The 56,310-nt window shown below is 72.4% G+C and carries 50 protein-coding genes, 1 pseudogene and 1 riboswitch (1 of these 52 only partly in view); of the genes and pseudogenes, 23 read left to right on the top strand and 28 right to left on the bottom strand.

Translation table 11 applies throughout. The annotated features are described in order from the left end of the window. A protein-coding gene (locus tag AB0C96_RS31500; RefSeq protein ID WP_362922103.1) for a glucosyl-3-phosphoglycerate synthase crosses the window boundary here: on the bottom strand, positions 1-107 show its 5' portion. Its footprint begins 853 nt before the window's first position; 107 of the gene's 960 nt are visible here — the first part of the coding sequence; it begins with the start codon at positions 105-107; its stop codon lies beyond the left edge, outside the window. Between the two features lie 150 nt (positions 108-257). Continuing rightward, positions 258-402: riboswitch (SAM riboswitch) on the top strand. Between the two features lie 17 nt (positions 403-419). Between AB0C96_RS31500 and thrC the strand changes: the two genes are divergently transcribed. The 4 genes from thrC to groL all read left to right on the top strand — a co-directional run bounded on the left by thrC (position 420) and on the right by groL (position 4,805). Continuing rightward, positions 420-1,712, top strand: coding sequence for a threonine synthase (gene thrC / locus AB0C96_RS31495; RefSeq protein ID WP_362922102.1), 1,293 nt, complete (start codon positions 420-422; stop codon positions 1,710-1,712). Between the two features lie 52 nt (positions 1,713-1,764). Further along, positions 1,765-2,040, top strand: a complete 276-nt coding sequence (locus tag AB0C96_RS31490; protein WP_362922101.1) for a MoaD/ThiS family protein — start codon at positions 1,765-1,767, stop codon at positions 2,038-2,040. Positions 2,041-2,512: 472 nt separating this feature from the next. Then, positions 2,513-2,716, top strand: coding sequence for a cold-shock protein (locus tag AB0C96_RS31485; protein WP_003986833.1), 204 nt, complete (start codon positions 2,513-2,515; stop codon positions 2,714-2,716). Between the two features lie 466 nt (positions 2,717-3,182). Further along, the gene (groL, locus tag AB0C96_RS31480; RefSeq protein ID WP_362922099.1) at positions 3,183-4,805 is read left to right on the top strand and encodes a chaperonin GroEL; all 1,623 of its coding nucleotides are present in this window, start codon (positions 3,183-3,185) and stop codon (positions 4,803-4,805) included. A gap of 251 nt (positions 4,806-5,056) precedes the next feature. On the opposite strand, the gene AB0C96_RS31475 is transcribed toward groL, so the two are convergent. From AB0C96_RS31475 to AB0C96_RS31465, 3 genes are read right to left on the bottom strand one after another with little or no spacing between them, the layout of a single operon-like run. After that, positions 5,057-6,739 carry a protein kinase gene (locus AB0C96_RS31475; RefSeq protein ID WP_362922097.1) on the bottom strand — a complete coding sequence of 561 codons (1,683 nt, stop codon included), beginning with the start codon at positions 6,737-6,739 and terminating at the stop codon, positions 5,057-5,059. Between the two features lie 10 nt (positions 6,740-6,749). Then, a complete protein-coding gene (locus AB0C96_RS31470; protein WP_362922096.1) occupies positions 6,750-7,082 on the bottom strand; it encodes a hypothetical protein in 333 nt (110 codons plus the stop codon). After that, complete coding sequence (locus AB0C96_RS31465; RefSeq protein ID WP_362922094.1) at positions 7,079-7,594, bottom strand: hypothetical protein; 516 nt, start codon at positions 7,592-7,594, stop codon at positions 7,079-7,081. Before AB0C96_RS31465 ends, AB0C96_RS31470 begins: the two co-directional genes overlap by 4 nt. A gap of 230 nt (positions 7,595-7,824) precedes the next feature. Here AB0C96_RS31465 and AB0C96_RS31460 point away from each other — a divergent pair, with 230 nt between their 5' ends. Beyond that, complete coding sequence (locus AB0C96_RS31460) at positions 7,825-8,268, top strand: hypothetical protein (protein ID WP_362922092.1); 444 nt, start codon at positions 7,825-7,827, stop codon at positions 8,266-8,268. Positions 8,269-8,348: 80 nt separating this feature from the next. Here the strand turns inward: AB0C96_RS31460 and AB0C96_RS31455 are convergent, their stop codons facing one another. Further along, complete coding sequence (locus AB0C96_RS31455; RefSeq protein ID WP_362922090.1) at positions 8,349-10,100, bottom strand: HAMP domain-containing sensor histidine kinase; 1,752 nt, start codon at positions 10,098-10,100, stop codon at positions 8,349-8,351. Beyond that, positions 10,097-10,813 (bottom strand): response regulator transcription factor, encoded by a 717-nt coding sequence (locus AB0C96_RS31450; RefSeq protein ID WP_362922088.1) that lies wholly within the window; start codon positions 10,811-10,813, stop codon positions 10,097-10,099. Before AB0C96_RS31450 ends, AB0C96_RS31455 begins: the two co-directional genes overlap by 4 nt. A gap of 434 nt (positions 10,814-11,247) precedes the next feature. Here AB0C96_RS31450 and AB0C96_RS31445 point away from each other — a divergent pair, with 434 nt between their 5' ends. Together AB0C96_RS31445 and AB0C96_RS31440 are read left to right on the top strand one after the other, a co-directional pair. Then, positions 11,248-11,919, top strand: a complete 672-nt coding sequence (locus AB0C96_RS31445) for a DUF998 domain-containing protein (RefSeq protein ID WP_362922086.1) — start codon at positions 11,248-11,250, stop codon at positions 11,917-11,919. A gap of 60 nt (positions 11,920-11,979) precedes the next feature. Then, positions 11,980-12,435: a hypothetical protein gene (locus AB0C96_RS31440; RefSeq protein ID WP_362922085.1), complete on the top strand. Its 456-nt coding sequence runs from the start codon at positions 11,980-11,982 to the stop codon at positions 12,433-12,435. Between the two features lie 183 nt (positions 12,436-12,618). Here AB0C96_RS31440 and AB0C96_RS31435 read toward each other — a convergent pair whose 3' ends face one another. The 6 genes and pseudogenes from AB0C96_RS31435 to AB0C96_RS31410 form a co-directional block, all read right to left on the bottom strand. Beyond that, positions 12,619-14,829 carry a tetratricopeptide repeat protein gene (locus AB0C96_RS31435; RefSeq protein ID WP_362922083.1) on the bottom strand — a complete coding sequence of 737 codons (2,211 nt, stop codon included), beginning with the start codon at positions 14,827-14,829 and terminating at the stop codon, positions 12,619-12,621. A gap of 389 nt (positions 14,830-15,218) precedes the next feature. Beyond that, positions 15,219-16,016 carry a DUF6879 family protein gene (locus tag AB0C96_RS31430; protein WP_362922081.1) on the bottom strand — a complete coding sequence of 266 codons (798 nt, stop codon included), beginning with the start codon at positions 16,014-16,016 and terminating at the stop codon, positions 15,219-15,221. After that, complete coding sequence (locus AB0C96_RS31425; protein WP_362922079.1) at positions 16,009-16,278, bottom strand: hypothetical protein; 270 nt, start codon at positions 16,276-16,278, stop codon at positions 16,009-16,011. Before AB0C96_RS31425 ends, AB0C96_RS31430 begins: the two co-directional genes overlap by 8 nt. A gap of 164 nt (positions 16,279-16,442) precedes the next feature. Further along, positions 16,443-18,107: pseudogene (locus AB0C96_RS31420) on the bottom strand (PTS transporter subunit EIIC); the annotation flags it as partial. A gap of 75 nt (positions 18,108-18,182) precedes the next feature. Continuing rightward, on the bottom strand, positions 18,183-19,238 hold the full coding sequence (murQ, locus tag AB0C96_RS31415; RefSeq protein WP_362922077.1) for an N-acetylmuramic acid 6-phosphate etherase: 1,056 nt from the start codon (positions 19,236-19,238) through the stop codon (positions 18,183-18,185). Between the two features lie 56 nt (positions 19,239-19,294). Then, positions 19,295-20,194, bottom strand: a complete 900-nt coding sequence (locus AB0C96_RS31410; RefSeq protein WP_362922164.1) for a MurR/RpiR family transcriptional regulator — start codon at positions 20,192-20,194, stop codon at positions 19,295-19,297. 165 nt (positions 20,195-20,359) lie between these two features. Here AB0C96_RS31410 and AB0C96_RS31405 point away from each other — a divergent pair, with 165 nt between their 5' ends. The 3 genes from AB0C96_RS31405 (at position 20,360) to AB0C96_RS31395 (ending at position 22,041) form a co-directional block, all read left to right on the top strand. Further along, positions 20,360-20,722, top strand: coding sequence for a hypothetical protein (locus tag AB0C96_RS31405; protein ID WP_362922075.1), 363 nt, complete (start codon positions 20,360-20,362; stop codon positions 20,720-20,722). A 174-nt stretch (positions 20,723-20,896) separates the two neighbouring features. Further along, positions 20,897-21,178: a DUF4031 domain-containing protein gene (locus AB0C96_RS31400; RefSeq protein ID WP_362922074.1), complete on the top strand. Its 282-nt coding sequence runs from the start codon at positions 20,897-20,899 to the stop codon at positions 21,176-21,178. 317 nt (positions 21,179-21,495) lie between these two features. Further along, positions 21,496-22,041 carry a pyridoxamine 5'-phosphate oxidase family protein gene (locus tag AB0C96_RS31395; RefSeq protein WP_362922073.1) on the top strand — a complete coding sequence of 182 codons (546 nt, stop codon included), beginning with the start codon at positions 21,496-21,498 and terminating at the stop codon, positions 22,039-22,041. A 145-nt stretch (positions 22,042-22,186) separates the two neighbouring features. On the opposite strand, the gene AB0C96_RS31390 is transcribed toward AB0C96_RS31395, so the two are convergent. Next, positions 22,187-23,440, bottom strand: a complete 1,254-nt coding sequence (locus tag AB0C96_RS31390; RefSeq protein WP_362922071.1) for a Cmx/CmrA family chloramphenicol efflux MFS transporter — start codon at positions 23,438-23,440, stop codon at positions 22,187-22,189. A gap of 323 nt (positions 23,441-23,763) precedes the next feature. Here AB0C96_RS31390 and AB0C96_RS31385 point away from each other — a divergent pair, with 323 nt between their 5' ends. Then, positions 23,764-24,216, top strand: a complete 453-nt coding sequence (locus AB0C96_RS31385) for a hypothetical protein (RefSeq protein ID WP_362922070.1) — start codon at positions 23,764-23,766, stop codon at positions 24,214-24,216. Positions 24,217-24,252: 36 nt separating this feature from the next. Here the strand turns inward: AB0C96_RS31385 and AB0C96_RS31380 are convergent, their stop codons facing one another. Continuing rightward, positions 24,253-24,951 (bottom strand): hypothetical protein, encoded by a 699-nt coding sequence (locus AB0C96_RS31380; RefSeq protein WP_362922068.1) that lies wholly within the window; start codon positions 24,949-24,951, stop codon positions 24,253-24,255. Between the two features lie 118 nt (positions 24,952-25,069). On the opposite strand from AB0C96_RS31380, the gene AB0C96_RS31375 reads away from it, so the two are divergent. Both AB0C96_RS31375 and AB0C96_RS31370 read left to right on the top strand, forming a co-directional pair. After that, the gene (locus AB0C96_RS31375) at positions 25,070-25,783 is read left to right on the top strand and encodes a copper homeostasis protein CutC (RefSeq protein WP_362922066.1); all 714 of its coding nucleotides are present in this window, start codon (positions 25,070-25,072) and stop codon (positions 25,781-25,783) included. A gap of 224 nt (positions 25,784-26,007) precedes the next feature. Then, positions 26,008-26,772 (top strand): alpha/beta hydrolase, encoded by a 765-nt coding sequence (locus AB0C96_RS31370; RefSeq protein ID WP_362922065.1) that lies wholly within the window; start codon positions 26,008-26,010, stop codon positions 26,770-26,772. Between the two features lie 304 nt (positions 26,773-27,076). Here AB0C96_RS31370 and AB0C96_RS31365 read toward each other — a convergent pair whose 3' ends face one another. Beyond that, a complete protein-coding gene (locus AB0C96_RS31365) occupies positions 27,077-28,321 on the bottom strand; it encodes an MFS transporter (protein WP_362922063.1) in 1,245 nt (414 codons plus the stop codon). Between the two features lie 150 nt (positions 28,322-28,471). Between AB0C96_RS31365 and AB0C96_RS31360 the strand changes: the two genes are divergently transcribed. Next, positions 28,472-29,419 (top strand): LysR family transcriptional regulator, encoded by a 948-nt coding sequence (locus tag AB0C96_RS31360; protein ID WP_362922062.1) that lies wholly within the window; start codon positions 28,472-28,474, stop codon positions 29,417-29,419. 197 nt (positions 29,420-29,616) lie between these two features. Here the strand turns inward: AB0C96_RS31360 and AB0C96_RS31355 are convergent, their stop codons facing one another. Then, positions 29,617-31,686, bottom strand: a complete 2,070-nt coding sequence (locus AB0C96_RS31355; protein WP_362922162.1) for an AAA family ATPase — start codon at positions 31,684-31,686, stop codon at positions 29,617-29,619. 471 nt (positions 31,687-32,157) lie between these two features. On the opposite strand from AB0C96_RS31355, the gene AB0C96_RS31350 reads away from it, so the two are divergent. Both AB0C96_RS31350 and AB0C96_RS31345 read left to right on the top strand, forming a co-directional pair. Further along, positions 32,158-32,424, top strand: a complete 267-nt coding sequence (locus AB0C96_RS31350; RefSeq protein WP_362922060.1) for a hypothetical protein — start codon at positions 32,158-32,160, stop codon at positions 32,422-32,424. A gap of 291 nt (positions 32,425-32,715) precedes the next feature. After that, positions 32,716-33,999, top strand: a complete 1,284-nt coding sequence (locus tag AB0C96_RS31345) for a glycosyltransferase 87 family protein (RefSeq protein ID WP_362922058.1) — start codon at positions 32,716-32,718, stop codon at positions 33,997-33,999. Positions 34,000-34,102: 103 nt separating this feature from the next. On the opposite strand, the gene AB0C96_RS31340 is transcribed toward AB0C96_RS31345, so the two are convergent. Beyond that, positions 34,103-35,752, bottom strand: coding sequence for a DNA repair helicase XPB (locus tag AB0C96_RS31340; protein WP_362922057.1), 1,650 nt, complete (start codon positions 35,750-35,752; stop codon positions 34,103-34,105). Positions 35,753-35,869: 117 nt separating this feature from the next. Between AB0C96_RS31340 and AB0C96_RS31335 the strand changes: the two genes are divergently transcribed. The 3 genes from AB0C96_RS31335 to AB0C96_RS31325 all read left to right on the top strand — a co-directional run bounded on the left by AB0C96_RS31335 (position 35,870) and on the right by AB0C96_RS31325 (position 38,829). Continuing rightward, positions 35,870-37,453, top strand: coding sequence for a recombinase family protein (locus AB0C96_RS31335; RefSeq protein ID WP_362922056.1), 1,584 nt, complete (start codon positions 35,870-35,872; stop codon positions 37,451-37,453). 476 nt (positions 37,454-37,929) lie between these two features. Next, entirely contained in the window at positions 37,930-38,121 is a 192-nt protein-coding gene (locus AB0C96_RS31330; RefSeq protein WP_362922054.1) for a hypothetical protein, read from the top strand. A 66-nt stretch (positions 38,122-38,187) separates the two neighbouring features. Next, positions 38,188-38,829, top strand: a complete 642-nt coding sequence (locus tag AB0C96_RS31325; RefSeq protein WP_362922052.1) for a hypothetical protein — start codon at positions 38,188-38,190, stop codon at positions 38,827-38,829. Between the two features lie 127 nt (positions 38,830-38,956). Here the strand turns inward: AB0C96_RS31325 and AB0C96_RS31320 are convergent, their stop codons facing one another. Then, positions 38,957-41,473 (bottom strand): helicase C-terminal domain-containing protein, encoded by a 2,517-nt coding sequence (locus AB0C96_RS31320; RefSeq protein ID WP_362922051.1) that lies wholly within the window; start codon positions 41,471-41,473, stop codon positions 38,957-38,959. 154 nt (positions 41,474-41,627) lie between these two features. Here AB0C96_RS31320 and AB0C96_RS31315 point away from each other — a divergent pair, with 154 nt between their 5' ends. After that, a complete protein-coding gene (locus AB0C96_RS31315; protein ID WP_362922049.1) occupies positions 41,628-42,995 on the top strand; it encodes a hypothetical protein in 1,368 nt (455 codons plus the stop codon). Between the two features lie 43 nt (positions 42,996-43,038). On the opposite strand, the gene AB0C96_RS31310 is transcribed toward AB0C96_RS31315, so the two are convergent. From AB0C96_RS31310 to AB0C96_RS31290, 5 genes are all read right to left on the bottom strand, one after another. Then, positions 43,039-44,958 carry a trypsin-like peptidase domain-containing protein gene (locus AB0C96_RS31310; protein ID WP_362922047.1) on the bottom strand — a complete coding sequence of 640 codons (1,920 nt, stop codon included), beginning with the start codon at positions 44,956-44,958 and terminating at the stop codon, positions 43,039-43,041. 220 nt (positions 44,959-45,178) lie between these two features. Continuing rightward, positions 45,179-46,222 (bottom strand): iron-siderophore ABC transporter substrate-binding protein, encoded by a 1,044-nt coding sequence (locus AB0C96_RS31305; protein ID WP_362922045.1) that lies wholly within the window; start codon positions 46,220-46,222, stop codon positions 45,179-45,181. A gap of 56 nt (positions 46,223-46,278) precedes the next feature. After that, entirely contained in the window at positions 46,279-47,064 is a 786-nt protein-coding gene (locus tag AB0C96_RS31300) for an ABC transporter ATP-binding protein (protein ID WP_362922161.1), read from the bottom strand. Between the two features lie 155 nt (positions 47,065-47,219). Next, positions 47,220-48,317, bottom strand: coding sequence for an iron ABC transporter permease (locus AB0C96_RS31295; protein WP_362922044.1), 1,098 nt, complete (start codon positions 48,315-48,317; stop codon positions 47,220-47,222). Then, a complete protein-coding gene (locus AB0C96_RS31290) occupies positions 48,314-49,321 on the bottom strand; it encodes an iron ABC transporter permease (RefSeq protein ID WP_362922043.1) in 1,008 nt (335 codons plus the stop codon). Before AB0C96_RS31290 ends, AB0C96_RS31295 begins: the two co-directional genes overlap by 4 nt. A 106-nt stretch (positions 49,322-49,427) precedes the next feature. On the opposite strand from AB0C96_RS31290, the gene AB0C96_RS31285 reads away from it, so the two are divergent. After that, positions 49,428-50,120 carry an HAD hydrolase-like protein gene (locus AB0C96_RS31285; protein WP_362922042.1) on the top strand — a complete coding sequence of 231 codons (693 nt, stop codon included), beginning with the start codon at positions 49,428-49,430 and terminating at the stop codon, positions 50,118-50,120. Here AB0C96_RS31285 and AB0C96_RS31280 read toward each other — a convergent pair. Further along, positions 50,030-50,281 carry a hypothetical protein gene (locus tag AB0C96_RS31280; protein WP_362922160.1) on the bottom strand — a complete coding sequence of 84 codons (252 nt, stop codon included), beginning with the start codon at positions 50,279-50,281 and terminating at the stop codon, positions 50,030-50,032. The genes AB0C96_RS31285 and AB0C96_RS31280 overlap by 91 nt on opposite strands. Positions 50,282-50,525: 244 nt before the next feature. On the opposite strand from AB0C96_RS31280, the gene AB0C96_RS31275 reads away from it, so the two are divergent. Continuing rightward, entirely contained in the window at positions 50,526-50,909 is a 384-nt protein-coding gene (locus AB0C96_RS31275; RefSeq protein ID WP_362922040.1) for a cold-shock protein, read from the top strand. A 64-nt stretch (positions 50,910-50,973) separates the two neighbouring features. On the opposite strand, the gene AB0C96_RS31270 is transcribed toward AB0C96_RS31275, so the two are convergent. The 4 genes from AB0C96_RS31270 to AB0C96_RS31255 all read right to left on the bottom strand — a co-directional run bounded on the left by AB0C96_RS31270 (position 50,974) and on the right by AB0C96_RS31255 (position 54,617). Further along, positions 50,974-51,825, bottom strand: coding sequence for a 1,4-dihydroxy-6-naphthoate synthase (locus AB0C96_RS31270; RefSeq protein ID WP_362922038.1), 852 nt, complete (start codon positions 51,823-51,825; stop codon positions 50,974-50,976). Between the two features lie 10 nt (positions 51,826-51,835). Then, positions 51,836-52,576, bottom strand: coding sequence for a futalosine hydrolase (locus AB0C96_RS31265; RefSeq protein ID WP_362922037.1), 741 nt, complete (start codon positions 52,574-52,576; stop codon positions 51,836-51,838). Positions 52,577-52,631: 55 nt separating this feature from the next. Next, complete coding sequence (locus AB0C96_RS31260; RefSeq protein ID WP_362922035.1) at positions 52,632-53,135, bottom strand: hypothetical protein; 504 nt, start codon at positions 53,133-53,135, stop codon at positions 52,632-52,634. A 93-nt stretch (positions 53,136-53,228) separates the two neighbouring features. Then, complete coding sequence (locus tag AB0C96_RS31255; protein WP_362922158.1) at positions 53,229-54,617, bottom strand: MFS transporter; 1,389 nt, start codon at positions 54,615-54,617, stop codon at positions 53,229-53,231. 464 nt (positions 54,618-55,081) lie between these two features. Here AB0C96_RS31255 and AB0C96_RS31250 point away from each other — a divergent pair, with 464 nt between their 5' ends. Further along, positions 55,082-55,987: a DUF3027 domain-containing protein gene (locus tag AB0C96_RS31250; protein WP_362922033.1), complete on the top strand. Its 906-nt coding sequence runs from the start codon at positions 55,082-55,084 to the stop codon at positions 55,985-55,987. The last annotated feature ends 323 nt before the right edge of the window (positions 55,988-56,310 follow it).

The following is a 56,310-nucleotide window of genomic DNA, read 5'->3' as shown; positions in this document are numbered from 1 at the left end:
CTGACCGTACGGCCCGTCTGGCGCTTCGCCTCCAGCAGCCGCCCCAGGGGGCGGTCCGCGGCCGACCAGGAGCGGCTGTTCAGCCAGCGCTCCACCTCTTCCAGCACGTGAACACCTCTCGCATGTGACCCATCTCGCGGATCGGACGACTATCTCAACTGTCAGTGCCTTCGGTTACAGTCTTGAACAACGCGGATGGCCATCGCATGTCGGGGTCACCGCGCCACAAACGCCTGGGTTTCGGCCCAGCGCCATACCGCTCATCCAGAGGGGCAGAGGGAAACGGCCCGTTGAAGCCCCGGCAACCCTCCAGCCGGTTCTTGCTGATCAGCAGCGGGGCTCCCGGCTAGGGAAGGTGCCAAATCCGTCTCGTGGCGAGATGCGCCGCGAGGAAGATGAGGAGAAAGGGCCTCGCCTCCATGGCTGTGCAGAGCACCGAAACCGCTGCCGACACTCCCACCGTCTCTCTTGGTCCCGCCGTCGCGCTGTCCTGCCGCGAGTGCGGCGAGCGCTTCGACCTCGGTCCCATCTTCGCCTGTGCGAGCTGTTTCGGGCCGCTCGAAGTCGCCTACGACCTGCCGAGCGGTGACCCCGAGGCCTTGAAGAAGCGGATCGAGGCCGGTCCGAACAACATCTGGCGCTACGCCCCGCTGCTGCCGGTCCCCACCGACGTGGCCGAGAAGCCGAACCTGAACCCCGGCTTCACCCACCTCGTCAAGGCCGACCGGCTCGCCGCCGAGCTCGGTGTCACCGGCGGGCTGTACGTCAAGGACGACTCCGGCAACCCGACGCACTCCTTCAAGGACCGCGTCGTCGCGATCGCCGTCGAGGCCGCCCGCGCCTTCGGCTTCACCACCCTCTCCTGCTCCTCCACCGGCAACCTCGCCGGTGCGGTCGGCGCCGCGGCACGCCGCGCCGGCTTCAAGTCCTGCGTCTTCATCCCGCACGACCTGGAGGCCGGCAAGGTCGTCATGGCCGCGGTCTACGGCGGCGACCTGGTCGGCATCGAGGGCAACTACGACGACGTCAACCGCTTCTGCTCGGAGCTCATCGGCGACCCGCTGGGCGAGGGCTGGGGCTTTGTCAACGTCAATCTGCGCCCGTACTACGGCGAGGGTTCCAAGACCCTGGCGTACGAGATCTGCGAGCAGCTCGGCTGGCGGCTCCCGGACCAGATCGTCATCCCGATCGCGTCCGGCTCCCAGCTGACGAAGATCGACAAGGGGCTGAAGGAGCTGATCGCCCTCGGCCTGGTCGAGGACAAGCCGTACAAGATCTTCGGCGCCCAGGCGGAGGGCTGCTCTCCGGTCTCGGCGGCCTTCAAGGCCGGCCACGACGTGGTCCGCCCCCAGAAGCCCAACACCATCGCCAAGTCCCTCGCGATCGGCAACCCGGCCGACGGCCCCTACGTGCTCGACATCGCGCGCCGGACCGGCGGTGCGGTCGAGGACGTCAACGACGAGCAGGTCGTGGACGCGATCAAGCTGCTGGCGCGGACCGAGGGGATCTTCGCGGAGACCGCGGGCGGGGTGACCGTCGGCGTGACCAAGAAGCTGATCGAGAACGGCCTCATCGACCCGTCCCTGACCACCGTCGTCCTCAATACGGGTGACGGTCTCAAGACGCTGGACGCCGTCGCGCCGACCTCCGGGCCCACGGCCACGATCCGCCCCAGCCTGGACGCGTTCCGCGCGGCCGGCCTGGCCGGCTGAGACCGCGCACCCCGAACTCGTACTCCGTAACCCCTGTCCGGAAGGCAGAACCATGAGCGTCACGGTCCGCATCCCCACCATCCTCCGCACCTACACCGGTGGCGAGGCCGAGGTCACCGCCGAGGGCGCGACCCTCGCCGAGGTGATCGCCGACCTGGAGAAGAACCACCAGGGCATCGCGGCCCGCGTCCTGGACGACGCCGGCAAGCTCCGCCGCTTCGTGAACGTCTACGTCAACGACGACGACGTCCGCTTCGAGCAGGGCCTTGAGACGGCGACCCCGGACGGCGCGGGCGTCTCGATCATCCCGGCCGTCGCCGGAGGCTGACCTTCGGACATGTCGCCGGAGGCTGCTGAGCGGCCAGGCGAGGTGCTATTTTGCGCCATCTCTGCTCCTTCTTGACCGGAATTGCCCCGTCCTTTGAAATCGGACGGGGCAATTCCGCTTCGTGAAAGGGGATACCATTGTGGCGATCCACGTTCCGGATATCCCCACGGGCATGCCGAACGCATATGAAATCGCGATGACTTGTGCCCGGAGCGTGCACGGGATTTGTCGCTTACGTGCGCCTATGACCGGCCCGACTTGCCCTGCAGAAACGGGATTTCGCCGCATATTGCCGATTCTCCGGCGCCAGAATTCTCGTCCGATTGACCTGTTGCGCTGGGCATCGGTGCAGATACATTCAGCGGCGGTCGACGCGTTCCGGCGCACACCCCACGGGCCTTCGCGGGGTGAGGTCTGACCCGGGTCCGCGGAGTGCGGTCCTGCGCAAGGGCCAGTAATAGGGGAGTTAGGCATGGCTCAGGGCACCGTCAAGTGGTTCAACGCGGAGAAGGGGTACGGCTTCATCGCGGTCGACGGTGGTGCGGATGTATTCGTCCACTACAGCGCGATCCAGATGGACGGTTACCGCACCCTTGAGGAGGGCCAGCGGGTCGAGTTCGAGATCTCGCAGGGCCAGAAGGGGCCGCAGGCGGACATGGTCCGCGTGGCCGGCTGAGGCGCCGACCGACTGCTGCGTACGGAAGGCCCGTACCCCTGAGGGGGTACGGGCCTTCTGCCTGCCCGTCAGCTCCCCGGCCCGACCGCCACGCTCCCCAAGACCCCTCCGGGCGGCTTGCTCCCACCCGTCGCCCGACCGCCACCCCTCAATGACGCCCTCCGGGCGGCTTGCTCCCACCCGTCACCCGACCACCACCCCTCAACGACGCCCTCCGGGCGGCTTGCTCCCACCCGTCACCCGACCACCACCCCTCAACGACGCCCTCCGGGCGGCTTGCACTCGCATGGCCCGAGTGCTAATCATTGGCGTTAGCACTCTCCGAGTGAGAGTGACAACGAAGGACCGGGTCGGTGAGGCCCGCGGGCCGGGTGGGGCAAGGAACCACCACAGGTCTGCAGGTCGTCCGTCGCGGGCGCCAGCGCGGTCCGGAGCAATCCACCCCAGTCCGGGAGGACCACTTCACATGGCCAAGATCATCGCGTTCGACGAGGAGGCACGGCGCGGTCTCGAGCGCGGGATGAACCAGCTCGCCGACGCCGTCAAGGTCACCCTCGGCCCCAAGGGCCGCAACGTCGTCCTCGAGAAGAAGTGGGGCGCCCCCACGATCACCAACGATGGTGTGTCCATCGCCAAGGAGATCGAGCTTGAGGACCCGTACGAGAAGATCGGCGCCGAGCTGGTCAAGGAGGTCGCGAAGAAGACGGACGACGTAGCCGGTGACGGCACGACGACCGCGACCGTCCTGGCCCAGGCGCTGGTCCGCGAGGGCCTGCGCAACGTTGCCGCCGGCGCCAACCCGATGGCCCTGAAGCGCGGTATCGAGAAGGCCGTCGAGGCCGTCTCCGCCGCCCTGCTCGACCAGGCCAAGGAGGTCGAGACCAAGGAGCAGATCGCCTCCACCGCCTCCATCTCCGCCGCCGACACCCAGATCGGCGAGCTGATCGCCGAGGCCATGGACAAGGTCGGCAAGGAAGGCGTCATCACCGTCGAGGAGTCCCAGACCTTCGGTCTGGAGCTGGAGCTCACCGAGGGTATGCGCTTCGACAAGGGCTACATCTCGGCGTACTTCGCGACCGACATGGAGCGTATGGAGGCCTCCCTGGAGGACCCGTACATCCTCATCGTCAACTCCAAGATCGGCAACGTGAAGGACCTGCTGCCGCTCCTGGAGAAGGTCATGCAGTCCGGCAAGCCGCTGCTGATCATCGCCGAGGACGTCGAGGGCGAGGCCCTGTCGACCCTGGTCGTCAACAAGATCCGTGGCACCTTCAAGTCCGTCGCCGTCAAGGCCCCGGGCTTCGGCGACCGCCGCAAGGCCATGCTCGGTGACATCGCCATCCTCACCGGTGGCACCGTCATCTCCGAGGAGGTCGGCCTCAAGCTGGAGAACGCCACGCTCGACCTGCTCGGCCGCGCCCGCAAGGTCGTCATCACCAAGGACGAGACCACCATCGTCGACGGTGCCGGTGACAGCGAGCAGGTCCAGGGCCGGGTGAACCAGATCCGCGCCGAGATCGAGAACAGCGACTCGGACTACGACCGCGAGAAGCTCCAGGAGCGCCTGGCGAAGCTGGCCGGCGGCGTGGCCGTCATCAAGGCCGGTGCCGCGACCGAGGTCGAGCTCAAGGAGCGCAAGCACCGCATCGAGGACGCCGTCCGCAACGCGAAGGCGGCCGTCGAGGAGGGCATCGTCGCCGGCGGTGGCGTCGCCCTGCTCCAGGCCTCCTCGGTCTTCGAGAAGCTGGAGCTGGACGGCGACGAGGCCACCGGTGCCGCCGCTGTGAAGCTGGCCCTGGAGGCCCCGCTGAAGCAGATCTCCGTGAACGCCGGCCTTGAGGGTGGCGTCATCGTGGAGAAGGTCCGCAACCTCACCCCGGGTCACGGCCTGAACGCCGCGAACGGCGAGTACGTGGACATGATCGCCGAGGGCATCATCGACCCGGCGAAGGTGACCCGCTCTGCCCTGCAGAACGCCGCCTCCATCGCCGCGCTGTTCCTCACCACCGAGGCCGTCATCGCCGACAAGCCGGAGAAGGCCGCCGCGGCCGCTCCGGGCGGCATGCCGGGCGGTGACATGGACTTCTGATCCCTCAGGGATCGGAACGCTGATCCTCTCGGATCACACGTCCAGACATACGTCGGGGCGGCACCCTCCTCCCAGGGGGTGCCGCCCCGACGGCGTTGGTGAGCGGGCGCATCACCGGTCCTCCGCGGAAGTCATCCGTCGTTCGCGGACGTCATCCGCCCTCCGCGCAAGTCATCGGTCCTCGGCAGGCGTCATCCGCCCTCCGCGGAAGTCATCGGTCCTCCGCAGGCCTCAGCAGCCCTCCGCGGACGTCACCGGTGCGCCAGGCGGTGGTGCGTACGGCGGTGGCCCGCCGGCATCTTGACCCGGATCGTGGCCCCCCGGGCGACGTCGGTGCCCGGCTCCGGAGCCTGGGCGCACACCGCGCCGGCCTCGGCGCGCACCTCGGCGCTCGCTTCGGTATGCGCTTCGACGCCCGCTTCGGGGCCCGCCTGCCGGCAGCGTCCGTCCGTCCCGTGCCCGGCCAGGACCATCCGGAGGCCCGCCCGCTCGGCGGCGGCCCGCGCCTGCGCAGGCCTTCTGCCCAGCAGGTCGGGAACCTGGACCGTCCGCGGGCCGGACGCTCCCTCGCCCGGCGGCCGCTCGCCGGACGAGGGCTCCTTGGGCGGTTCCGGAGCCGGGGACGAGGAGCTCCCGGCGTCGGACACCGCGGCGCCCGCCTCCCGGTCGCCCGCCCCCGCGGCGTCCGCGACGGTGAGGGCGTACCCGCCGGCCAGCACGGCCGCCAGGACCGCCAGCCCGCTGCCCAGCAGCGCGGCCGTCCGGACACCCCGACGGCGGCGCGGATCGCGGCGGCGCCCCGGTGCCGGAGCCGCTACGGGCGGATCCGCGGCCGGGAACACCAGCGTCGGGTCCGCGGCCGGGGCCACCCGGGTCGGGCCTGCCTGGGTCAGGTCCGCCTGGGTCGGGTCCGCCGTCGGGATCACCTGCGTCGGGGCCGTGTGCAGACCGGGCGACGCGGTGTCGGGTGACCGGGAGGCCGGCGCCGCGCCCGACGCTCCGCCGTGCGCCGGTCCGCCGTGCCCCGCCCCGGGGACCGTGAGACCCGGGGAGAGACCGGCCAGGACCCGCTCGACGTCGCGGAGCATCGCCTCGGCGTCCCGATGGCGGTCCCCGGGTGCTTTGTTCAGCGCCCGGAGGACGAGCGCGTCGCACGCCGGCGGCAACGCGGGAACATGGGCCGACGGGGGCTCCGGCGTGGCCTCCACATGCTGGAGGACCAGGTCGATCACGCCGTCACCGAGGAACGGCGGCCGGCCCGTCAGCAGCTCGTACAGCAGACAGCCGGTGGAGTAGAGGTCGGCGGGGGCACCCACGGCCTCCCCCCGGGCCTGCTCGGGGGAGAGGTACGGGGGAGTGCCCACGACCGTGGTGTGCGGGGCCGACGCCGCACCCTGCACCTCCACGAGCCGTGCGATACCGAAGTCCGTCACTTTGACGGCACCGTCGCGGGTGAGCATCACATTGGCCGGTTTGATGTCGCTGTGGACGATCCCGCCGCGATGCGCGTACGCCAGCGCCGCCAGCACCCCGGCGGTCAACTCCAGTGCCCTGCCCGGCGGGAGTCGCTCCCCGCGGGGCCGAAGGTCCGCGAACGTCGCACCGTCGACGCGCTCCATCACGATGTACGGAACGTGCGCCCCGCCCACCAGGTCCTCGCCGGTGTCGTAGACCGCCACGATCGAGGGGTGGTTGAGCGAGGCCGCCGACCGCGCCTCGCGACGGAAGCGTGCCAGCGACTCCGGGTCCCCGACCAGGTCGGACCGCAGGGTCTTGACCGCGACGCCGCGGTCGAGCCGCAGGTCGTGCGCGGCGTGCACCTCGGCGGTGCCGCCCCGGCCGAGCAGCTCGCGCAGCTCGTACCGGTTTCCCAGCCGCGGTACCCCACTGGTCTGCGGGCCCGGGAGCGCGCCCACGGATGCCCCCGCCTCCATCACCGGCTCCTCACTGGTCCTTCGCCGTGTCGGCGTCGGCCTCGTCCGCCGCCTTCTCGGCTTCCTCGACCTTCTTCGCCATCTCCTTCTCCTCGGCGGACGATCCCGATGACCCGGATGACCCGGATGACCCGGATGACCCGGATGACGCCGAGGAGTCGGACGACGAGCCGGCGGTCGACGCGGTGTCCGGTGCCTGCGACCCCGACGACGCCCCGCTCCCCGCGGACGTCCCCGAAGACGCCGACCGGCCGGAGCCTCCCGAACAGCCGGTGGCCGCCAGGACCGGCACCGCCACCGTCGCCGTCAGCAGCAGCGCGAGACGCCGGGACCGCCGCCTCATGAACCGGAGCCGCCCTTGGCGTCGTCCCGCTTCGCGCACCAGGTCGCGACGGCCTTGAGGTCGGTGAGCTCCCGGGTGAGGAACGGCCTCATCTCCTTGCGGTGGGTGAGCCGGTCCTGGAGGAACGTGGCGACCTCCTCGTGGTGCTTGGCGCGGGCGTTCTTCACCCGCTGCTCCATCCGCGCGATCGAACCGCGGGTGTGCGCATCGCCGTTGAGCCGGTCGAGCGCCCTGTTGATGCGCTTCTCCAGCTCGGGCACCCGCGCGCACAGGCCCTTGCCGTTGCCCTTGCCGCTGCCCTTGTCCTTGTCCTTACCGTCGGCCGGCCCGTGCGCGGCCGTTGCCGAGGACGCCGTGGACGAGCCGTCGGAGTCCGCCGCGTTCGCCGGCGCAGCCGCGCTCAGCAGGGAACCGGCGAGTGCGACTCCGGCCAGGACTCCGGCCACGCGGGCGGTCTTGGGACGCTGCATGGTGGTGCTCCCTTCCAGGAACGAGTGGGATGTCTGGGACATCGCGGGAATGGTGGGACACGGCCGCATCGGCCCTCACACGAGGACGACCGGCCGCGTCGCAGAACCTAGGAGCGTTCTTTGTGGGGACCTTGTGAGCCGGCACCCCGCGTCCGCGACACAAGGAATCCACAAGGAACGTCCTTACGCTCCCGGCAAGTTGGGCGTCCGCGACCGCGCACGCACCGAGCCGTCGAACCCCGGGAGACACAGTGGACCGCGGTGGATTCCTCATGCCGGACGAGCCCTCCTGTACGGGCTCCACCACCCTCACCGACCTGGGGCCCCGTGACCTGCGGCTGCCCCTGAGCGGCTGGTTGCTGCGCCTCGCGCGGGGCGCCGAGGGCCGCCCGGCGCTGGAAGTGCACAACGGGGCAGGGCTGATCGACGTGTCCGTCATGAGCACGCTGTGCGTCTCCCCGCTCCGGGGCGGCCGGCACAGCGGCCGGGCGGCGACGTGCTGGTCACTTGGCTGGGGGCAGTTGCCAGCCGGTGCCGACGTCGTCGAGGTGACCTTCCGGGGGTGGCGCCGCAGCCGTTGCGTCCAGGCGCTCACGCTCGCCGACGCGTTCTGGGTCGCCGAGGTCGACGACCGGTTCCGCTCGGTTTCCTGCTCCGCGGGGACCACCCGGGCAACGACCCGGGTGGTCGAGGAGCCCCGACCCCGAGGGGGGTGACGACAGGGCCGCCCGAGGGGTGCCCCGCCAGGGATCACGGGACGCCCCTCAGGCCCTCAGGCCCTCAGGCCCTCAGGCCCTCAGGCCCCGGGCGGCAGCTCGTGCGGGCCCTCGGTCGGCGACGCCGGAGCCTCGCTCAACCAGGCGCGGCGCAACGGCAGTTCCAGGGTGCGGGTGTCGGCCGCCGCGTCCTCGGGCCGGGGCAGATGCACCTCGAACCGGGCACCGGTCCCCGCCGGCCGGTCCGTGATCCGTACGGTGCCGCGGTGCAGCGCGATCTGCTGGGCCACCAGGGTCAGCCCCAGCCCCGAGCCGGGGCTCCCGGCGCGCCGGTGGAACCGCTGGAAGACCTGCCGGCGCTCCTCCGGCGCGATGCCCGGACCGTCGTCGTCCACGGTGAGCACGGCGACCGGATCCGACGACCCGCCGCCGGGCCGCAGCACCACCTCGACCCGTGCCGCCGCGCCCGCCCGCCCCCCGTGCACCACCGCGTTGCGGAGCAGGTTGTCGACCGCCATCCGCAGCCCCGGTTCCCAGGCGCTCAACATCAGCCCCGGGGTGAGCCGGAGGGTCAGCCGGACGTCGGGGTGGTGCCGCTCCACGTCGGCCACCGCCGCGGCGACCAGCTCGGAGAGGTCCACCGGACCGAAGGCGTCGGCCTCCACCAGGTCGCCCTGGGCCAGCGCCCGGAGCGCGATCAGCGTGCCCATCAGCCGCTGTTGTCCGGCGTGCAGGTCGTCCAGGACCTCTGCGCGGTCGGCGGGGTCGAGGTCCGGGTGGTCGGCGAGGACGTCCAGATTGGTCTGCATGCCCATCAGCGGGGTGCGCAGTTCGTGCGAGGCGGTCGCGGAGAAGGCCCGCGCGGTGGCCAGCGCCTCCTGGGTCCGCGCCGCCTGCTCGTCGTACCGGGCCAGGACGGTCTGGAGGGTACGGGCCAGGTCGTCCACCTCGCTGATCCGCGACGGGGTGTGGTCCAGGCGGGCCGTGCTGGTGCGGGGGTCCAGGCCGCCCGCCCGGCGCTGGAGCCGGCGCAGCGGCCGGGTGGCGCGCTCGGCGATGGCCCAGGAGAGCAGCCCGGTCAGCGGTGCGGTGATCAGCGCCACCACGAGGATGCGCTGCTGCACGGTGTCGATCTCGGTGGTCCCGGCCGACCCGCGGGAGAACACCCACAGCGTGCCGCGCGGGCCGCTGCGTGCGCTCGCGCCGCTCACCTCCACCGACAGCGCGCGCCAGGCGTGCCCGCGGGACCGTACGGTCACCGGGCCGGGCGCGGCGACCGGCAGCGGCGTGGTGGCGGCCGGCTGGGGACCGGCCTGCGCCACCACCCGGTACCCCGACGACCCGTCACCGGTCCGCTGCCCGTCACCGGCTCGCTGTCCGTCGCCCGCTCGCTGTTCGTCGATGCCCCGTTGCCCGACGCCGGCCCGCTGTCCGCTCGCGGCCGTGTTCTGTCCGCCCGCGGCCGAGTCCTGTCCGCTCGTGACGCCACCGTCCCCGCCACTGTCCCCGCCACCGGCCTCGCCACTGTCCCCGCCGCCGCTCCCGGACGTCGCCGACCCGCTGCCGGCCGCCAGGAGCCGCACCCCGACGTCGAGGCCCGCGTCGAGCAGCCGCCGCTCCCGGTTCGCCGCCTGGCGCGGCCGCCCGCTCTCCTCGGTCCGCAGCAGCCCCCTGGCCATCGGCAGCAGCACCGCGGCCCGCTCCCGCAGATGGGCGTCCTGCTCGGCGTGCACGTCATGGGTGACCAGGCGCAGCAGCAGCGCCCCCGAGCCCAGGACCAGCAGGGGCATGGCGACGCCCATGGCCAGGGCGATCCGGGCCGAGAGCCTCACCGCGCCGCCTCCGGCCCGGACCCGGACGCCCGCAGGACGAAGCCGACCCCGCGCACCGTGTGCACCAGACGCGGCCGGCCCCCGGCCTCCGTCTTGCGGCGCAGATAGCTCACGAAGGTGTCGACGGCGTCGGTGCGCACCTCGAAGTCGTAACCCCACACCCGGTCCAGGAGCTGATCGCGGGTGAGCACCACACCCGCGTTGCGGGCGAGGACCTCCAGCAGCTCGAACTCCCGCCGCGTCAGCCGGACCGCCGCGCCCCCGTACGTCACCTCGCGCGCGGCCGTGTCGAGGACCAGGTCGCCGACCTGCACCGCATCCCTGCCGACGGGCGGGCGGCGGCGCAACAGAGCCTGCAACCGGAGCACGAGCTCCTTGAGTGCGAAGGGTTTGACGAGATAGTCGTCGGCCCCGGCCTGTAGGCCCGCCACCCGGTCCTCCAGCTCGTCCAACGCGGACAGCATCAGCACCGGCACCTCGTCCCCGTTGGCCCGCAGTGTGCGGCAGACGTCGGTGCCGCTGATCCCCGGCAGCGACACGTCCAGGACCACCACGTCCGGGGGCCGCTCCGCGAGTTCCGTGAGGGCGGCCGGACCGTCGTCGGCGAGCGCGACGGCGAAACCGTTCAGCCGGAGGCCGCGCCCGAGGGACCGCAGGATCATCGCGTCGTCATCGACGACCAGGACTCGGTCGAGGCGCTTGGCCGCGCACATTCCAGGCTCCGCTCTCGTCTCATTCGGGTCATTCGGATCATTCGGGCGGCTCAGCCGCTCGCCCCGCAGTTGTTGCAGCACCACCGGCCGTCCGGCCCCTGGATCACCGGGCTACCGCATCGTGTGCAGTTCACTGTCGACGCCGTTCTGATCCACTGCCCCGTCCACCGACGGCACGCCGTGCAAGGTAGCCGCACCACGAAGGTAGGCGGCAATCTTGTGGGTTCTCTGTGGCACCCCCCACGGCAAACCCCGGCCGGCACCTCGGTCGGCACCTTGGCCGGAACTCGGTCGGAACCCCGGCCGGGTGCGGCCCGCGCACCACTCGGGCCGGGCTCCCGGCCGCCCACGAGCCACCATGATTACCTAGTGATATGACTCCACTACGAACAGTGACCACGCCGGATGTTCATCCGGCCCGGGCAACGGCGCGCGTGAGCGCCCTGCTGTTCGCCGTGTCCGCCGTGCTCTACAACGGCTGGCTCCTGGAGTTCTGGCTGCCGACCGGACTGGACCCGCGCCACTCCTACGTCAGCGAGCTGTACGCCGCCGACCAGCCCTTCCGCCCGCTCTTCGGCGGTATCGAGACCGTCTGCGCGGCCCTCGTGCTCGTCGGGGCGCTGCTCGCGTACCGCGGCGCGCCGGGCCCCTGGAGCCGGGCCGGCTGGCTGGCGATGCTCGGGCTGGGGCTGTCCTCGTTCGCCGACGTCCTCCTCCCCATGGCCTGTGCGCCCTCCCTGGAACCGGGCTGCGAACCGGTCCACCCCTGGCACACGGCGACCAGCGCCCTGGCCCACTTCTTCCTCTTCACCTCGATGGCCCTGCTGAGCCTGGCCGCCCGAACCGAAGGGCCCGGCCTGCCACTGGTCCGCCACTGGGGCCCACGCGTCCTGGCCCTTGCCCTCCCCGCCGCGATCTGCACCGTGGGCCCCCTGCTCGGCCACCCCGGCTGGCACGGCGTTCCGCAGCGGCTGCACCTGACGCTGGTGGGCGTGTGGTTCGCCCTACTGGCGGCCGAGTTGGCGCGGCCGGCCCCCCGGTACCCCACTCGGGAGTCAATGGAAAAGCTCCCCTCACTCGTTGGTGGGCGGGCGCTGGACCGCTGACGCCGTGCTTTCGCCAAACCGGCCGAAAGCCATCGGCGGGGCGCGTACGCTGCTCCGACGATGACCGAGTTTGTCGAAGAAGTCCGTTCCCGTGTTGTACGGCTGCTGAGGATGGCCAACACCACGGACGACCGGCTGCGCAAGCAGATCGTCGCGTACGCCGACGCGACGCCGGAGCCACCGCTCATGGGGTCACTCGGAATCGGTACGACCGGCTGTCCGCGCTGCCGTCGCACGATGTGGCAGCAGCGGGACAACGAAGGGCCCGTCTGGGTGTGCGCGTTCTGTGGCCACGTCGAGGGAGTGACCGTGATCTGCCCGCACTGCCGCGTGGCGATGAAGCCGCCGCCCGCCGGCTGGGTGGACCGGTGGTCCTGCCCCGAGTGCCCCAGGGTCGCCGCCGGGGGCGAGGGCGCGGAAGAGATCGAGGCGCGCGAACGGGGACGCCTGCGGGCACTCGGCCTGCTGGACGAGGCACTCGCGGCACGGGAGGCCCAGGGACCGGCGACCGGGTGACCTCCGACTGATCCCCCTCCCGACCCCGATTTACCTCAAACGCCTTACACCGAACCGGACTTGCGCCTCACGCGGAACCGGACTCGACGCCCTCGGCGAACACCGACCAGGCCGCCTTCCGCGATACCGCGATACCGCGATACCGAGAGGGCGAGAGGGCAAGAGTGGGGCTCGCGGCTCCGGCTACTCCAGGGCCTGGGTGATGCGTGCGCGGATCCCGGCCGCCCGGGCGTCGCCGAAGCCGTCCAGGAGGGCGAGGGCGTCGGCCCAGTGCCGTCGGGCCGCCTCGTCGGTCCCCGTCTCCTGGAGGGCGGTGGCGAGTCCGTCGAGGGCGAGGGCCGTCAGCCAGCGGTCGTTCAGCTCACGGTGGGTTGCGGCCGCACGGCGGTGGAACGCGGCGGCGTCCTCGTGGCGGCGCAGTTGGCGGTACGCCTCACCGGTGTGGTGCCAGGCCCGGGCCTCGCGCGAGCGGTCGCCGAGCCGGCGGTGCAGCACCGCCGAGCGCTGGTACGAGACGAGGGCGTCGCCCGGCTCACCGCAGGCCTGCTGAGCCCTGCCGAGCTCCAGGAGCCAGAAGCCCTCCCAGGAGCGGTTGCGGTGGTGGCGGGCGATGTCCAGGGCGTGCTGCGCGGAGCGCATGGCGTCCGGCGCCTCGCCGCGTTCCCGCCGCACCGCGCTCAGGAGGTGCAGGGCGTTGCCCTCGCCGCCCCGGTCGCCGCGTTCGCGGTGCCCGGTCAGGGCGCGCTGCACGCGGTCGAGGGCCTCGTCGAGCCGGCCGGCCTCGTAGCTCACGGTGGCGAGGTTGGACAGCAGCGTCGGTTCCCACTGCTGATGCAGGGGGGACCCCAGGTCCTGGAAGACGGCCAGCGCCTCGGTGAACTGCCCCTCAGCAGCGTCCAGTTGGTGCGCCCGCAGCCTGATCAGGCCGATGGCGTTCAGGGTCAGGCCCTCGCTGAGCCGGTCGCCCAGCTCGCGGCGGAGCGCCAGGGCGCCTTCGTGGTGTTCAGCGGCCTCGGCGAGGCGCTGCGACTGGGTGCACGCCTTGCCGAGGCTGGTGAGCAGCTCGGCCTGGCCTGCCCGGTCACCCTCCCGGCGGGCGGCCCGCAGGCCGATCTCGCCCATGGTGAACCACTCGTCGAAGGCGTTGAGTCGGGCGTGCAACGGGCGGAGCAGGGCGGGCAGTTGCCAGGCGACGCGATCCACGCCGGCCTTCTCCGCGGCCTGCGCGGCCGCCAGCAGATTGCCGTGCTCCAGCTCGTACCAGCGCAGGGCGGCGTCGTAGTCGGCGAAGGTCGGTGGCGTGACGCCGTCCGGTGGCGGATCGAGGGGGAGGGGCGGTTCGGACGCCTTGAAGCGGGTCCGTGCGGCGTCGGCCGCATGGACGTACCACGACAGGGCGCGGCGCAGGGCGGCGTCGCGGCTCTCGGGGGGTTCCTCGTGCTGGGCCTGGTCCACCGCGTAGGCCCGGAGCAGGTCGTGGAACTCGAAGCGGTCGGGTGCGGTCTGCATCAGCAGATGGGCGCCGACCAGGACGTCCAGCAAGTGCTGGGTCCGGCTGGTGGAGAGGCCCGCGAGCGCGCCGGCGGCCGCGGTGCCGAACTCGGCGCCCGGATGGAGGCCGAGCAGCCGGAAGAAACGTGCGGCTTCTGCGGGCAGTGCCCGATAGGACCAGGCAAACACTGTTCGTACCGCGTCGGCTTCCTCGTCGTCCCCAACGGTCAGAGCATCCCAGAGACAGGACTCGTCGCGCAGGTCCCTTATCAAGTCGTCCAGGCTCATATGGGGGCGGCTGGCGGCGCGTTCGGCGGCGATGCGCAGCGCCAGCGGGAGGCGGGCGCACAACCGGGCCAGGTCGATGAGCTTGTCCGTGTCGTCCTCGGGGCGGTACTCGGCGGTGACGGTGCGCAGCAGGGCGACGGCTTCCGGCTCGGGCAGGGTGCCGAGCGTCAGGCGGTGGGCGCCGTCCCGAACAGCCAGGCCCGACAGGCGACTTCGGCTGGTCACGATGACCAGACAGCCGGCCGTGCCGGGTAGCAACGGTCGGACCTGCCCGACGGTGGCGGCGTTGTCGAGGACGATCAGCATCCGCCGGCCGGCCAGCAGTGAGCGGTACAGCGCGCCGGCCGACTCGGTGTCGGCCGGAATCGCGGCGGCGGGCACGTGCAGCGCCGCGAGGAAGCGGTGCAGCGCCTCCTGCGCGGTGACCGGCGTACCGGGGTCGTAGCCGCGGAGGTTCACATACAACTGGCCGTCGGGGAAGTACGCGTGGACCTGATGGGACCAGCGCAGCGCCAGGGAGGTCTTCCCTGCTCCGGCAGTTCCGGCGATGACGCAGATGGAGACGACGAGCGGTTCGCCGGCGTTGCCGGTGAGAATGGCGTTGAGCCGCTCCAACTCCTCCGTGCGATTGACGAAGACCCTTACATCTCCGGGGAGTTGGCGTGGTTTCGTCGCATCGGCCTGCCCTGCGGGTGGGTTCCGGCCGGCGGACGGATCGCTTCCGTGGCCATGGAAATGCACCCCGCCACTCACGCTCCCGGCCTGGACGACGTTGTCGGCCGACCCGGACAGCTGCGAATGCGTTCCGGGCCCGGGATGCTGCGGCGAACCATCCTTCTCGATCGCCCTGCTCTCCTTACTTCCTCAGGCTGCCTCGAACTGCCTCGAACTTCCTTGAACTGCCCCGGACTTCCTCTGACTCCCTCGGACTTTCTTGCCTCATGCCGAACGCGCTGAAGCGCCCTATGCCGACTATCGAATGCACCGAAGTGTCCTGAAGAGTCCTATATCGAACGTGCTGAAGTGGCGGGCGTCACTTCCCGGTCGACGAAGGACCTCAGGTCTTCGGCCTCGTGGTAGAGCACCTGGATGAATTTCTCCCACTGCGCAATGGCTTCGGGATCCGTGAAGCGCAGTGCGCCGTCGCCGATGCCGTTGTCGTCGTACAGCACCTGGTAGAGCGTATGGCCGCCCATGACCACAATTTCCGGAAGCGGTCCGGATTCCTCCAGCCGATCCAGCTCCGACAGCCGCGACGACCCCGACACTTCCAATGGCCCCAATGGCCCCAATGGCCCCGACGGCTCGGGCAGCCCGGACAGGCTCGATGGCTCGGGCGGCTCTTCTGGTGCCCAGACTCGGATTCTGCCCATGAGTTCGGCGCGCAGGCGCAGCGTCGTGAGTTCCCATTGGAGGTAGGACGTCAGTGGTTGCTCCACCACGCGCACGCGAAAGAAGTGGGAGCGGTGGGCGTCCGAGTCCTGCGCGAGTTTCATCAGGTCTTCGCGACCCTGCTCGATGAGGCGTAATGCCTCATCCCAGTCGCCCCGGGAAAAGGCTTGCCAGCTCTCGTTCCTGGGCTCCTGGAAATGCTGCTGCCTCTCCAGTTTCCAGCAGTCCCGCCCGGCTACCGTCCACCGCCGCTCCCGAAATTCCTGCCGATAGGAGGGGGAGGAGAGCCGCACGCCCTGCGCGGCATCGAGCCGGGGCCTTTCGAGGCGCGGCGTTTCGAGACAGGGCCTTTCGGGACGTGTCCTTTCGGGACGTGTCCTTTCGGGACGGGGCCTTTCGAGGTCAGGCATCGGGGATGTCCTGCTTCGCGGAGATCAGCGTAACGCCGGGGATGATGACCAGCCGCTCGTCCTTGGCGATGCGGACGCCCTCGGGGAGGCGTGCGCGGTACTCGTCCGTGCGGTCGCGGCCTATTACCGCGATATCGCCATTGTCGAGCTGCCACATATCGGGGCAATCGTCGTCGCCGGTCGTGACTCCGAGTTCGCTGGGCGACTTCCCTAAGCGGCGTACAAAGGAAGCGGTCGGGTCTGCATCCCAAGGGCGAGGCATTGATCTCCTTCGGCCGTCGACGCACTTGTCGGTAACTCCGGATTTTCGTCACTGAGTGTACAAGTGGTAACAGCGGAGAGCAATGGAATGCGGGTGTAGGTATCCGGCCGTTCGGCGCCGTTCGCGGCGCCGTTCGCGGTCATTCAGCGAACGGTGAGTTCCGTTTCGGCGTTCAGTTCGGCCCGCATCTGCTTGCTGAGGCCGAAGAAGTAGGTGGCGAGGAAGCCGGACAGGTATCCGACGGCCAGGCCCAGGGCGTAGACGATGAGCGTGGTGCCGAGGCCCTGGCTGCCCTTGACCAGCGGGAACAGCGCCCAGCCGGAGGGGCCGATGGCGGTGGAGCCGACCGTGTCGCCGAGTTGGTTGAGCAGCCCGACGAAACCACCGCCGAACGCGCCGCCGATGCAGGCGGTGATGAACGGGCGGCCGAGGGGGAGCGAGATGCCGTAGACGAGCGGCTCGCCGACGCCCAGGAAGCCGGCGGGGAGGGCCGACTTGATGGTCGAGCGGATCGAGCGGTTGCCGGGGAGGCGGAGGTAGACGGCGAGCGCGGCGCCGACCTGGCCCGCACCTGCCATGGCGAGGATCGGGAGCAGGACCGTGTAGCCCTGCTGCTGGATGAGGGTGGCGTGAATGGGGATGAGCGCTTGGTGGAGGCCGAGCATGACGAGGGGGAGGAAGAGGCCGCCCAGGACGAAACCGGCGAGCGCACCCCCGTGCGCGAGCAGCCAGTTGGCGAAGGCGCCGATGGCGGTGGATACCTCGCCGGCCGCGTACATCAGGCCGAAGACCGTGACCAGGCCGGTGAGGAGGACGGTGAGGGTGGGGGTGAGGAGGACGTCGAGCGCCTGGGGGACCAGCCTGCGGCAGACCTTCTCCACGTGGACGGCGAGCAGCGCGGCGGCCAGTGCGCCCAGGACGCCGCCCTGGCCGGGGGAGAGCCGTTGGCCGAAGGCGGTGATGTGGGTGACGCCGGGGATGACGATGACCGCGGCGACCGCGCCGCCGAGGATCGGCGTGCCGCCGAACTCTTTGGCGGTGTGGTAGCCGACGAAGACCGCGATCAGCGACATGAAGCCGGAGGCGATGGCGGTGAGCGCGGGGACGACGGCCGGCAGCCAGTCGAGGTTGGTCAGCAGGCCGTTGAGGCCGGCGACGATGCCGCAGCCGATCAGGGCCGGGATCAGCGGGACGAAGACGTTGGCGATCCGGCGGAGGAAGAGTTTGACCGGGGTGGCGTTCCTGGCCGCCTGCCGGGCCTTGAGGGCGGAGCCTTGGGCGGCGAGTTGGTCGGGTGTGAGGGTGGGTTGGTCGGGAGTGGGAGTGGGGGTGGGCTGCTGGGCTGTGGGGGTGAGTTGGTTGGGCGTGGGCGTGGGGGTGGGGGTGGGCGTCGGCTGGGGGGTGGTGGTCGTGTTGGTTGGTGTGGGGGTTGGGCTGGGTGGTGTGTGGGCCTTGGGCGCCTCCTCCTTATTCCGGCAACGATTACGGAGAGTGATTAGTTCCTTGCGGTGTGGGGTTGGGGGTGGACTTTCTTGTGGTGCTGGTTGGGGGGTTGGGGCGGCCGCTGCGCGGGTCTGCTCCACCAGGCGTTCGAGCTCGGGGGTGACCCGGGCGACGGTTCCGGGGCCCAGCACGATCTGGTACGTGTCGTCCTCGACCACGCCCATGACGGCAGGTAGTGCCTTGAGCGCCGCGTCCTGGACCAGCGAGCGGTCCTGGATGTCGAGGCGGAGCCGGGTCATGCAGTGCGCGATGGAGGTCAGGTTCTCGGCGCCGCCGACCAGGGGGAGGATCGCGGCGGCGGTGGCGCGGTTCGTGTCTTCGGGCATGGGCGGCGCCTTGCTGTGGGGGGACCGGGTGGAGCGGTTGGGGTGTCTGTGATCGTTGTCGGAATGGGGGGGCGGTCAGCGGTGCTTGGCGGCTGCAAGGGCGGCGCGGAGATGGCCGTCGGCGGTGTCGAGGAGGCGGGCGGCAGTGGGGCCGTCGACGCCACCGAGCAGGGTGAGGATGGCGTTCTTCACCTCGCCGTCGGTGGCGCGGAGCGCCGTCTCGATCTCCAGGTCCGTGGCGCCCGTGGCGAGCGCGACGATGCGGTGTGAGCGGGCCCGTAGTTTGTTGTTGGAGGCGCGGACGTCGACCATCAGATTCCCGTAGGTCTTGCCGAGCCGGATCATGGTGATGGTCGAGAGCATGTTGAGCACGAGCTTTTGCGCCGTGCCCGCCTTGAGGCGGGTGGAGCCGGTCAGCAGCTCGGGGCCGACCACGATCTCGATGCCGTGCTCGGCGGCCGCGGCCAGGGCCGAACCGGCGTTGCAGGACAGGCCGATGGTCAGCGCGCCGTTGGCGCGGGCGTGTTCGACGGCGCCGATCGCGTACGGGGTGCGGCCGGAGGCCGAGATGCCGACGACGGTGTCGCGGTCGGTCAGGCCGATCGCGGTGAGGTCCTCGACCGCCAACTCCCGGCTGTCCTCGGCCCCTTCGACGGCCGTGACCAGGGCGGCCGGGCCGCCCGCGATCAGCCCGAGGACCTCGGACGGGTCGGTGTTGAAGGTCGGTGGGCACTCGCTGGCGTCCAGGACGCCGAGTCGGCCCGCCGTGCCGGCGCCGGCGTAGATCAGGCGTCCGCCGTCGGCCATTCGGGTGGCGGTGGCGTCGATGGCCGCGGCGATCTGCGGGAGGCGTGCGGCGACGGCGGCGGGGACGGTGGCGTCCTCGCCGTTCATGGTGCGGGCGATGTCGAGGGTGGAGCGGCGGTCGATCTCGGCGAGGTCGGGGCGGAAGGCCTCGGTGGTGAGGGTCTCCAGTTGGGCCCGCAGGCGGGCGGGATCGAGGGGGTTGGCAGTGTCCGCGGGGGATGGGGGGTCTGTGGGGGATGAGGGGGCGCCGGGGGCTGCGGTGTCCGTGGGAAGTGGGGTGTCCACGAGGGGTGCGGTGTCTGTGGGGTCGACGGTGGAGGCCATGGCTCGGTGCTCTTTCCGGGTGCGGGAGTGTGGCGCGACCGCCCACAGCGCGTGGCTCAGGGCTGGTGGCGGTGGGCGAGCGCTTCGTACGACGCGGAGAGGGCCGGGGCCGCCGTCTCGTACGTGCGCTGGGCGACGCCTATGAAGAGGCAGTCGACGACCAGGAGCTGGCTCGTGCGGGAGGACATCGCGGCGGGGCGCAGTTCGCTCTCCCGGGCCGTGGACGTGGTCAGGATGTAGTCGGCGTAGGAGGCGATCTCGCCGTCGGGGCGACCGGTGATGGCGATGGTGGTCGCGCCGTGGTCGAAGGCCACTCGCAGGGGCTCGATGACATCGGTGGTGCGGCCGGAGTGGGTGATGGCGATGGCGACGTCACCCGTCCGCATCTGCACCGCGTTGGTGACGGCGAGGTGCGGGTCCGCGTGCGCGTGGGCGATCAGGCCGATGCGGAGGAGCTTCTGGGCGAGGTCCTGGCCGACGAGGTTGGACGCACCGATGCCGTACACATCGATGCGGCGGGCCCCGGCGAGCGCGGCGACGGCGGCTTCGAGCTGGGTGACGTCCAGCGCGGCCGCGGTGTCCGCCAGGCACTGCTGCTCCTCCTGCGCCAGCTTCGCCACGACGTCGACGAGGGAGTCGTCGACCGCTATGTCCGCGGTCACGGCGGGTGCGCCGCCGGCCGCCTGCTGCGCGGCGAGCGCGGCGAGCGCGAGCCGGAGGTCGCGGTAGCCCGGATAGCCCAGCAGCCGGGACGTGCGCACGACGGTGGCTTCGCTGGTGCCGGTGCGCTCCGCGAGGCCGGTGACGGTGAGCGCGGCGCAGCCGGCCGGGTCGCTGGCGACGGTCTCGGCGACCCGCTGCATGGAGCGGGTCATCGTCGGCGCGAGCGTCCGGACCTTGGCGGCGAGCGCCGCGGGGGCGGGTGGGGCGGGGGTCGGTCGGGTCTCGACGGGCACCGCCTTGAAAGTTTCCTTCACGCTGCTACTCACGCTTGAAAAGTAATTTCATCCATCGTTCCGCGTCAATCCCCTCCGTGAGGGTTGTGGACAGCGCGCGGGAGCCGCGGCGGGGGCTGTGGACAACGCCGGGCGCCTGCGGGCGGTCGGGAGACAATGGGGGACATGGAGCTGGAACAGGCATTGCATGCCGCGCGGGCGCTGGTGCTCGCCGACCTGATGGCGGACGACGTGGCCGATGCCGACATCGTCTCGCTCGTGGAGGACGCGGTCGTTCACCGCCGGTGGTGGGTGGAACAATGGCCTGAAGGCGCGGAGTTCGTCGCAGGACTGATAGCGCAGGACGTCCAGGACGCCCTCCTGGAGCGGTACGGCCGCTGGCCGCTGTGCCCCGTGTGCACGGAGTCGGGCGATCCCCATTCCCTCGACGTCGAACCGGAGTTGGGGCCCGACCCGCACTGGGTCTGTCCCAAGACGGCGGTCGCGGTGGCCCGGGTCGGCCGGTTGCGTGCCCCGGTGGAAGGCTGAGGTACGGGGTGCGGAGTCGCATGGTGCCGAGGCGCCCGGCGTCGGAGGCCGTGGCGTTGCGCGGCACGGCGCTCGGGCGGTGCCGGGCGTCTGGATGGGTGGTGCTCGGGTGGGTGGCGTCGGGGTGTATCCCGACGCGGAGGGCCGGTGTGGCGATGCGGCCGGAGTGGTGACATGGCGGTCCTCATCGATCCGCCCATTTGGCCGGGGCACGGCCGCATGTGGTCACATCTGGTCAGCGATCAGTCCTTCGACGAGTTGCACGTTTTCGCGGCCGGGCTCGGCATCCCGCGCCGGGCGTTCGAGCGGGACCACTACGACCTGCCGGCCGACCGCTACGACGACGCGGTGCGCGCCGGAGCGGTGGAGGTCGGCAGCAAGGAGTTGCTGCGGCGGCTGACGGCGGCCGGTCTGCGCAGACCGAAGCACCGACCGGCGCCGGAGCCGGAGCCGTAGCCGAGAAGGCCCCTGCCGCTCGTTCGTCCCCCGGCGTAGTTCCTTCGTAGCCCCTTTGTGCCCCTTTCCCTGGTCCCCGTACGGCCCGTTGCGGCGCGTCGTGACGGCGGCCGGATGGCGCGCCCCCGCACGATGGGCCTGACCGCGCGCCGTACCGATGTCGCCGCGCCGATGCCCCCATCCGCAGCGGCGCACCGACAGTGGCGCACCGACATTGGCGCGCCGAACAGAGGCGGAACAGCGGCGGAACAGTGGCGCGTCGAAAGGCGTACCGAGGCGTACCGAGGCGTGCCTAAGGCGTACCGAAAGGGGACCCCATGACAGCCAGCGCACCGCGCAGAGAACCGGTCACCGAGCTCGACCCCAACTACAGCAGCGAGGACGCCAAGCGGATCGCCTGGTCCGCGGCCGTCGGAGGCATGACCGAGGCGGAGATCTTCTGGCTCAGCACCGTCCGGCCGGACGGCCGCCCGCACGTCACCCCGCTGCTCGCCGTCTGGGCGGACGACGCCCTCCACTTCTGCACCGGCCCCGGCGAACGCAAGGCCAAGAACCTCGCCGCCAACGCGCACTGCGCACTGACCACCTCCACGGCCGGCGGCAACGATCTGCACGCAGGGCTCGATGTGGTCGTCGAGGGCGAAGCGGTACAGGTCGGCGATGAGGCGACGCTGCGCCGACTGGCCGAGTTGTATGTGGAGAAGTACGGCAGCGACTGGCAGTTCGAGGTCCGCGACGGCGCGTTCCACGGGCAGGGCGGCCGCGCCGTCGTCTTCCGCGTCGAGCCCAGCACGGCCTTCGGCTTCGGGCGGGGTGAGTCGGAGTACAGCCAGACGCGCTGGAGGTTCGACGGCGGGGCGTGACCGGGGCGGCCGGCTCGTTCCGCCGCCCCGATGGCTCGGTGACTCATCCCGCTGCCTCGATGGCTCGGTTACTCGCCCGGCCGCCCCGATGGCCCGGCGATCCGCCTGGCCGGCCCGCTGGTCGATGGCCCGGAGGCGTGGTGGCTCAGCTCTGGTCGGCGGTCTCCTTCGCCGGCACTGCCGGCGCCGAGGACGCGACGAGCCGGGAGGCGGACGTCGTGCGGTGCAGCCGGAAGGCGACGGCGGTGGTGAGGACGGCCGCCGCCGCCAGGCCCGCGCCCGTCCAGGCCACGGCCGGGTAGCCCCAGTGCGCGCCGATGACCAGACCGCCGAGCCAGGGGCCGAGGGTGTTGCCGATGTTGAAGGCGGCGGTGGTGGTCGCACCGGCCAGCGTCGGCGCGGCGTTCGCGACGTTGAACATCCGGGCGTTGAGGGCCGGGGCGGTGGTGAACGCGGTCACCCCGAGCATCAGCGAGAGCGCGACGGCGGCGAAGGGGTTGTGCGCGGTCAGCGCCAGCAGGGTCAGCACGACGGTGGAGGCGGCGATACCGCCGAAGAGCGTCCCGAAGAGGTGCGCATCGGCGATCCGGCCGCCGATGAACGTGCCGATCAGCGCGCCGACGCCGAAGAGCGCGAGCACCGTCGGCACCCAGCTCTCGGCGAGGCCGGCGGTGTCGGTCAGCAGCGGCGAGAGGTACGAGAAGAGCGCGAAGACCGCGGCACCGTTCAGGGCCGTCGCGGTCAGCGCCAGCCAGACCTGGGCGTCCTTGTAGATGGCGAGCTCGCGGCGCAGCTGCGGACGGTCGTCACCGGTGGGCACGGACGTCCGCGGCACCAGTGCGACGACTCCGACCAGGCCGACCGCGGCGAGCCCGGCCACCGCCCAGAAGGCGGCGCGCCAACCGGCGTGCTGGCCGAGCAGCGCACCGGCCGGGACACCGGCGATATTGGCGATGCTCAGGCCGCCGACCATGACGGCCATCGCCCGGGCCCGCGCGGTCACCGGCACCAGCGACACGGCGACCGCCGCGCCGACTGCCCAGAAGCCGGCGCAGGCCAGCGCGCTGATCACCCGCGAGGCGAACAGCACGCCGTAGGACGGCGCCAGCGCGCCCGCCACCTGGCCGAGGCCGAAGACGGCGAGCAGGGCGATCAGCGTCGTACGGCGCGGGAGCCGGAGCGTGGCTCCGGCGAGCACCGGGGCACCGACCACCATGCCGATCGCGAAGGCGGAGACCAGCAGACCGGCCTGCGGGATGGAGACCTCCAGGTCACGGGCGAGTGGCTGGAGGATGCCGGAGAGCATGAACTCGCTGGTGCCCAAGGCGAAGACCGACAGGCCGAGGACGAAGACGGCGATGGGGAGGCGGGCGCGATCGGAGGGTGCGGGTGCTGGCATGTCAGCTACCAACCACGGTAGGACGCCTTACATTCCCGGTGAGCGGAACGGCCGGACGTGACCTTGGCCATGCCGGAGTGTCGTGGCCGCGCCGCAGCGCCGCGGCCATGCCGGAGCGCCGTGGCCGTGCCCGCAGTGCCGTAGCCATGCCGTGCCTGGAGCGGATTGGAGCGGACCGGACTGGACCGGATCGAACCAACCGGACCGGAATGAGTCAGACCGGACCGGAGTCGATCGGGCCGGACCGGCGCCGAGTGGACCTGCTCAGGTCGGATCTGAGCAGGTCGGACCGGCTGTCAGTGGCCGCCCGTAAGGTGCCGGGCATGGGACTGACGGGGGAGTGCGGGCGGTGCGGGGGCGCATGGCGGCCGCTGGTGGAGATCCACGAGCGGGGGGTGCCGCATGGGGCGGGGGCCGGCCACGGCCAGGTCCACGACTACGCGCGAATACTTGAGTGCCCTGGCTGCGGGCACGGGGTGCTGTACGTGTTCAGCCATGACTGCTGGCTCCAGCCGTGGGAGACCGACGAGCCGTGGGACATGGACTGGACCTGGCGGCTGGAGCCGGACGACCTGGCGCGGCTGCGGGAGGGGTTGGCGGACTGTCCGGACCCGCTGTCCAGCCGGTGCGGGTGCGCCGCGCACGCCGCCCTGCGCGACGAGCGCCGGGCGAGCGTGAGCGAGAACGGGGCGAGGGTGGTGCTCGGTGAGGGCCGACTGCCGCTGGTGCGCCGGCGGTCCGGGGGCTCGCCGGATGGCCCCGGCGCGGAGCAGTGACGTCCCACCGGTGCCGTAGGCGCCGCGGCCGGGGGCTCAACCGCCCAGCAGGTCCAGCTCCGTGGTGAGGTTGCGGCGCGCCAGGTGCTCCCAGCGGTCGTAGCCCATCGGGGTCCTGAACAGCCGTGACAGGGTGAGGAGTTGCCGGAGGACGGCGGAGCGGCCGGCGGTGAAGTCGGCGTCGGGCACGAAGGCGTACTCGGCCCGGATCGCGGCGGCGTAGGCGGCGTAGTCGTCGGGTGACCCGGCGAGCACCGCGAGATCGGCGTCGCAGAGCACCTCGCCGTCGGGGTCGTCGGGCTCCGGGTCGTGCGTCACGGTGAGCCGCACCAGGCGGGCGACCTCGGCGGTGCGGGCGGCGCCGATGCCCAGCTCGGGCAGTGCCCGCTCTGCGAGGGCCGCGCTGCGTTCCTCGTTCTCGGAGCGGTCCGGGCGGTAGACCGCGTCGTGGAACCACGCGGCCAGTTGGACGACGGCCAAGTCATCGGCGTGACCGGCCAGTTCGTCGATGCGGGTGAGGACCGCGGACAGGTGCGCGACGGTGTGGTAGTGGCGCTGCGGCTCGCTCCACCGGGAGAGCAGGTTGTCCGCGTACGGGGCGGGGTCGGGGGCCGGTGCTCCTCCGGGGGGCGTGGCCTTCGTGCGGCCGCGGGCGTCGGCGATGGTGGCGGCCCAGCGCCGACGCAGTTCCGGTGCCGGGTCGGTGGCGTCTGCCGTACGGGACACGGGGGTCATGCGAATCATTGTGCCCTGGGCGCGGCCAGCCCGTACGCTGGAGATTGGACTAGACCTGTTGTCGGTGTGTGGGGCATCGGACTCCCGCGCCGCATCGTCATCGAAGGATTGGGGTCATATGAGCAAGCGCGCGCTCCTGGAGGTGATCGCGCTCGGGTCGGAGGACGCGGTCGCCGCCCAGGCCGGCGGTGCCGACCGCCTGGAACTCGTCACCGATATCGCGGCCGACGGGCTCACGCCCTCCAGAGCCACCTTCGCGGCGATCCGGGCTGCCGTCGACATCCCGCTGCGGGTGATGCTGCGGGCCACCGACGGGTTCGCGGCCGGCGACCTGGAGGCGCTGTGCGAGGAGGCGGCGGCGCTGCGTGCGGAGGGCGCCGAGGAGTTCGTGCTCGGATTCCTGCGGCCGGACGGCAGCCCGGACCTCGACGCGGTGGCGGCGCTCGCCGAGGTGATCGGCGGCTGCCGGTGGACCTTCCACCGGGCCATCGACCGGGCCGCCGACCGCGATGCGCTGCGCAAGGAGCTGGCGGGGGCGGCCGGTGCCGCGGGCCTCGACACCTATCTGACGGCCGGCGACGCCCGGGGCGTCGAGGCGGGGCTACCCGTGCTGCTCGCCGAACAGGCGCGCACGGCCATGGCCGAGCCCGGCTACGCGCCGCGGATCCTGGTGGGCGGTGGACTCGCGCTCGGCCATCTGCCGGCGCTGTGCGCGGCCGGCCTCGACGCCTTCCACATCGGCGGCGCCGCCCGGCCGGCCGGCTGGCAGGCGCCGGTGGACGCGGCGGCGGTCCGGGAGTGGCGGGAGGCGTTGGACCGGGTGGTGGTCTAAGGCTCTAAGGGTTGCTCAGGAAGGCCCGTCCGGGCGGGAAAAGGGTTGGGCGGGGTGATGCGCGAGCCGGTAGCCTGCGGGCGGCCGTGAAACCGTCCGAGGAGGTGAGACCCATGAACGAGGTATCCGTGTGGGTGCTCCCTCTCTTCGTCACGGTCGGGCGATTGACGTAGGTGTCGCCGGGAGCGCCGCAGCAACAAGGCACTCCCGAAAGGCAACTACCTGTGAACTCCCTGCATTTCACGGCCGAGTCGTCGTCGAACGGCATGGTCGAGCGCGACTTCACCGTGGGCGAGGTCCCCGGCGTGCTCTGGTCGCCCGCATCCGGCGCCGATCGCGCGCCCCTGGTACTGATGGGGCACGGTGGCGGCACGCACAAGAAGGCACCGGCGATGGCGGGCCGTGCGCACCGCCTCGTGACCGAGTGCGGCTTCCACATCGCCGTCATCGACGCGCCCGGTCACGGCGACCGGCCGCGCACCGCGCACGACGAGCAGGAGATCGCCGCGCTGTACCGGGCGAGGGCGGCGGGCGAGCCGGAAGGCCCGATCGTCGTCCGCTACAACGCCCACCTGGCCGAGCGCGCCGTACCCGAGTGGCAGGCGACCCTGGACGCCCTCCAGGAACTTCCGGAGATCGGCGCCGAAGGGCCGGTCGGCTACTTCGGCCTGAACATGGGCACCGCGATCGGAGTGCCGCTGGTGGCGATCGAACCCAGGATCACCGCCGCGCTCCTCGGCCTCCACTGGCCCGATCGCCTGGCCGAAGCGGCGAAGCGGATCACCATCCCGATCGAGTTCGTGCTCCAGTGGGACGACGAGCACATACCGCGCCGGTCCGGTCTCGCGCTGTTCGACGCCTTCGCCTCGAAGGAGAAGACGTTGCACGCCAACGCGGGCAAGCACAAGGAACTGCCCAGGTTCGAGGTCGACAGCGCGGTCCGGTTCTTCGCCCGGCACCTCGGCCGAACGGTCACTCCGCCGGCCTGACGTGAGCGGTATCGGTGCCCGGCGCCCGGCTTGCCCGGTCGGGCGCCGGTACCGCGGGCCACCGTGGAATCCAGAGGACCCGCCCGGCCCAAGCGGCCCAACCGGACCACCGATCCGGACCACCGATCCAGACCACCGAACCAGGCCGGATTGATCACGGCTTGTGGTTCGAGTCAGTCGGCACGGAGCAGGGTGTGCAGCTCGGCGGTGTCGATGGTCTACGCGGCACGTATCGGCGGACCAGCTGCGATCTGCGGGCTTCAGCGGCGAGTTGCGGTGTGTCATGAGTGGCGGTTGCGGTGTGTCATGAGTGGCTACGGCCCAGCTCCGGCTCGCGCTGCGGCGTGTGGTCGTGTCGGGGAAGCAGGAGCGGGGTGGCCAGGATGAGCAGTCCCGCGACCGTGAGAGCGGAGCGCGGGCCGGTGACGTCGGCGAGCAGCCCGCCGAGCGCGGTGAGGACGGCGATGGACGCCTGCTGGCCGATCGACCAGGCCGACAGGGTGCGGGCGACGAGATGCTTGGGGGTGTGTTCGAGCCGGTAGGTGGCGAGCACCGGGGTGTACAGGCTCATGTTGACGATGATCGCCAGCTCGACGGCCATCACGGTGACGAGGCCGACGACGCCGGGACGGACGAAGGCCAGGCCGATCAGCCAGATGGCGCGCAGGGTGCCGACGATCCGGAAAACCCTGTGCCGGCCGTAGCGGGCCACGACACGGCGGGCCAGCCGGGAGCCGATGAGTCCGCCGACACAGGGGGCGGCGAAGGCGAGGGCGTACTGCCAGGGTGGGAACCCGAGCTGGCGAAGCAGGAGCACGGCCAGCAGCGGCTCGGTGGCCATGATCAGACCGCCGACGAGCACTTGGTTGAGGTAGAGCGCCCGCAAACCGGGATGGCCCATGATGTGTCGCCAGCCGTCGAGCAGTGCGCCCGCCCGGACCGGGCTCTTGCCGGTTGGTTGCGGTGCTTCTTCTCGGCCGCGAATCGCGGTGATGCTCAGCGCGGAGAGCAGGTAGCTGAGCGCGTCGGCCAGCACGGTGACGACCGGCCCGAACAGGCCGATCGCCGCCCCGCCCAGCGGTGGCCCGACCGCGATGGAGCTCCAGTTCGTGGACTCGAACCGCGCGTTGGCCACGAGCAGGTCATCCGGCCGGACGAGGGCCTTGAGGTAGGCGCCGCTGGCCGCGTTGAAGGCGATCTTGGCTGCGGCGGCCACGGCCGAGATCACGAGCAGCTGGACGAAACCGAGCCAACCCAAGGCGTAGGCGACCGGGATCGTCGCCATGGCCGCGAACCGGGTCAGGTCCATCGCGATCATGACCGGGCGCTTGCGCCGAAACTCCACCCACGGCGCGAGCGGCAGCGCGATCAGCGCGCCCACCGCAGGCCCCACCGCGGACAGCGCGGACACCTCGGCGGGTCCGGCATGCAACGCCAGCACGGCGATCAGCGGGAACGCCCCGAACCCCAGCCCGGACCCATAGGCGCTCACCGCATACGCCGCCCACAGCCAGCCGAACTGCCGGCCCAACGGTCTCCTGCCCACCATGCTCAGCGCGCCCCCTTGATGTCCCACCGATGTCCCACCCGAACAAACCGACGTTGACCGGTGAGAGCTAAGCGAGCGGCACAACAGCGGGTCAAACAACTGCCCTGCCCGCAATTCACAACCATCCGTTGTTCACTAAGGTGGATCGGCGTGGATCTCGAATCCGTACGTACCTTCGTCGCCGTCGCGGACGCGGGCCAGTTCCAGGTAGCCGCCGCCGACCTGTCGATCACCCAGCAGGCCGTCTCCAAGCGCATCGCCGCGCTGGAGAGAGACCTGGGTGTGCGCCTTTTCATCCGCACCGCCCGCGGCGCCCGGCTCACCATCGACGGCCAGGCATTCCTGCCCCACGCCCGTGAACTTCTCCGGGTGGCGGAGCGGGCTGACGCGTCCGTCCGTCCTGGCCGCCGCGCGCTACGCGTCGATGTCGTCAACCGGCGGATCGTGACGGCGGGGCTCCTCCAGGACTTCTACCGCATGCACCCGGAGATCGAACTGGATGTCGTGACCCTGGACGCCGACGTCGAGGGCGCGATCGCCGCTGTCGAAGCCGGGACGATCGACGTCACCTTCCACGCGGTTCCCCCGCGGCAGCACCTACCAGACGTGATCAACACCGCTGGAGTGATCGACGAGCCGCACCAACTGCTCATCGGACCGCGCCACCCGCTCGCCAACGCCCGTGCCGTGACGCCGGGGCAACTCGCCGGACACCGCATCTGGATGCCCGGCCTGGACGCCCGCGGCGAGGTGGCCGCCTACTACGACGAACTCGCCACCGCCTTCGGCGTCACGATCGACGTGGTAGGGCCCGTCTTCGGGAACGAGGCACTGCTGGATGAGATCGCCGACTCTTCGGACCTGGGGACCCTGGTCGGCGAAGGCTCGCGGTATCTGTGGCCGGACAGCTACGACCTGCGGCGCATACCGATACGCAACCCGACTCCGGTCTACCCGCTGTCACTGATCTGGCGCGACGACAACCCCCATCCCGCGCTCGTCGAACTTCGCCGCTACCTCGACTCCAGACGAACGGACTCACCCGATGCCAACGTCTGGAGGCCGAAATGGGAACAACGAGCCGCCCCGAGGCCATGAGCCAAGAGGCCGTAAGCAGGAGGCCGTAGGTAGGAGGTCATCAGCAGGAGGTCATAGGCAAGAGGCGCACGTCATCGGCTTCCTGCACCGGTGAGTCGGCCCGTAGGGGGCGGGGGAACACATCCCGTAGGGGATGCGCGCGCCCCCTGCGGGGCCACAACGGGATGGGGGAGGAGGGTATTCCCGTCAGGGCAGGGTCACGGCTCCACCACCCGGCGCCCCGTCAGCTCTTCCGGGAGCGGTGCCGCATGGACCACCGTCAGGCCCGATACCGGTCGGGTCAGGCATACGTACAGGCGGCGCAGCCCGGTCCGCTCGTCCGGTTCGCCGTCGACGACGGCCGAGGGCTCGTCCAGGACCACGTAGTCGTACTCCAGGCCCTTGGCGAGCGTGGCCGGCACCAGCGTCAGCCGGGACTCGGCCGAGGTCTCCTCGCCGGGCGCCAGGCAGGTCACACCGGCCGCCTCCAGGGCCGCGCGCAGTGCCGGAATGCGGGCCTCCGCCGCGATCAGGCCGATCGAGCCCTCCTTCGCCAACGCGTCGTCGCAGGCCGCGAGCGTCGCCGCGGTCAGGTCGGCGGATGCGACCGTACGGATCTCGAAGTCGCCCGCCGATTCGCGGATCGAGGTCGCCTCCGTCAGATCGGGAGCGATGGCGGGCAGCAGCCGGGACGCGTACGCGATCACCTCGCGCGGTACCCGGAAGCCCTGGGTGAGCTCCTCGACGGCCGAACCGGGCTTGCCCAGGTGGGCCAGCGCCTCCTCCCAGGTGTCGGTCGCCCAGGGGGTGGTGCCCTGGGCGATGTCGCCGAGGACGGTCGCCGAGCCCGTCGTGCAGCGGCGGCCGACCGCGCGGTACTGCATGGGGGAGAGGTCCTGCGCCTCGTCCAGGACCACATGGCCGAGCGAGTGGGTACGTTCGACCAGGTCCATCGCCTCGTCGATCAACACCGCATCGGCGGACGACCACTTGGCGCCCTTCACGCTGCGGGCCGGCTTGGCCCACAGGATCGTCTTCTGCTCCTCGGGCGTCAGGATCCCCTCCGCCTGCTCGGCGAGGAAGTCCGCGTCACCCAGCAGCCGCAGCACCAGCTTCGCCGGATCCACCACCGGCCAGACCGCCTTGACCACGGCCTTCACCGCGGCATTACGGGCCACCGCGTCCTGCACCCGGTCGTCCGGCGCCTCACCGGCCTGCTCCATGCGGACCAGCACGGTGTGTGCGATCCGCTGGGGGAGCGCCTCGCGGGCCGCCCCGTAGCGGATGTCGCGGTCCCTCAACTCCTGGACGATCTCTTCGAGTTCATACGCCGGCACCCGCCAGCGGCGCGAGCCGCGGACGACCACGCACGGCTCCACGGGCATCGAGATGTGCGACCGGACGGCCCGACGCAGGACCTCGGCCATCCGCGCGTCGCCCTTGACCATGGCCGCGGCGGCCTCGTCCGTGGCGCGCACCTCCACATGCCCCACCAGGTCGTCGACCGTGGCCTGCTTGACCTCCAACTCGCCGAGGGCCGGCAGGACCTGCTCGATGTAGTGCAGGAACGAACGGTTGGGGCCGATGACGAGGGTGCCGGCGCGGGCCAGCCGCTCGCGGTGCGCATAGAGCAGGTACGCGACCCGGTGGAGGCCCACCGCGGTCTTCCCCGTACCCGGAGCCCCCTGGACGCAGACCGTGCCGCCGATGCCGGCGCGCACGATCTCGTCCTGCTCGGGCTGGATGGTGGCGACGATGTCCCGCATCGGGCCGACGCGCGGACGCTCGATCTCCGTCTGGAGGAGCCGGCTGGTACGGGCCTCCCCGGCGGAGCCGGAGATCGTCGCCGCCGCCTGGTCCGTGAGGTGTTCGTCCTCGTACGCGGTCAACTCGCCGCCCGTGTAACCGAATCGGCGGCGCAGCCTGAGGTCCATCGGGTCCTTCTTGGAGGCCCGGTAGAACGGCTGGGACACCGGGGCGCGCCAGTCGATGACCATCGGGTCGCCGTCGCCGTCGTGCACATGGCGTCGCCCGATGTAGAAGTTCTCCCCGGAGGCGCCCTCGGCGCGGTCGATGCCCGGTGCGTGGAGGTAGTCGAGGCGGCCGAAGAAGAGCGGGGTGTGCGAGAGGTCGGCGAGTGCCTTGATGCGGGCGTCGATCTCGCCCTGGAGGACCTTGGCGTTGACCCAGTTCGCGGTCACGTCGGCGATGTTGAGGTTCTCGGCGTCCTCGCGCATGGCGCGGAGCGCGGCACGGGACGCGGCGAGGTGAGCCTGCTCGCGCTCCAGGGGGGCGTCACCGCCCTGGTCGTCGTGATGACCGCCCTGGTGGTCATGGCGGCCTTCGGCGGGCAGCGCGGGCGGTGCGGGGTGGTGGGCGTGCGAGGGCACGGCGTTGCCTCCGGTGGCAGGTACTGCGGCGGGCGCGCGGCGTGAGGGCGGGCGCGGCAGGCCGGTGTCGGTGCGCGGTGCAGGTCGGGCTCCGCGCGGGTCAGCGGCGTGAAGCGAAGAGCCGACCGGTTTCCGACCGGGCGGCGGCACTCCTCGGCGGGAGGCAGGCAGACGCGCGATTGTAGTCAGCGGCAGAGGGCGGCGCCAACGCATTTCCGGCGCCTTCGGCGGCCGCACCCGGAGGGGACGACCCTGAGGGCCGTCGGTCTCCCGTAGGGGATGGGGTGGGCCTGGAGATGGACGTCCGGCCCCCTGAGGATGGACCCATGGACCGATGTGCTGCATTCGCGTGAATCCCATCATGGAGACATGAGCAGCGCAGCGATTCCACCAGCCTCCGTACCGTCCGCCGCATTCCACCCGACCAAGGGCGCCACCGCCCTCGGCCCCGACGCCGTCCGTGGCGCGGCGTCCGCGCACGGGCACCGCCACCTCCTGGGCAACGCCCTCCGCGCGGTCACGGTCTTCGGCAAGGCCGCCTTCAGCGTCGTCGTCATGGGCGAGTACGCCGAGGACGTCCCCGGTGACCGTCAGGCCGGCCACCGGACCGAACGCCGGCCCGACCGCCACCGCTAACCGCCGGGCCGACCAGCACCGTTAGCCGCCGGGCCGACCAGCACCGTTAGCCGCACGGCCAATGAGCCGTACAGCCTTACGCGCACCGCACCGCACCGCACCCGTATGTGCACCGCACCGTTCGGTCGAACTCCGCGCGATCGTGATCGGAAGACCGACCCCCAGCTGACTCTCGTCGACTTCGCGTCGACTACGCGTCGACATCCGGATGACCGGAAATCGTTACGGACGATCGGCTCCGGTCGACTAGCGTCACCGCAGAGCGCGCAGGGTGACGAGGAGGGGACGACGGTGTCTGCCGCCGACGGGACGCGGACGTGGAGAAGCAGAAGTGCCTGGGCCCTGAGCGCCGCGAGCCCCCGCCGGCTGGTGCTCGCCGCGGCGCTGCTCGTGGCGTCGTTCGCCGGACTGTGGGTGCTGCACCAGGTCCAGCCGCTGTCGATGTCGGACATAGCGGTCTACCGCGCCGAGGGCGAGGCCGCCGCGGCCGGCGGTGATCTCTACGGCTTCACGGTCACCGAGTGGGCCCTTCCGGCCACCTACCCGCCCTTCGCCGCCCTGCTCTTCATCCCCACGACCTGGCTCCCGCTCGGCACCCTCACGGCCGTCTGCGTACTGGTCAACGCGGCATTCCTCGTCCTGCTGATCCACCTCTCCTGCAAGGCCGCCGGCCTGCGCCGGGCCGCCCGCAGCGCACCCACCCTGCTCGCCGCCACCGCGCTCGGCCTCTGGCTGGAGCCGGTCTTCCAGACCCTCGCCTTCGGCCAGATCAACCTCGCCCTGACCTGCCTGGTCCTCTGGGATCTGTCCCGCCCGGACGGTGCGCGCGGCAAGGGCTTCGCCACCGGGATCGCGGCCGGCATCAAGCTCACCCCGGCGATCTTCGCCGTCTACCTCCTGATCACCGGTCGGGTGAGGGCCGCGTGCACCGCCCTCGCCGGGTTCCTGGTCTCGGTGCTGCTGGGCTGGCTGGTGCTGCCGGAGGCCAGCGTCGAGTTCTGGACCCGCCGGATGTTCGAGACCGACCGGGTCGGCAAGGTCTGGATAGTCGACAACCAGTCCCTCCAGGGACTGATCAGCCGCCTCCTGCACGACCCCGAGCCGGGCCTGCTGTGGGCGGTGCCGGCGCTGCTGACCGCGGTGGCCGGGCTGTGGGCCGCCCGGCGCGTCTGTCTGCGGCGCGGCCTGGACGGCTGGGGCGTCCTGGCCACCGCCGTCACCGCGCTGCTGGTGTCCCCGATCAGCTGGTCCCACCACTGGGTCTGGTGCGTCCCGCTGCTCATCGCGCTCGCCGCCCACACCCGGCGCAGCCCCTGGAGGCGGGCGCTGCTGGCCGTCGTCACCCTCGCCTTCACCGTCCGCACGATGTGGATCGTGCCGCACGCCGGCTACCTCGACCTGCACTTCTCCTGGTGGCAGCAGCTGCTCGCCGCCCCGTACCCGCTGCTCGGCCTCGCCCTGCTGGTGGCCCTGTTCTGCCGGACGTTCCGGACCACCGATGGCCCCGGCGCCCCCGGCAGCATCCCCGCACCCAGGACGGACCAGGACCTGCCCGCACGGACGGCGGCCAGCTGAGCACCCGGACCCGTACCGGACCAGGACCGGAACCGGGCCCGGCCCCGTACCGAAACGAGGCCCGGACCTGCCCGTACGCACCCGACGAGCTGAGCGCCCGGCCTCAGACGTCCTCGTCCGCCGCCAACAGCTCGTCCGCGTCCACGATCCGGTACGCGTACCCCTGCTCGGCCAGGAAGCGCTGGCGGTGGGCGGCGAAGTCCTGGTCGATGGTGTCCCTGGCGACCACCGAGTAGAACCGCGCCTCGTGCCCGTCCGCCTTGGGGCGCAGCACCCGGCCCAGCCGCTGCGCCTCCTCCTGCCGCGAACCGAACGTCCCCGACACCTGGATCGCGACCGTGGCCTCGGGAAGGTCGATCGAGAAGTTCGCCACCTTCGACACGACGAGCACCGAGATCTTCCCCTCCCGGAACGCGTCGAAGAGCTTCTCCCGCTGGGCGTTGGTGGTCTCGCCCTTGATCACCGGCGCGTTCAGGTGCTCGCCGAGCTCGTCCAGCTGGTCGATGTACTGGCCGATGACCAGCGTCTGCTGGCCCTGGTGCCGACGGACCAGCGCCTCGGTCACCGAGCGCTTGCTGTCGGTGGTCGCACAGAAGCGGTACTTCTCCTCGGTCTCCGCGGTCGCGTACGCCAGCCGCTCGGAGTCCGTGAGGTTGACGCGGACCTCGACGCAGTCGGCGGGCGCGATGTACCCCTGTGCCTCGATCTCCTTCCACGGGGCGTCGAACCGCTTGGGCCCGATGAGCGAGAAGACGTCCGACTCACGGCCGTCCTCGCGCACCAGCGTCGCGGTGAGCCCCAGCCGCCGGCGCGCCTGGAGGTCGGCGGTGAACTTGAAGACCGGTGCCGGCAGCAGGTGCACCTCGTCGTAGACGATCAGGCCCCAGTCCCGGGAGTCGAACAGTTCCAGGTGCGGATAGACGCCCTTCCGCTTGGTCGTCAGCACCTGGTACGTGGCGATGGTGACCGGCCGGATCTCCTTCCGCGTGCCGCTGTACTCGCCGATCTCGTCCTCGGTCAGCGAGGTCCGCCGCACCAGCTCGTGCTTCCACTGCCGGGCCGAGACCGTGTTCGTCACCAGGATCAGCGTGGTGGCCTTCGCCTGCGCCATCGCACCGGCCCCCACCAGCGTCTTTCCCGCACCACACGGCAGTACGACGACACCCGAGCCGCCGTGCCAGAAGCCCTCCACGGCGTGCTGCTGGTACGGCCGCAGCGCCCAACCGTCCTCGCGCAGCTCGATCGGATGTGCCTCGCCGTCCACGTAGCCGGCCAGGTCCTCGGCCGGCCAGCCCAGCTTCAGCAGCGTCTGCTTGATCTGCCCGCGCTCGGAGGGGTGCACGATCACGCTGTCCGGGTCGATCCGCGCCCCGACCAGGGGCTGCACCTTCTTCGACCGGAGGATCTCCTCCAGCACCGGCCGGTCGGTGCTGGTCAGCACCAGCCCGTGGGCGGGGTGCTTGATCAGCGTCAGCCGGCCGTACCGGGCCATCGTCTCCGCGACGTCGACGAGCAGCGCATGCGGCACCGGGTACCGCGAGTACTGCACCAGCGCGTCCACGACCTGCTCGGCGTCGTGACCGGCGGCCCGGGCGTTCCACAGCCCGAGCGGCGTCACCCGGTACGTGTGGATGTGCTCCGGCGCCCGCTCCAGCTCGGCGAACGGCGCGATGGCCCGCCGACAGGCGTCCGCCAGCTCGTGGTCCACCTCCAGGAGCAGCGTTTTGTCGCTCTGGACGATCAGGCAGGACACACATACCTCCACGGATAGGGTCGCCTCGTGACAAGTGAAACACCCGAAGCGTCTATTCCGGCCCGGGCTCTGCCCCGGGCCCGGCGCCGGAAGGGCGTCCCGGCCAGCGCGCCGGGCATGCGCGCAGCTATCTATATTCGCCTATCGCGCGAAACCGAGGAAAGCACTTCTCCAGAGCGCCAGCGGGCGGCCTGTGAGGCGCTGTGCGAGGCGCGCGGGTGGAAGATCGTCGCGATAGAGGAAGACATCGATGTCTCCGGCTACTCGCGCGGGCTGGACCGTCCCGGCCTTCAGCGGATCTTGGCCCGCCTCACGGAATTCGACGTGATCGTGTTCTTCAAGATCGACCGTCTCGCACGGTCAACGGTGGACTTCGCCGAGATCATGAAGATCACGCAGAACGGAGGCGTCGCGCTCGCCTCAGCCAGCGAGCCCCTGGACCTCACCTCCTCCATGGGCCGCGCCATGGCGAAGGTGATCGCCGTCTTCGCCGAGCTGGAATCCGACACCATCGGCATGCGCGTATCCAACGCACACGAGCACCTGCGCCGGGAAGGCCGCTGGACCGGCGGACGCGTCCCGTACGGCTATCAGGCCGCCCCCAACCCCGACGGTCCGGGCCGCATCCTGGTGGTGAACCCGGATGAGGCGAAGACGGTCCGCAAGATCGCGGAACGGGTTCTCAACAAGGACTCGCTCATGAAGATCGCAACGGATCTGAGCAAGTCCGACGTCCCGTCGCCGGGGCACTCGTCACGCCGGTCCACCGGCAAACGCAGCGACTCGAAGCAGTGGTACACGAGCACGCTCAAGAGCCTCCTCACCAACCCGCAGCTCCTCGGGCAGGTCATCGAGGACGGCAAGCCGATCCTCCGTACCGACGGGCTTCCGCTGGTCACGCGTCCGCCGATCCTGGACATGGACACCTGGCAAGCGTTGCAGGACGAGCTGAAGCGGCGGGCCGGGACAGGCGACCAGCGCCGTCACGGCACGTCCCTGCTCCGTGCCGTCCTGTACTGCGGTGTGTGCCACTCCCGCATGTACACGTACACGTCCAAGGGGAAGCTCCGCTATCGCTGCATCGGACGCCTGAAACAACGGCAGCGCACCGGCGAACAGGGCGCGTGCTACGGCCCGTCCGTCCCGGCGGAACACACCGAGGCGCACGTGGCGGATCTGTTCCTTGAGAAGGTCGGCCGGGCGGAAGTCGTGCACATGGTGGAGCATGCGGGCGAGGACTTCCGTCCGCAGATCCGGCAGGCCGAGGAAGCGCTCAACGACCTCGAAAAGGACCGGTACGGGCGCGGGCTGTTCAAGGGGGAAGACGGCGCGAAGCGCTACGCCGACCAGTACGCCAAGCTGGAGGATCGGCTCGCCTCACTCAAGGACATGCAACGCGACGCCAAGCCCGCCGGTGTGGAGGCGGTGCCCACCGGTCGGACATACGGCGACCTGTGGAAGGCCGCGAGTGTGGAGGGCAAGAGGAATCTCCTCCTGGACGCCGGGGCATACGTGGAAGTGGCCCCGGCGAAGCGGGGAGCACGCAAGATGGACACATCTCGTCTCGCTGTCTCCTTCGGGGAGGACGGCAGGATCCGCCGCGCGGGCGCGGATGGTAAGGACGTGGAGGAGGCTGCCCTGGAACTTCCGGCGGACATGTCCTCGGCGGAGGCCAAGGACCTCCTCCCCAGCACCCGCTAGGACCGAGTGGCGGGGTCGTGCCGACCGGCGCCAGTGAGTTCCCTGCCGCCGGGCCATGCGATGGCTCAAGAAGAGCCCGACATTTGGTTGGGCCAAGCGCGGCGATGACCGGTACTTGAGCCCCCGCCCCGGCCGCGGAAACCTGGACGGTCGAGCAGCCGGGGCGGGTGACAACCGCAGGGAATTCCCTGCGGGCCTACGGGCCATGTCTCGACGGTATGGCGGCGTGGCCCAGCGCGAAAGAGGGGGTTGGTGGAGGCGCGCTGGGGCCGTCGATACGTACGCGACGCGCACGCCCGACGCGCACGCCCGACGCGCACGCATGGTTGTGGTGCGCGGCCGGTCCGGACCCGCACCCTCCCCACCGCCTCCCTCCTCCCCCCCCGTGCCGGGGTGTGCTGTGGCCTGCGCGGATCCGGCGGTGGAGAGTGCCAACTGGCGTGTGCAGCAACGCGAACGCGATGAGGGAAATGATCATGCCCCTGACGGCACCCACTCGGGTGGGTGCTGCCCTTGCCCGTACGGCGGCCGGGACCGTGCTCGCCGCCCCGGACCGGCGGTTCATGGCCGTCGCCCGGACCGCCGCTCCGGTCGCCGCACCGAGCCACCACGCCGCCCCGGCCACCGCACCGAGCCACCGCCCCGGCATGCCGCGCCGTGCCGCGTAACCGCGCACCACCAGTACGTCCGCAGTGAATTGCCGTAGTGAATTGACAGAGAGTCAGGAGTCGGATATGGCCGTCTTCTCCGCCGCCGCCGTTGTCGCCACCGCACGCACCCGCGCGCTGCGCCTGATCGCCGGTGCCACCGCCCTCGCCGCCCTCATGGGGGCCGCCGCCACCGGTTCGGCCGCCGCCCCCACCGGCTCGGCCCGGCCTGCCCTTGCCCGGCCTGCCCTTGCCCGGCCTGCCTTTGCCCGGCCTGCCTTTGCCCGGCCCGCGCTGGCCCGGCAGATCCTGTGTACGGACGGGATCGCCCTGGCCACCCGCCACGTCAGCCATGTGCACCCGGCGTCCAGTGCCCGGCAGAACGTCGTCGACACCGCCGACGGCCGGGGCGCCCTCACCAGCTACTGGGGTGACCGCCCCCGCCGGGTCCTCCTGGACACCCGGATGCTGAACGGTCTGCTGAAGCTGCGCACCCATTACCACTACCGGATCGCGCTCTCCGAGATCGTCGGCGGCGACCACGGCAGCCGCTCCAAGCACTACGCCGGGCTCGCCGTCGACATCGACCGCATCAACGGGCGGCACGTCGGAAGTGGCGCCCCGCATCGCCAACTGATGGCCGCCTGCCGGAAGTTGGGAGCCACGGAGGTGCTCGGTCCGGGGTATCCGGGACACCGCACCCATGTGCACTGCGGCTGGCCCCGCTGATCCGGAACGGTTCGCCGGTTCGCCGGGGCGCCGGGGCGCCGGTTCGCAGGGTCGCAGGGTCGCCGGGTTCAGCGGACATCCGGTGGTCGGCCCGTCCGCCGGTCCCGTCCGCCGGCCCCGCCCGTTCTCAGACCGCGTCGTCCGCCAGCTCCGCCACGCCCGTGATCCGGTGCAGCGGATACGTACGGACCTCGTCGGCGGTGTGGTCGTAGGCGGTGACGAAGCCGCCCTCGACCCGTACCGGAGCGATCACGCGCTGGCTGGCGGCGCCGTCCGCGTTGACGTACCCGATCCACAGGGCCGAGTTGGTGAGCACCGCGGCCTGCATGGTGGCGAGGGTCTCCGCGGAGGTGGTCCGGGGGAGGGCGCCCGGGGTCGGGGCGGGGGCGCGGACCGGCTTGCGTTCCGCGGTGGCGGCGAGGTCGCCGGCGCGGATGGCGCGGACCGCCGCTTCGAGGAGGGTGCGGTCGGGGGACGGCGGGCCGTCCGGCACCGGGACGGGTGCGCTGCGCGGCGGGGTGCGGTACGAGTCGGCGCGGGCGATCAGGACGTCGCCGGCGGCGGACTCGGCGGCCGGGGCGTAGCCCATCGCGCGCAGCCCGTCGAGGAGTTGCTCCGGCGAGGTCTGGGCGGCGAGCACCGTCGGGGCGAGCCGGCGCAGGCGGAGCGTGGCGGCGCGGCGGTCGGCGAGGATCTCGGCGAGCAGCGCGTCGTCGTCGCAGCGGACGTAGGCGCTGGCCGCGCCCACCCGCAGCTGGCCGTGCTTACGGGCCACGTCGTCGATGAGGTAGGCGAGCGGCTGGGGGACCGGCGTACGGGAGTGGGTGCTGAGGAACTCCTGGAGTTCGGCGGCCGAGCGGCCGGCGTCCAGGGCGCGGCGCACCGATGCGGGGGTGAAGCGGTAGACCGTCGCACCGCCCTTGGACTCGACGTCGGCGAGCACGTCGAGCGCCTCGGCGAGCGGGCGTTGCAGCGGGCCGGGGGCGACCGCGGTCAGGTCCGCCTGGAGCAGGACGTGGTCGAGCGGTTCGGGGAGCAGCGGGGCGAGGAGGGCGGCGGCGCGGCCGGCCGCGGTGTCGGTCTCGGCGGGCGTGGGGACGGCCGGCTCCGTCGTGCTGCCGAGCAGGGTCCGGCCGTGGGCCGAGAGCGCCCCCCGCCCGGTCACACCGAGCAACTCGGCCTCCTCCAGGGCCCATTGGGCGAGCCGGGAGCGCAGGTCGGCGACGGGTGCGGGGGCGCCCGGGGCGGCGTCACCGGCGGGAGCCGCGGTCCGGACGGCAGCGCCTGTCGGGGACCCCGCCCCGCGCAGCGGACGCTCCCAGCGCAGCCGGTCCAGCACCGCCGCCGCCGGTACGGACGTGCCCGGCGGCAGACCGGCGAGGAGCGTCAGGGCGCGCCGGCGGATCTCGGGCGCCGGGGAGCGGTCCAGGTGCGGGCCGAGCGCGGCCAGCGCGCGCCCCTTCGCGTCGGCCGTGCCGACCACCCCCGGGGTGCGGGTCGCCGTCAGCCAGCCGGCCGCGAGCACCGCCCAGCGCTCGTGATCGGGCAGCTGGAGCCACTCCTCGGCCGCCGGGGTGGCCGCGTACCGCTCGTCGGCCTCGCCGTCGGAGGCGATCAGCCCGGCCCCGTAGGCGAGTTCGAGCCAGAAGGCGGCGAGCTGCTCGGTGGTGTCCAGGGCGGCGGCGGTCCGCTTGAGGTCGCGGACGCTCAGGCCGCCGGCGCGCAGCACGGGCGGCCCGCCCAGGTCCCACTCCTTGAGCAGCTCCTCGACCGTCGCCAGCGCGGTGAACGCCTGGCCCGCGCCGGCGCCGTCCACAAGCTGTGGAGCGCGCTCCGTGACGGGCTCCAGCGCCGGCGGCACCGGCTCGGGGCGGCGGTGCGCGTGCCCGCCCCGCAGGTGCAGCGCCGCCTCCCGCGGCAGGACGACGTTGCGGCCGCCGGCCGGCAGCAGCAGGCCCCGGTCCAGCAGCCAGGTCAGGTGCGGCGCCGGGTGGTCGGTGACACCGCCGTACGGAGGGCCCCACAGCAGTTTGTCGAGGACCGTGACGGACTCGGCGGGCGCGCTGTCGAGCAGCTTCGCCATCCGGGTGCGATCGGAGAACAGCGAGGTCAGCGCGGCGACCGCGGAGACCGGGTCATGGGTGGTGGGCAGCCCGGCCGCCGCGATGATCTGCTGTAGCCGGCCCGGCGACATCCCGGCCGTGGCTTCGGCGACGGTCGGTCCCAGCCCGGTCGGCGACGGGTGCGCGGCGCTCGGCGCCAGTAGCTCGCGGGCCGTGCGCACCAGCCGCAGCCGGTCGTCCGGACCCCACACCAGCGCCTGGGCACGCAGCTGCGCCACCGCCCGGGGCAGCTCGGCGGCGACCGCCTCGTCCCCGGCGTCCCCGCCCATCAGCGCGGCCAGCGTGCCGTACGGACAGGGATCGGGCGCCACCGCCAGCGCCTCGGCGGCCTGGAGCGCGAACCGGTCGAGCCGCTCCACCGCGCGCACCACCGACGCCCGGGTGCCGGCCCGGGTCGCCAGCTGTGTGACGTCGCCGGGCACCGGATTGAGCAGGTCGGGCCGGGCCCGCAGCAGCCCGATGAGCCCGCTGTCGGTGCGGGTCCGAAGCTCCTCGGCGAGGGTGCGGGGGATACCGGTCATTCGTCCTACGTTAGCGGGGCGCGGTGTGTGGGGGCAGTGAGCGGCGGCATGGCGCCGGTGCGCCGTCGCGCGCGGCCCCGTCGGCATTCCGGCCGTGCCGAGCACCGAGGCGGTACCGTCGAGGAGGCAACCAGCGCACGCCGCAGGGGATTTCGTGGGGATCGAGAGCGATCAGCTCGTCTTTGACTATCTGAGCCGGGTGGGCGACCTGGCCCAGCAACGGGGCCTGCCCTCCGCCACCAGGATGCGGCTGGTGACCGGACTGCGGGCCGAGATCACCGAGCAGAACGCCGACTCGGTGTCCGGCGTGAAGAAGGTCCTGGCCCGGCTGGGGACGCCGGAGGCGGTGGTCGCGGCGGCCGGGGGCGCCCCGCCGCCGGAGGAATCGGCGCGGGCGGCCGGGCACCCGGCGCAGACCGGCGATCACCCTCAGCGGTGGACGTCCGCCCGTGACCGGCTCACCGCCCGCGATCGGCTCACCGCCCGCGATCGGCTCACCGCCCGCGAGCGGTTCGCCGACCTCGCCCGGCGCAGCGGCCTCACCGGTAGGGCGAGCGGGAACGGCAAGGCTTCCGCGTACGGCGAGGCCTCCGGGTACGGCGAGGGGGCCGGCGACGGCGCGGTGCCGGGTCCGCGCGCCGGGTCGGCGGTCCCCGCTCCCGACCCCGCGTCGACCGCGGGCCTGCCCCCGCACCTCGCCGGCGCGGACGAGCTGGGCGACGCGGACGACGCCCCGGACTGGTGGCGGCTGGAGCCGGAACCGTTCGGCCCGGGCGAGACCGTGCCCGGATTCGTCGGCGGCATCGAGATCCCGGAGATCTGGCAGCGACCGAAGGGCGAGGGTGCCAAGGCCGGCACACCCGGAGCGGCCGGCCGGCCGTCGCTGAGCAAGGACGGCACGAACCAGGGCGGCACGGACAAGGGCGGCACGAAGGGGAAGCACGGCGGGCAGGACGAGGACGAGGGCGAGGACGAGGGCGGCGCCGAGGGCGCCGCGGCGGTGGACGCCGACGAGGACGGCGGGTCCGCCGCCCGGCCGCCGCTCGGCACGCTGCTCCGCCGTGCGCTCGCCCGGCGGCGCGGCGCCACCCGCGGCGCGCCGGTCACGGACGACGCGGACGGTGTCGGGGAGGCGGACGGCGCCGAGGACCAGGACGAGGCCGCCGGGCCGATCCCGCTCCGGGCGTGGCTCAGCCCGGTCCCCACCCTGGCCGTGCTGCTGCTGGTGGCCGGTGCGGTGCTGGGGTCGTGGCTGGCGCTGGCGGGCGGCTGGGCGCTCGCCTACGTCTCGCGGCGGCTGACCCGGACCGAGGCGAAGTTCGCGGCGCTCGGGCTGCCCGGGATCGTCGCGGGCAGCATGGTGGTGTGGCTGTGGGGCCGCTTCGACCGCCGCTGGGGCGAGCCGATCGCCCAGGGCCGGCTGGGGCAGGAGCTGCTCGACGGCCTGCCGGTGACGGCCCGGGTCGCGGCCGTCGCCTCGGCGCTGTTCCTGCTGTGGCGGATGCGGCGGACGGCACGCTGAGCGGGGCGAGGCAGGGCGGGGCCCCGCCCCGCGCCCGTGCGGGTCAGCCGCCCGGCGTGGGCACCAGCGTCTTCTCCGTGCCCAGGGCGCCGGCCGTGGAGTCCGCGTTGAGCGCGAGCTTCCCGCCGGGCCAGCGCACCACGAGGTCGTTCGCGCGCCCGTCGCCGCCGCCGAAGGCCCCCAGCGTCACCAGGGAGGCGCTGCGCCACGCGGACTTCGGCTTCTGGAGCTGCTGCTCCTTGGTGAGCTTGCGGCCCACCGCGTTCTCGAACACCGAGACCTCACCGTCGGCCCAGCGGACGAGCAGGTCCTGGCCGCCCGCCGCACCGCTGAGGTCGCCGGCGACGACGTCCCGGGCGTAGGTCCAGGTCTTGTTGGCCGGGAGGAGCTTCTGCTCGGCGTGCAGGCCCTTGCCGTCGACGTTCGGGTAGACGCTGACATGGCCGTCGGACCAGCGCACGAGGAGGTCGTCGGCGCGTGTGGAGCCGCCGTCGAAGCGGCCCGCGGCGATCCCGTGCGCCCGGGTCCAGACGCTGCCGCCGGGGCGCAGCCGGACCTCGTTGCGCAGCTTGCTGGTTTCGTCGACGTCCTTGTAGAGCGTCAACTCGCCGTCCGACCAGCGGACGACGAGATCGTTGGTACCGCTGCCGGTGAAGTCGCCCGCGGTCATCAACGAGGCATGCTTCCAGGTGGAGTTGGGGCCCACCAGCTGCACTCCCTGTGTGAACCCCTGCTTGCCGTCGCCGGGGTACAGCGTCAGCTCGCCGTCGGACCAGCGCACGATCAGGTCGCTGTTGCCGTTGCGCACGGAGGCGCTGTGGAAGCGGCCGGAGGTCATCACCGTGGCGTAGCTCCAGGTCCCCGCGTCCCCCAGGGGGTTGTCGGAGTCCGGCGGCGAACCGGCGACCGCCTGCCGGTAGAGCCGGAGGACGTCGCCGTCGAACTGCGAGCTGTAGGAGATGTGGTCGTAGCGTCCGCCGGTCTGGTAGCCGCCGATGACGCCGACGAGGTTGCCGCGCCTGCCGTCGAAGTTCTCCAGGAACGGGCCCCCGCTGACGCCCGACTTGAACCCGTCGCACTGGATCTCCATGAACCGGCCCTGGAAGGCGCTGGTGTCATTGGTGCACTGCAACGGAGTCTTCTGGCCACCGGGGTAGCCGGTCACGGTGATGTCCTTGCGCGCCAGCTTGGCCGCGGGGACGGAGGTGAGCTCGTTGCCCCGACCGGTGGCGTCCTCCAGCAGCTGGCCCTGGGCGTTCGGGCCGACGCGCAGCAGGGCGAAGTCCACGTCGTCATCGGGCTTCGCCTGGCGGTAGCGCCCGTCGATCCAGACCTGGCCCGGCTGCATCGGGAAGATGCCGTACGGCGTCTCGCCGGGCTGCCCCGCCTTGGTCGCGCCGGCGCGGTAGCCGGGGACGAAGGCCACGTGGGTGTACGGCTTGTCGCCCTTGAAGCAGTGCGCCGCGGTGATGACCAGGCTCTTGATGGGGGAGGCCACGGAGCCGGCAGAGCAGAACTGGTTGGCGGTCGCCGTCCCGTCGTCGGTGCGGATGAGGAACACGCCGACCGTGGCGACGCCTTCGTCCCTCGGTTTGGTCGGCGCCTTCAACGACCGCTTGCTCCGGGGCGCCCCGTCCGGCCCGGCGGCGCTCCCCGGAGCCGGTGCCACCGGCACGGCCTGCTGTATGCGCTCCGGCGTCCAGTACCGCTGCTCCTCCTTCGCCCGCTGGATGTCGTGGGCGGTCACGCTCGGGGGCGTTGGGGAGGCGGGGGCCGGGGGCGGCGGCGGAGCGGCCGGGGCGGCGCCGGCGACGGCCGCGAACGCCGCGGCGCCACCGGCGAGCGCGACCCCGACGGCCATGGTGAGGGCGCGTTTCGCGGGCTTGGTCCGCAACCGGTGCGCGCCTCCGGCCGCCCCCTTGCGTCGCAGGCGTATGCGTCCGGTCGAACGTATGGGTTTCATCTGGTGTTCAAGTCTCCCGCTGACAGCTCATCAGGCAGTGGTCGGAGAAGGATCAGCCGTGGGTCAACGGCCCCCCGGGTCGTCCCCGCAGTATGGGCCAATGCTTACCGAGGGCGAAGCGCGGGCCAGAAGTTGCCGGCGCCTCTGCGACCCGAAGCCGACCGTGGACGACCTCAAGAACTGGTCGGCGAGGTCGCGAGGCAGCACCGGGACACAGGGGTCAGGAACGGTTCTTCTTCGCCAGCCGCTGCTGCACCTCGTCCAGGATCTTGTCGGCCGCCGTGTAGCCGATGCCCTGGATCCACAGCTGGTCGTCGACGCGGAAGGAGCGGCCGGTGGTGACGGCGTGCAGGTGCTTCCAGAGGCCGCCGGCGGTGATCTGGGCCTCCTTGGACTTCTGCGGGGTGCCGTAGGAGGAGTAGAAGACGGCGTCGGCGTCGGCCTGGTTGATCTGTTCGGGGCTCACCTCGCGCATCAGGCCGTCCGGGGCGCCGTCGACGACGTCGGTGGGGCCGGTGCCGAGGTCGGCGAGGACGGTGCCGATGTAGCTCTGGCAGCCGTAGAGGCGGGTGTCGGCGCCTTCGACGAAGCGGACGACGTTGGTGCGGAGGTGCCGAGCCGCGGCCGGGCCGCCGAGGGCCCCGGTGACCCGCTCGGCGTGTGCGCGGTACGCGGCGGCGGCCCGCCTGGCCTCGGGGATCCTGTTGAGGGCGGCGGCGTGGGTGGCGAAGTTCTGCTTCCACGGATAGCCCGTGGTCTCGGTCATCACCGTCGGGGCGATCTTCGCCAGCTGGTCGTAGCGTTGGCCGTCGCGGACCTTGCTGGTCAGGATCAGATCGGGCTTCAGGGCGGCGACCGCCTCCAGGTTCGGGGCGCCGATCCTGCCGACGTCCTTGATGCCGGCGACCCGGTCCTTGGGGAGGTAGTCGAGGAAGCCCGACGCGACGTCGGAGCGGGTGGCGCCGACCGGCTTGACGCCCAGGGTGATCGCGGAGTCCAGTTCGGCGGTGTCCAGGACGACCACCCGCTGCGGGGTGTTGGGCACCCGCACGGTGCCCATCGCGGTCCGCACCGGGTGGGTGCCGTCGCCGGTCGCCGGCTCGGCCCAGGTCACGGTCGGCTGCCCGGGGCAACGGGCGGCCTTGAAGGAGCCGTTGGCGCCGGAGGAGGACGCGTCGTCGCCGGCGCCGCACCCGGACAGCAGCAGGGCGGCGCCGAGGGCGGTCGCGGCGGCCACGACGGTGGTGGTGGAGGGGCGGGGCATGAGAGGTCCTTTCGTGGGGAGTGCACGGTGGACGGCCTCCGGCCGGGCCGCGGTGGTCAGTGCGGCGGGGCCGCCGCAGTGGGCCGCCAGGGTCGGCCCGGCACCACCAGGGGCGAGCCCGTGACCGGATCGGGCACCACGACCGAGTCCAGGCCGAAGACCTCGCCGACCAGCTCGGCGGTGACGACCTCGCCGGGCGGCCCCTGGGCGACGATCCGTCCGGCCTTCATCGCCACCAGGTGGTCGGCGTAGCGGGCGGCCTGGTTGAGGTCGTGCAGGACGGCCACCACGGTGCGGCCCCGGTCGTGGTTCAACTGCCGTACCAGGTCCAGGACTTCGACCTGGTGGGCGATGTCGAGGTAGGTGGTCGGTTCGTCCAGCAGGAGCAGGTCGGTCTCCTGGGCCAGGGCCATCGCGATCCAGACGCGCTGGCGCTGGCCGCCGGAGAGTTCGTCCACCGCGCGGTCCGCCAGCGCGGCCACGTCGGTGCGCGCCATCGCCTCGCCGACCGCCCGCTCGTCCTCCGCCGACCACTGCTGCCACCAGCGCTGGTGCGGCTGACGGCCGCGGGCCACCAGATCGGCGACGGTGATCGCCTCGGGCGCGACGGGCGTCTGCGGCAGCAGCCCCAGCGACCGGGCGACCCTCTTGGTGGGGATGCGGGCGAGGTCCGTGCCGTCCAGCAGGACCGCGCCGCCGCGCGGTCTCAGCAGCCGGCCCAGGGCGCGCAGCAGCGTCGACTTGCCGCAGGCGTTGGGGCCGACGATGACGGTGACCGCGCCGTGCGGCACGTCCAGGTCCAGGTCCGTGATGACCGTGCGGTCCTCGTAGGCGAGGGTCAGCGCACGGGCGGCGAGACGGCTGCCGGCCGGGCCCCCGTCGGCGACCCCCGGCCCGCCCCGCTCCTGTTGCCCGCCCCGACCCACCGCCGGCCCGGTCCCGTCGGTCCCCACGCCCTCGTCGGTCCGCACGCCGTCACCCGTCGGCCCGGTCTCGGTCACGCTGTTCCTCCTGCCGCGGCACGGCCACGGGCGCGGTGTCCCCTGACGATGAGCCAGATCAGATACGGGGCGCCGACGGCGGCGGTCAGCACGCCGACCGGCAGCTCCGTCGGCGCGAAGAGCTTGCGGGCGAGCAGGTCGCCCAGGACGACGACGAAGGCGCCCAGCAGCGCCGAGCACAGCAGCGGGATCTGGGCGGTGCGTGCCATCCGGCGGGCGATCTGCGGGGCCAGCAGGGCCACGAAGTCCACCGGCCCGGCCGCGCCCGTCGCCATCGACGCCAGGACCACACCGACCGCCACCAGACCGAGGCGGGTACGGCCCAGCCGGACGCCCAGCGCGGTCGCGGTGTCGTCGTCCAGCGCGACGGTCCGCTGGGCGCGCGCCGCCCACAGCACGCCCGGGAGCAGCGCCAGCAGCGCCCACCCCAGGGGCGCCGCCTCCGCCCAGCCGCGCCCGTTGAGCGAGCCGGTCATCCACACCTGGGCCTGCTGGGCGACGAGGTAGTCGCCCTTCGTCAGGAACAGGTGGCTGACGGAGCGGAGGGCGACCGCGCACCCGATGCCGATCAGCACGAAGCGGGTGGCGTGCAGACCGCCGCGCCAGGCGAAGACGTACACCAGCCCGGCGGCCAGCACCCCGCCGGCGACGGACAGATACGGCAGGACGGCGTACGAGGTGACGCCGAACGTCATCGCACCGACCGTCAGCGCGCTCGCGCCCTGGCTGATGCCGATGATGTCGGGACTGGCGAGCGGATTGCGGGCCACCGTCTGGATCAGCGCACCGGCGACCCCGAACGCCGCGCCGGTCATCAGCCCGACGGTCATCCGCGGCAGCCGCAGGGTGCCCACGACCAGTTCCTGTGTCGACGGCCTGCCGAGCAGGACGTCGACGACCTCGGACGGGGCGACGAAGCTCTCACCGACGCACAGGTACGCCACGCACACGGCGGCCAGCAGGACGGTCAGCGCGGCGGCGACCACGGCCGCCCGGCGGTGCACCAGGAACGAGCCACCGCCGACCCGCACCAGGGCGTGCCCGGTGGGGCGCCCGAGGACCTTGCCGGGAGCGGCGGTCGAGGGAGCGGTCATGCCGCCACCACCGCCTTCCGCCGCACCAGCGTCACCAGGAACGGCACCCCGATCAGCGCGGTCATCACACCGGCCGGCACCTCCGACGGCGGGAAGAGGACCCGTCCCACCGTGTCCGAGACCAGCACGACGACCGGGCCGAGCAGCGCCGCCATCGGCAGCACCCAGCGGTGGTCGCCGCCCACCAGTGCGCGGGCCAGGTGCGGGACGGCCAGGCCCACGAAGGCGATCGGGCCGGCCGCGGCAACCCCGGCGCCGGTCAGCACCGTCGCCCCCAGCCCGCCCACGACCCGCACCGTGGCGACCCGCTGGCCCAGGCCCCGGGCGACGTCCTCGCCGAGCGCCAGGGCGTCCAGACCGCGCGCGACGGACACCACCAGCACCGCACCGACCAACAGGAACGGCCAGATCCGGGCGGCCACTTCGGCGTCCCGGCCGGTGAGCGAGCCGACCTGCCAGAACCGGAACTCGTCCAGGGCAGCGGCCTTGGTGGTCAGGATCGCCATGCTCACCGACACCAGGAGCGCGTTGATGGCCGCGCCGGAGAGCGCGAGCTTGACGGGGGTGGCGCCGCCCCGGCCGCGGGAGGCGATGGCGTAGACGACGACGGCGGCGATCCCGGCACCGGCGAACGCGAACCAGACGTAGCCGGTCAGGGTGTGGACGCCGGCGAAGGCGAGGGCGATCACCACGGCGACCGAGGCGCCCTGGCTGATGCCGAGGATGCCCGGGTCGGCGATCGGGTTGCGGGTGATGCCCTGCATGACCGTGCCGGCCATCGCCAGCGCGGCGCCGACCATCAGCCCGATCTCGGTGCGCGGCAGCCGCAGGAAGCGGATGACCTGGGCGGCGTCGCCGTCGCCGCCGTGGACGAGGGCGTCCAGCACCTCGGACGGCGCGAACGGCCGGCTGCCGACGGCCAGCGACAGCAGCACCGCGAGCAGCAGGGCGAGCAGCGCCACCACCGTCAGGCCGAGCCGACGGCCGGGCGTCCGGGGCTTCATAGGCGCATCTCTTCGTGGTGGGTGGCCGGATGCAGGTTAGGTAAGGCAGGGCTAAGCGTACGGCCCCGGTCCGGCGGCCCGGGGCCCCGCCTGCACAATGGCAGGCATGGCTGCGCACCCCCTGACGGTCGGATTCGACCTCGACATGACGCTGATCGACTCCCGACCCGGCATCAAGGCCGCCTACCAGGAGCTGGCCGCCAGGACCGGTACCCGCATCGACGCCGACGCCGCGGTGACCCGGCTGGGCCCGCCGCTGGAGGAGGAGATCCGCCGCTGGTTCCCCGAGGAGCGGGTGGCGGAGATCAGCAACCTGTACCGCGCGCTGTACCCGCACCACGCGATCGAGGGGACGCTCGCCCTGCGCGGGGCGCGGGAGGCCGTCGCCGCGGTGCGGGCGGCCGGCGGCCGGGCGATCGTGGTGACCGCCAAGTACGAGCCGAACGCCCAACTGCACATGGTGCACCTGGGCATCGAGCCGGACGCGGTCATCGGCTCGCTGTGGGCCGAGGCCAAGGCGGAGGCGCTGCGCGAGTACGGCGCGCGGGTCTACGTCGGCGACCACACCGGTGACGTACGGGGGGCGCACGCCGCGGGCGCGCTGTCGGTGGCCGTGCCCACCGGCCCGTGCGACGAGCGGGAGCTGCGGGCGGCCGGCGCGGATGTGCTGCTCGGCGACCTCACGGCCTTCCCGGAGTGGCTGGGGCGCTACCTCGCTGACGGGGTCGACGGGGTCGATGTGGTCGACGATGCCGGTGATGCCGGCGATGCCGACGCCCCGGACGCCGCCTCGGCCTGACGCCGTTGCGCCACGGCGGAACGCACCAGTCCGGCGGCGGCGATCAGGAAGCCGAGGCCCATCAGCATGCACAGCCAGTAGAAGGCGGACGGTAGCGGGTGGGTCCCGAGGAACAGCGGTGCCACCGTGGCGAGAGTGGCCACTGCGCCAACAAGGAACATGATCGCGCCGATTCGGACCAGCAGATCCCCGGCCTGGGGAGTTTCGTCAGACACCTGACCAGGGTAAGTCCGGGCCAGAGGCACCGAGGATCCACCCGGCGGCGTCTTGTCACCGGTCCGGGGACCATTAGCCTTGGTGGTGGCGGGTCCTGCGGCCCGCTGCATTGCTATCCAGACCTTCTTCCGCAGCTTCCGCGGTAGACCCAGCCCAGATTTTCCAACGAGTACGAGGACGAGGACAGACGTGCCTACCGGCAAGGTCAAGTGGTTCAACAGTGAGAAGGGCTTCGGCTTTCTCTCCCGCGATGACGGCGGTGACGTCTTCGTGCACTCGTCGGTGCTGCCCGACGGCGTGGCCGCGCTCAAGCCTGGCCAGCGCGTCGAGTTCGGCGTCGTCGCAGGCCAGCGCGGTGACCAGGCGCTGTCCGTGACTCTCCTCGACCCGGCCCCCTCGGTCGCCGCGGCCCAGCGCCGCAAGCCCGACGAGCTCGCCTCGATCGTCCAGGACCTCACCACGCTCCTGGAGAACGTCACCCAGCAACTGGAGCGCGGCCGCTACCCGGAGAAGGCGCACGGCGCGAAGATCGCCGGCATGCTCCGCGCGGTCGCCGACCAGCTCGACGTCTGACCCCGCACAACCGGGTCGGCCGCCCGCGCCGGTGCGGCCGACCCGATCGAACGGACGTAGTACCTCACACGAAAGCCAGCGCATCGCGGCCGAGGGGCGGCACCAGCCCCTCGGCCGCGGCGCGGGTGAGCAGCCCGCGCACCGCGGCGTAGCCGTCCTCGCCGAGGTCGGCGGTGAACTCGTTGACGTACAACCCGATGTGCTGGTCGACCACCTTCGGGTCCATCTCCTGCGCGTGCTCCAGGACGTACGGGCGGGAGGCCTCCGGGTCGTCCCAGGCCATCAGGACGGACGTGCGGACGGCGGCCGCCAGCTCCCGCAGCGTCCGCTCGCCCAGCGACCGCTTGGCGATGATCGCGCCGAGCGGGATCGGCAGCCCGGTGGTCTGCTCCCAGTGCTCGCCCATGTCGGCCAGGCAGACCAGACCGTAGTTCTGGTACGTGAAGCGCGCCTCGTGGATGACCAGCCCGGCATCGACCTTCCCGTCCCGGACGGCCGGCATGATCTCGTGGAACGGCAGCACCACGACCTCCCCGACCCCGCCCGGCACCTCGGCCGCCGCCCACAGTCGGAACAGCAGGTACGCGGTGGACCGCTCGCTGGGCACCGCGATCGTCTTCCCGGCCAGGTCCGCGGCCGTGCCCTGCTGCCGGCCGAGCACCAGCGGCCCGCAGCCGCGCCCCAGCGCCCCGCCGCAGGGCAGCAGCGCGTACTCCTCCAGGACCCGGGGCAGGACGGCGTAGGAGACCTTCAGGACGTCGAACTCACCGCGCTCGGCCATGCCGTTGGTGCGGTCGATGTCGGCGAGGGTGACCGCCAGCTCGGGACCGTCCGGGACCCGGCCGTGCGCCAGCGCGTCGAAGACGAAGGTGTCGTTCGGGCACGGCGAGTACGCGATGTTCAGCGGCCGGGGCACGGGTTCCTCCTCAGGAACGGTGGGGTTCCGGGGCCGGTCCGGCGGCCGCGGCCACCAGGGCTCCGGGGAACGTACGGAAGGCGTCGGTGAGCGCGGCGAGGGCGTCCCCGATCCGCCAGGCGGCGCGGTCGCGGGGGCCGACGGCGTTGGAGACCGCACGGACCTCCAGGACGGGCACACCGTGCGCGGCGGCCGCCTCGGCGACCCCGAAGCCCTCCATCGCCTCGGCCCGCACGCCCGGGTGACGCTCCGCCAGTTCGGCGGCGCGCGCGGCGCTGCCGGTGACCGTGGAGACCGTGACGACCGTGCCGGTGACCGCGCCGGCCGCCGCCGCGACGGCCTCGACGAGCGCCGGATCGGGCCGGTGCCGCACCGTGCCGAAGCCCAGTGCGGTGACCGGAACGAAGCCGTCCGGGGTCTCGGCGCCCAGATCCGCCGCGACGATCGCGTCCGCGACCACCACCGCGCCCAGCGGCGCGGCGGGGGAGAAGCCGCCGCCGATACCGGCCGAGACCACCAGGTCGTAGGGCTGCCCGACGACCGCCGCGGCGGTCAGCGCGGTGGCCGTACCGGCGGCCGCAGCGGCCGGGCCGACACCCGCGGCCAGCACCTCGACCACTGTCGCCGCGCCGGCCGCGCACCGCAGCAGCGGGGAGCCGCCGGGCAGCTCGGCCGGCGGCCCGGTGCCGTCCAGCGCGGCGACCACCGCATCCCGCTCGGCGGCCACCGCCGTGACGACCAGCACCCGCATCAGAACGCCCCCACGGCCCGCGACCGGAGCCCGGCGCCCAGCGCGCTCAGAGGGCTCAGTCCTTCTGCTTCAGCGTGAAGTGCCACATCGTCGTCGGGCCCTCGCTCTTGCCGATCTCCGCGACCTGGAGCGTGACGTCCTTGGCGTACGACGTCTGGCCGGTCGCCGGGTTCTGCTGCATGAAGAGGGTGTCCGCGTCGAAGCTGCGGTACGTCTGCTTGCTGGGCTCCCGCATGACGGGGCCCGCGCCGATGACGATCCAGCCGGACTTGGCGACGCTCGGGTCGACGCCGACGCGCACCTTCTCGCCCGGGTGGACGGTGATCGTCTTGCCACCCTTCTTGGTGATGCAGGCGGCGATTTCCTTCCGCGACAGGTCCTGGCCGTGGCCGTCGCAGCCGGGGGTCGCCTCGGCCGTCACCGTCGACGAACCGACGGTCACGGTCGCGAGCGCGGTCGGCTTCTCGCAGGCGGAGAGGGCCAGCAGACCCAGGGACACGGCACCGAGGGTGGCAGCGGCGCGGCGGCCCTTGCCCGAGGAGATCAACGCAACGGTCATACGGGCAGGCTATCTGGCCCTCCGGCCCGCGCCACGCGCGGGTACGGCGTGCCGCGCCACCCGTCGCGGGCCGGCGCCCGCCCCGCGCGGGCGTCAGGCCACCCGGGGCGTGGACGTACCGCCGCGCCGCCCCGCGCTCAACAGCCCCCGCACGGCCAGCGCCGCGCCCAGCGCCACCAGCCCCGCCGCCACCCACATCCCCAGTACCCCGATCAGCGGCAACGAGATGCCGATCGCACCGCCCACCACCCACGACAGCTGCAACGCCGTCTCCGACCGGGCGAACGCGGAGGTCCGCACCTCCTCCGGCACATCGCGCTGGATGATCGCGTCCAGCGACAGCTTCGCCAACGCCTGGCACAGCCCCGCGGTGGCTGCCACCGCCGTCACCACGACCACCGCCAGCGCGCCGTAGAACACCGCGGCGAGCACCGTCGCCCCCAGCGCCAGCCCCAGCACCGCCGCGATGATCCGCTCCGGCCCCCGGGCCTTCAGCCACGCCCCGACCGCAGTCCCCAGCGCGTTGCCGACGCCGGCCGCCACCGCCACCAGCCCCAGCGAGGCGGCCGCGCCCAGCCCGCCCAGCGGGTGCTCGCGCAGCAGGAAGGCCAGGAAGAACGTCAGGAAACCGGAGAGCGACCGCAGCGCCGCGTTCGCCTGGAGCCCGTGCAGCACCGACGGCCCCACCGACCGCAGCCCCGGCTTCGGCGGCCGGCCACGGCGGTCACCCGCCGCCTCGTGGGACGCCAGCCGGGCCCGCCGCTCGCCCTTCGCCGAGTCGACCTTGTGCGGCAGCGAGAACGACAGCGCCGTGCCCGCCACGAACACCACGAACGCCCCGTACAGCGGCCAGCTCGGCCCGATCAGATGCAGCCCGGCCCCGGCAGGCGCCGCCACCCCGGTCGCCAGCAGCCCCGCGAGCGTCACCCGCGAATTGGCCTTGACCAGCGAGATCCGCGGCGGCAACAGCCGCGGCACCACCGCGCTGCGGACCACGCCGTACGCCTTCGACGACACCAGCACCCCCAGCGCCGCCGGATACAACTCCAGACCGCCGGTGGCCACCGCGCCCGACATCGTCAGCGCCAGCAGCGCCCGGGCCAGCATCGCGCCCGCCATCGCCGCCCGACGGCCGTGCGGCACCCGGTCCAGCAGCGGCCCGACCACCGGCGCGAGCAACGCGAACGGCGCCATCGTCACCGCGAGATACAGCGCCACCCGGCCGCGCGCCTCGTGCGTCGGCACCGAGAAGAACACCGTCGAGGCCAGCGCGACGGTGATCATCATGTCGCCGGCGGAGTTCACCGCGTGCAGCTCGATCAGCTTGGCCAGCCCGGACTCGCCCGCACCGTGCGCATGTGTCGCGCGTCGAACCCGCCGCGCCGCGCCGGTGAACGGCCGGCGCAGCGCCCGGCCGACCGCCCGACCCGCCCGCCTGACCCGGCCGTCCCCGAAGCCGCCCCGCGTCGACGCCCGCGACACCCGGGACGGCTTCCGTGCCGACACTCTCGACGACCTCCGCGATGCCTTCGCCACCTTCGACACCCTTGACGCCCTTGCGGCAGCAGCCACCCGGCCATACTGCCCCAACTCGCCCGGGAGATGATGGTTTCGCCCACCTGTCGCGCGGGGCGCGCCGATTCGTCGTCGCTGCTGTTGACATTTGCCGCTCCCACCGAGGAGTCGTACACCGTTGAAGGGGTAGCGTGTGTAACGCGCCACCGGCGGTCGGAAGCGGCCGCGTGTCTCATCGCCTTCCGCGATCCCGCAGAATGGTGCGTATGAGGTGCGCTCGGCCTAACCGATCGGGCGCGGACGTCGACGCGGTCCCCAGGTCCGCTCCGCCCGCCCCGGTCACCGCCGGTCGTCCGGACGGACAGGACAGCTCCGGTTGGCGCACTCGTGCGACGGCGTAGAAGAGAGAATCGATTCTTGTGAGTGCTGCGATGCGAAGCCGGACCCCCGACCGCCTGTGCGTCGAGGCGGTCGACCTTGCCCGGGCCGCGGCGGAGGACGTCGCGCTCCCCGGCATGGTGGGCGAGCACCTCGGAGCCGTCGCCGACGGCGACCGCGTCGTCACCCACCTCTTCGCCGCCGACGAGCCCGGCTACCGCGGCTGGCGCTGGGCCGTGACGGTCGCCCGGGCCTCCCGTGCGAAGATCGTCACCCTCGACGAGGCGGTGCTGATGCCCGGCCCCGACGCGCTGCTGGCCCCCGAGTGGGTGCCCTGGAGCGAGCGGCTGCGCCCCGGCGACATGGGCCCCGGCGACCTGCTGCCCACCGAGGCCGACGACCTGCGCCTGGAGCCCGGATTCTCCGGCGAGGACGGCCCGCCGCCGAACTCCGCCGTCGCGGAGGGCATGGCCGCGGACGTCGCCGACACGGAGGAGGCCGACGTCCTCCCCGGCTCCCCGGCGGTCCAGCCCGCGCCCACCCGCGGCGGTATCGCGGACATCGCCGAGGAACTCGGCATGCGGCGCGCCCGGGTGCTGTCCCGCTACGGCCTGCACGCCGCCGCCGACCGCTGGGAAGAGGCGTACGGCGCCAAGACCCCGATGGCCCAGGCGGCCCCCGCCACCTGCATGACCTGCGGTTTCCTCACCCCCCTCACGGGCTCCCTGCGCCAGGCCTTCGGCGTCTGCGCCAACGAGTTCGCGCCCGCCGACGGCCGGGTCGTCTCCCTCTCGTACGGGTGCGGGGCGCACTCCGAGGCCGCCGTGATGCCCAAGCCGCCGCGGCCGGCGCCGCCCGTCGTCGACGAAACCGTCGTCGAACCGCTGGCCTTGCGGCCGGAGCGGGACGGCGGGTCGGTGGAGGAGGCCGGGCCGGCGGAGGAGCTGGGCCACAGCTGATCGCTTGCGCTTGGCCGGCCTCCCACGTTGCCGGTCCGCTGCGCTTGGCCGGCCTCCCACGTTGCCGGTCCGCTGCGCTTGGCTGGCTTCCCACGTTGCCGGCTTTCCCGCCGTGGGGGTTGCTGTGTGTTTTTCCCGCCTTCGGCGGGAGCGGGTGGGGTTTGTGGGCCGGGGGTGCCTGGTGTGTGTGGTGGGTTGCGGGGGTGGTCCTCCGGGGCCTGTTGTGTGGACTGCTTCGCTTTACGTCCACACAACAGGCCCCGGCCTCCGAGCACCGCGTCCTCACCGCCTTCGCGGCCCACCTGGCCGCCGCGCTGGACCAC

The organism is Streptomyces sp. NPDC048506, from assembly GCF_040651315.1.
Lineage (GTDB): Bacteria > Actinomycetota > Actinomycetes > Streptomycetales > Streptomycetaceae > Streptomyces.
The sequence above is the reverse complement of the archived record's forward strand: the minus strand, read 5'-3'. Positions and strand labels throughout refer to the sequence as shown.

Bases quoted from the DNA above. Each gene is read 5' to 3' on its own strand.
- AB0C96_RS31460 (WP_362922092.1), top strand. From the start codon at position 7,825: ATGCCGGACGAGCCCTCCTGTACGGGCTCCACCACCCTCACCGACCTG.
- AB0C96_RS31350 (WP_362922060.1), top strand. From the start codon at position 32,158: ATGAGCAGCGCAGCGATTCCACCAGCCTCCGTACCGTCCGCCGCATTC.
- AB0C96_RS31470 (WP_362922096.1), bottom strand. From the start codon at position 7,082: ATGAGGCGGCGGTCCCGGCGTCTCGCGCTGCTGCTGACGGCGACGGTG.
- AB0C96_RS31330 (WP_362922054.1), top strand. From the start codon at position 37,930: ATGCCCCTGACGGCACCCACTCGGGTGGGTGCTGCCCTTGCCCGTACG.
- AB0C96_RS31365 (WP_362922063.1), bottom strand. From the start codon at position 28,321: ATGGTGGGCAGGAGACCGTTGGGCCGGCAGTTCGGCTGGCTGTGGGCG.
- AB0C96_RS31290 (WP_362922043.1), bottom strand. From the start codon at position 49,321: ATGAAGCCCCGGACGCCCGGCCGTCGGCTCGGCCTGACGGTGGTGGCG.
- groL (WP_362922099.1), top strand. From the start codon at position 3,183: ATGGCCAAGATCATCGCGTTCGACGAGGAGGCACGGCGCGGTCTCGAG.
- AB0C96_RS31380 (WP_362922068.1), bottom strand. From the start codon at position 24,951: ATGACCCCCGTGTCCCGTACGGCAGACGCCACCGACCCGGCACCGGAA.
- AB0C96_RS31375 (WP_362922066.1), top strand. From the start codon at position 25,070: ATGAGCAAGCGCGCGCTCCTGGAGGTGATCGCGCTCGGGTCGGAGGAC.
- AB0C96_RS31465 (WP_362922094.1), bottom strand. From the start codon at position 7,594: ATGTCCCAGACATCCCACTCGTTCCTGGAAGGGAGCACCACCATGCAG.
- AB0C96_RS31430 (WP_362922081.1), bottom strand. From the start codon at position 16,016: ATGCCTGACCTCGAAAGGCCCCGTCCCGAAAGGACACGTCCCGAAAGG.
- AB0C96_RS31390 (WP_362922071.1), bottom strand. From the start codon at position 23,440: ATGCCAGCACCCGCACCCTCCGATCGCGCCCGCCTCCCCATCGCCGTC.
- AB0C96_RS31310 (WP_362922047.1), bottom strand. From the start codon at position 44,958: ATGAAACCCATACGTTCGACCGGACGCATACGCCTGCGACGCAAGGGG.
- AB0C96_RS31400 (WP_362922074.1), top strand. From the start codon at position 20,897: ATGGCGGTCCTCATCGATCCGCCCATTTGGCCGGGGCACGGCCGCATG.
- AB0C96_RS31490 (WP_362922101.1), top strand. From the start codon at position 1,765: ATGAGCGTCACGGTCCGCATCCCCACCATCCTCCGCACCTACACCGGT.
- AB0C96_RS31265 (WP_362922037.1), bottom strand. From the start codon at position 52,576: ATGCGGGTGCTGGTCGTCACGGCGGTGGCCGCCGAGCGGGATGCGGTG.
- AB0C96_RS31475 (WP_362922097.1), bottom strand. From the start codon at position 6,739: ATGGAGGCGGGGGCATCCGTGGGCGCGCTCCCGGGCCCGCAGACCAGT.
- AB0C96_RS31305 (WP_362922045.1), bottom strand. From the start codon at position 46,222: ATGCCCCGCCCCTCCACCACCACCGTCGTGGCCGCCGCGACCGCCCTC.
- AB0C96_RS31485 (WP_003986833.1), top strand. From the start codon at position 2,513: ATGGCTCAGGGCACCGTCAAGTGGTTCAACGCGGAGAAGGGGTACGGC.
- AB0C96_RS31385 (WP_362922070.1), top strand. From the start codon at position 23,764: ATGGGACTGACGGGGGAGTGCGGGCGGTGCGGGGGCGCATGGCGGCCG.
- AB0C96_RS31280 (WP_362922160.1), bottom strand. From the start codon at position 50,281: ATGTTCCTTGTTGGCGCAGTGGCCACTCTCGCCACGGTGGCACCGCTG.
- AB0C96_RS31260 (WP_362922035.1), bottom strand. From the start codon at position 53,135: ATGACCGTTGCGTTGATCTCCTCGGGCAAGGGCCGCCGCGCCGCTGCC.
- AB0C96_RS31335 (WP_362922056.1), top strand. From the start codon at position 35,870: ATGCGCGCAGCTATCTATATTCGCCTATCGCGCGAAACCGAGGAAAGC.
- AB0C96_RS31295 (WP_362922044.1), bottom strand. From the start codon at position 48,317: ATGACCGCTCCCTCGACCGCCGCTCCCGGCAAGGTCCTCGGGCGCCCC.
- AB0C96_RS31250 (WP_362922033.1), top strand. From the start codon at position 55,082: ATGCGAAGCCGGACCCCCGACCGCCTGTGCGTCGAGGCGGTCGACCTT.
- AB0C96_RS31440 (WP_362922085.1), top strand. From the start codon at position 11,980: ATGACCGAGTTTGTCGAAGAAGTCCGTTCCCGTGTTGTACGGCTGCTG.
- AB0C96_RS31425 (WP_362922079.1), bottom strand. From the start codon at position 16,278: ATGCCTCGCCCTTGGGATGCAGACCCGACCGCTTCCTTTGTACGCCGC.
- AB0C96_RS31405 (WP_362922075.1), top strand. From the start codon at position 20,360: ATGGAGCTGGAACAGGCATTGCATGCCGCGCGGGCGCTGGTGCTCGCC.
- thrC (WP_362922102.1), top strand. From the start codon at position 420: ATGGCTGTGCAGAGCACCGAAACCGCTGCCGACACTCCCACCGTCTCT.
- murQ (WP_362922077.1), bottom strand. From the start codon at position 19,238: ATGGCCTCCACCGTCGACCCCACAGACACCGCACCCCTCGTGGACACC.
- AB0C96_RS31320 (WP_362922051.1), bottom strand. From the start codon at position 41,473: ATGACCGGTATCCCCCGCACCCTCGCCGAGGAGCTTCGGACCCGCACC.
- AB0C96_RS31395 (WP_362922073.1), top strand. From the start codon at position 21,496: ATGACAGCCAGCGCACCGCGCAGAGAACCGGTCACCGAGCTCGACCCC.
- AB0C96_RS31450 (WP_362922088.1), bottom strand. From the start codon at position 10,813: ATGTGCGCGGCCAAGCGCCTCGACCGAGTCCTGGTCGTCGATGACGAC.
- AB0C96_RS31325 (WP_362922052.1), top strand. From the start codon at position 38,188: ATGGCCGTCTTCTCCGCCGCCGCCGTTGTCGCCACCGCACGCACCCGC.
- AB0C96_RS31285 (WP_362922042.1), top strand. From the start codon at position 49,428: ATGGCTGCGCACCCCCTGACGGTCGGATTCGACCTCGACATGACGCTG.